Source organism: Microbacterium sp. P5_E9, from assembly GCF_054049175.1.
In genome coordinates this window covers 57,498-113,693 of the sequence record NZ_JBFUMV010000002.1, presented here as the reverse complement: position 1 = coordinate 113,693, position 56,196 = coordinate 57,498, and the positions used below count along the sequence as shown (strand labels likewise).

The 56,196-nt window shown below is 69.4% G+C and carries 53 protein-coding genes (1 of these 53 cut by a window edge); 17 read left to right on the top strand and 36 right to left on the bottom strand.

Going from position 1 to position 56,196, the window contains the following annotated elements; genetic code table 11:
* A protein-coding gene (yicI, locus tag ACXJ3V_RS03920; RefSeq protein ID WP_457098955.1) for an alpha-xylosidase crosses the window boundary here: on the bottom strand, positions 1–2,098 show its 5' portion. It extends 194 nt beyond the left edge of the window; only the first 2,098 of its 2,292 coding nucleotides appear in the window; its start codon is at positions 2,096–2,098; its stop codon lies beyond the left edge, outside the window.
* 120 nt (positions 2,099–2,218) lie between these two features.
* Positions 2,219–3,244: a LacI family DNA-binding transcriptional regulator gene (locus tag ACXJ3V_RS03915; RefSeq protein WP_457098954.1), complete on the bottom strand. Its 1,026-nt coding sequence runs from the start codon at positions 3,242–3,244 to the stop codon at positions 2,219–2,221.
* 253 nt (positions 3,245–3,497) lie between these two features.
* Between ACXJ3V_RS03915 and ACXJ3V_RS03910 the strand changes: the two genes are divergently transcribed.
* The gene (locus ACXJ3V_RS03910) at positions 3,498–3,770 is read left to right on the top strand and encodes a hypothetical protein (protein ID WP_457098953.1); all 273 of its coding nucleotides are present in this window, start codon (positions 3,498–3,500) and stop codon (positions 3,768–3,770) included.
* Positions 3,771–3,859: 89 nt separating this feature from the next.
* On the opposite strand, the gene ACXJ3V_RS03905 is transcribed toward ACXJ3V_RS03910, so the two are convergent.
* Positions 3,860–4,351, bottom strand: coding sequence for a hypothetical protein (locus tag ACXJ3V_RS03905; protein ID WP_457098952.1), 492 nt, complete (start codon positions 4,349–4,351; stop codon positions 3,860–3,862).
* Between the two features lie 97 nt (positions 4,352–4,448).
* Positions 4,449–4,748, bottom strand: coding sequence for a GNAT family N-acetyltransferase (locus tag ACXJ3V_RS03900; RefSeq protein WP_457098951.1), 300 nt, complete (start codon positions 4,746–4,748; stop codon positions 4,449–4,451).
* 484 nt (positions 4,749–5,232) lie between these two features.
* Here ACXJ3V_RS03900 and ACXJ3V_RS03895 point away from each other — a divergent pair, with 484 nt between their 5' ends.
* The 7 genes from ACXJ3V_RS03895 to ACXJ3V_RS03865 all read left to right on the top strand — a co-directional run bounded on the left by ACXJ3V_RS03895 (position 5,233) and on the right by ACXJ3V_RS03865 (position 10,278).
* Positions 5,233–5,979 (top strand): winged helix-turn-helix domain-containing protein, encoded by a 747-nt coding sequence (locus ACXJ3V_RS03895; protein ID WP_457098950.1) that lies wholly within the window; start codon positions 5,233–5,235, stop codon positions 5,977–5,979.
* 162 nt (positions 5,980–6,141) lie between these two features.
* Entirely contained in the window at positions 6,142–7,113 is a 972-nt protein-coding gene (locus tag ACXJ3V_RS03890) for a DNA-3-methyladenine glycosylase family protein (RefSeq protein WP_457099415.1), read from the top strand.
* Between the two features lie 105 nt (positions 7,114–7,218).
* Positions 7,219–7,635, top strand: a complete 417-nt coding sequence (locus ACXJ3V_RS03885) for a VOC family protein (RefSeq protein ID WP_457098949.1) — start codon at positions 7,219–7,221, stop codon at positions 7,633–7,635.
* Positions 7,636–7,664: 29 nt separating this feature from the next.
* Entirely contained in the window at positions 7,665–7,940 is a 276-nt protein-coding gene (locus ACXJ3V_RS03880) for a hypothetical protein (RefSeq protein ID WP_457098948.1), read from the top strand.
* 67 nt (positions 7,941–8,007) lie between these two features.
* A complete protein-coding gene (locus ACXJ3V_RS03875; RefSeq protein WP_457098947.1) occupies positions 8,008–8,193 on the top strand; it encodes a DUF1918 domain-containing protein in 186 nt (61 codons plus the stop codon).
* A 329-nt stretch (positions 8,194–8,522) separates the two neighbouring features.
* Positions 8,523–9,491: a DMT family transporter gene (locus ACXJ3V_RS03870; protein WP_457098946.1), complete on the top strand. Its 969-nt coding sequence runs from the start codon at positions 8,523–8,525 to the stop codon at positions 9,489–9,491.
* 37 nt (positions 9,492–9,528) lie between these two features.
* The gene (locus ACXJ3V_RS03865) at positions 9,529–10,278 is read left to right on the top strand and encodes an SDR family oxidoreductase (protein WP_457098945.1); all 750 of its coding nucleotides are present in this window, start codon (positions 9,529–9,531) and stop codon (positions 10,276–10,278) included.
* Positions 10,279–10,312: 34 nt separating this feature from the next.
* On the opposite strand, the gene ACXJ3V_RS03860 is transcribed toward ACXJ3V_RS03865, so the two are convergent.
* Positions 10,313–11,158 (bottom strand): aldo/keto reductase, encoded by an 846-nt coding sequence (locus ACXJ3V_RS03860; protein ID WP_457098944.1) that lies wholly within the window; start codon positions 11,156–11,158, stop codon positions 10,313–10,315.
* Between the two features lie 9 nt (positions 11,159–11,167).
* Entirely contained in the window at positions 11,168–11,989 is an 822-nt protein-coding gene (locus tag ACXJ3V_RS03855; protein WP_457098943.1) for a Cof-type HAD-IIB family hydrolase, read from the bottom strand.
* An 82-nt stretch (positions 11,990–12,071) separates the two neighbouring features.
* On the opposite strand from ACXJ3V_RS03855, the gene ACXJ3V_RS03850 reads away from it, so the two are divergent.
* Together ACXJ3V_RS03850 and cls are read left to right on the top strand one after the other, a co-directional pair.
* Positions 12,072–12,563, top strand: a complete 492-nt coding sequence (locus tag ACXJ3V_RS03850) for a PaaI family thioesterase (RefSeq protein WP_457098942.1) — start codon at positions 12,072–12,074, stop codon at positions 12,561–12,563.
* 78 nt (positions 12,564–12,641) lie between these two features.
* Positions 12,642–14,111, top strand: coding sequence for a cardiolipin synthase (gene cls, locus ACXJ3V_RS03845; RefSeq protein ID WP_457098941.1), 1,470 nt, complete (start codon positions 12,642–12,644; stop codon positions 14,109–14,111).
* Positions 14,112–14,134: 23 nt separating this feature from the next.
* On the opposite strand, the gene ACXJ3V_RS03840 is transcribed toward cls, so the two are convergent.
* The 3 genes from ACXJ3V_RS03840 to ACXJ3V_RS03830 all read right to left on the bottom strand — a co-directional run bounded on the left by ACXJ3V_RS03840 (position 14,135) and on the right by ACXJ3V_RS03830 (position 18,649).
* Positions 14,135–14,881: a patatin-like phospholipase family protein gene (locus ACXJ3V_RS03840; protein ID WP_457098940.1), complete on the bottom strand. Its 747-nt coding sequence runs from the start codon at positions 14,879–14,881 to the stop codon at positions 14,135–14,137.
* Between the two features lie 153 nt (positions 14,882–15,034).
* Complete coding sequence (locus ACXJ3V_RS03835; RefSeq protein WP_457098939.1) at positions 15,035–17,074, bottom strand: hypothetical protein; 2,040 nt, start codon at positions 17,072–17,074, stop codon at positions 15,035–15,037.
* A gap of 102 nt (positions 17,075–17,176) precedes the next feature.
* Complete coding sequence (locus ACXJ3V_RS03830) at positions 17,177–18,649, bottom strand: MFS transporter (protein ID WP_457098938.1); 1,473 nt, start codon at positions 18,647–18,649, stop codon at positions 17,177–17,179.
* A 127-nt stretch (positions 18,650–18,776) separates the two neighbouring features.
* On the opposite strand from ACXJ3V_RS03830, the gene ACXJ3V_RS03825 reads away from it, so the two are divergent.
* Entirely contained in the window at positions 18,777–19,370 is a 594-nt protein-coding gene (locus ACXJ3V_RS03825; RefSeq protein ID WP_457098937.1) for a TetR/AcrR family transcriptional regulator, read from the top strand.
* Here ACXJ3V_RS03825 and ACXJ3V_RS03820 read toward each other — a convergent pair whose 3' ends face one another.
* Entirely contained in the window at positions 19,371–20,042 is a 672-nt protein-coding gene (locus ACXJ3V_RS03820) for a nuclear transport factor 2 family protein (RefSeq protein WP_457098936.1), read from the bottom strand.
* Positions 20,043–20,196: 154 nt separating this feature from the next.
* Here ACXJ3V_RS03820 and ACXJ3V_RS03815 point away from each other — a divergent pair, with 154 nt between their 5' ends.
* From ACXJ3V_RS03815 to pgi, 3 genes are all read left to right on the top strand, one after another.
* Complete coding sequence (locus tag ACXJ3V_RS03815) at positions 20,197–20,505, top strand: hypothetical protein (protein WP_457098935.1); 309 nt, start codon at positions 20,197–20,199, stop codon at positions 20,503–20,505.
* Positions 20,506–20,906: 401 nt separating this feature from the next.
* Positions 20,907–21,812, top strand: coding sequence for an aggregation-promoting factor C-terminal-like domain-containing protein (locus ACXJ3V_RS03810; RefSeq protein ID WP_457098934.1), 906 nt, complete (start codon positions 20,907–20,909; stop codon positions 21,810–21,812).
* A gap of 57 nt (positions 21,813–21,869) precedes the next feature.
* Complete coding sequence (gene pgi / locus ACXJ3V_RS03805; protein WP_457098933.1) at positions 21,870–23,552, top strand: glucose-6-phosphate isomerase; 1,683 nt, start codon at positions 21,870–21,872, stop codon at positions 23,550–23,552.
* A gap of 289 nt (positions 23,553–23,841) precedes the next feature.
* On the opposite strand, the gene cofC is transcribed toward pgi, so the two are convergent.
* From cofC to ACXJ3V_RS03780, 5 genes are all read right to left on the bottom strand, one after another.
* Positions 23,842–24,486: a 2-phospho-L-lactate guanylyltransferase gene (gene cofC, locus ACXJ3V_RS03800; RefSeq protein ID WP_457098932.1), complete on the bottom strand. Its 645-nt coding sequence runs from the start codon at positions 24,484–24,486 to the stop codon at positions 23,842–23,844.
* Complete coding sequence (locus ACXJ3V_RS03795; RefSeq protein WP_457098931.1) at positions 24,483–25,985, bottom strand: flavin-containing monooxygenase; 1,503 nt, start codon at positions 25,983–25,985, stop codon at positions 24,483–24,485. Before ACXJ3V_RS03795 ends, cofC begins: the two co-directional genes overlap by 4 nt.
* Positions 25,982–28,276 (bottom strand): 7,8-didemethyl-8-hydroxy-5-deazariboflavin synthase CofG, encoded by a 2,295-nt coding sequence (gene cofG, locus ACXJ3V_RS03790; protein ID WP_457098930.1) that lies wholly within the window; start codon positions 28,274–28,276, stop codon positions 25,982–25,984. The genes ACXJ3V_RS03795 and cofG overlap by 4 nt, the downstream gene beginning before the upstream one ends.
* A complete protein-coding gene (gene cofD / locus ACXJ3V_RS03785) occupies positions 28,273–29,316 on the bottom strand; it encodes a 2-phospho-L-lactate transferase (RefSeq protein WP_457098929.1) in 1,044 nt (347 codons plus the stop codon). Before cofD ends, cofG begins: the two co-directional genes overlap by 4 nt.
* A gap of 65 nt (positions 29,317–29,381) precedes the next feature.
* Positions 29,382–31,208 (bottom strand): DUF2207 domain-containing protein, encoded by a 1,827-nt coding sequence (locus ACXJ3V_RS03780; protein ID WP_457098928.1) that lies wholly within the window; start codon positions 31,206–31,208, stop codon positions 29,382–29,384.
* Between the two features lie 43 nt (positions 31,209–31,251).
* Between ACXJ3V_RS03780 and ACXJ3V_RS03775 the strand changes: the two genes are divergently transcribed.
* On the top strand, positions 31,252–31,692 hold the full coding sequence (locus ACXJ3V_RS03775) for a MarR family winged helix-turn-helix transcriptional regulator (RefSeq protein ID WP_457098927.1): 441 nt from the start codon (positions 31,252–31,254) through the stop codon (positions 31,690–31,692).
* 270 nt (positions 31,693–31,962) lie between these two features.
* On the opposite strand, the gene ACXJ3V_RS03770 is transcribed toward ACXJ3V_RS03775, so the two are convergent.
* The 13 genes from ACXJ3V_RS03770 to ACXJ3V_RS03710 all read right to left on the bottom strand — a co-directional run bounded on the left by ACXJ3V_RS03770 (position 31,963) and on the right by ACXJ3V_RS03710 (position 43,347).
* Positions 31,963–32,697 carry an ABC transporter permease gene (locus ACXJ3V_RS03770; RefSeq protein WP_457098926.1) on the bottom strand — a complete coding sequence of 245 codons (735 nt, stop codon included), beginning with the start codon at positions 32,695–32,697 and terminating at the stop codon, positions 31,963–31,965.
* On the bottom strand, positions 32,694–33,491 hold the full coding sequence (locus ACXJ3V_RS03765) for an ABC transporter ATP-binding protein (RefSeq protein WP_457098925.1): 798 nt from the start codon (positions 33,489–33,491) through the stop codon (positions 32,694–32,696). Before ACXJ3V_RS03765 ends, ACXJ3V_RS03770 begins: the two co-directional genes overlap by 4 nt.
* Before the next feature lie 89 nt (positions 33,492–33,580).
* The gene (locus ACXJ3V_RS03760; RefSeq protein WP_457098924.1) at positions 33,581–33,871 is read right to left on the bottom strand and encodes a DUF4287 domain-containing protein; all 291 of its coding nucleotides are present in this window, start codon (positions 33,869–33,871) and stop codon (positions 33,581–33,583) included.
* 11 nt (positions 33,872–33,882) lie between these two features.
* Positions 33,883–34,509 carry a TetR/AcrR family transcriptional regulator gene (locus ACXJ3V_RS03755; RefSeq protein ID WP_457098923.1) on the bottom strand — a complete coding sequence of 209 codons (627 nt, stop codon included), beginning with the start codon at positions 34,507–34,509 and terminating at the stop codon, positions 33,883–33,885.
* A gap of 108 nt (positions 34,510–34,617) precedes the next feature.
* Complete coding sequence (locus ACXJ3V_RS03750) at positions 34,618–35,085, bottom strand: Hsp20/alpha crystallin family protein (protein WP_457098922.1); 468 nt, start codon at positions 35,083–35,085, stop codon at positions 34,618–34,620.
* Positions 35,086–35,346: 261 nt separating this feature from the next.
* Positions 35,347–36,849: an L-serine ammonia-lyase, iron-sulfur-dependent, subunit alpha gene (locus tag ACXJ3V_RS03745; RefSeq protein ID WP_457098921.1), complete on the bottom strand. Its 1,503-nt coding sequence runs from the start codon at positions 36,847–36,849 to the stop codon at positions 35,347–35,349.
* 59 nt (positions 36,850–36,908) lie between these two features.
* Positions 36,909–37,274: a VOC family protein gene (locus ACXJ3V_RS03740; protein WP_457098920.1), complete on the bottom strand. Its 366-nt coding sequence runs from the start codon at positions 37,272–37,274 to the stop codon at positions 36,909–36,911.
* 108 nt (positions 37,275–37,382) lie between these two features.
* On the bottom strand, positions 37,383–38,333 hold the full coding sequence (locus ACXJ3V_RS03735; RefSeq protein ID WP_457098919.1) for a formate/nitrite transporter family protein: 951 nt from the start codon (positions 38,331–38,333) through the stop codon (positions 37,383–37,385).
* 84 nt (positions 38,334–38,417) lie between these two features.
* Entirely contained in the window at positions 38,418–38,882 is a 465-nt protein-coding gene (locus ACXJ3V_RS03730; protein WP_457098918.1) for a DUF3237 domain-containing protein, read from the bottom strand.
* Entirely contained in the window at positions 38,879–40,558 is a 1,680-nt protein-coding gene (locus tag ACXJ3V_RS03725) for a CocE/NonD family hydrolase (RefSeq protein WP_457098917.1), read from the bottom strand. Before ACXJ3V_RS03725 ends, ACXJ3V_RS03730 begins: the two co-directional genes overlap by 4 nt.
* Positions 40,555–41,067 (bottom strand): MarR family winged helix-turn-helix transcriptional regulator, encoded by a 513-nt coding sequence (locus ACXJ3V_RS03720; RefSeq protein ID WP_457098916.1) that lies wholly within the window; start codon positions 41,065–41,067, stop codon positions 40,555–40,557. Before ACXJ3V_RS03720 ends, ACXJ3V_RS03725 begins: the two co-directional genes overlap by 4 nt.
* Positions 41,064–42,308 carry a flavin-dependent oxidoreductase gene (locus tag ACXJ3V_RS03715; protein WP_457098915.1) on the bottom strand — a complete coding sequence of 415 codons (1,245 nt, stop codon included), beginning with the start codon at positions 42,306–42,308 and terminating at the stop codon, positions 41,064–41,066. The genes ACXJ3V_RS03720 and ACXJ3V_RS03715 overlap by 4 nt, the downstream gene beginning before the upstream one ends.
* 133 nt (positions 42,309–42,441) lie before the next feature.
* The gene (locus tag ACXJ3V_RS03710; protein ID WP_457098914.1) at positions 42,442–43,347 is read right to left on the bottom strand and encodes a dihydrodipicolinate synthase family protein; all 906 of its coding nucleotides are present in this window, start codon (positions 43,345–43,347) and stop codon (positions 42,442–42,444) included.
* A 44-nt stretch (positions 43,348–43,391) separates the two neighbouring features.
* On the opposite strand from ACXJ3V_RS03710, the gene ACXJ3V_RS03705 reads away from it, so the two are divergent.
* Positions 43,392–44,267 carry an LLM class flavin-dependent oxidoreductase gene (locus ACXJ3V_RS03705; RefSeq protein WP_457098913.1) on the top strand — a complete coding sequence of 292 codons (876 nt, stop codon included), beginning with the start codon at positions 43,392–43,394 and terminating at the stop codon, positions 44,265–44,267.
* A gap of 45 nt (positions 44,268–44,312) precedes the next feature.
* On the opposite strand, the gene ACXJ3V_RS03700 is transcribed toward ACXJ3V_RS03705, so the two are convergent.
* From ACXJ3V_RS03700 to ACXJ3V_RS03675, 6 genes are all read right to left on the bottom strand, one after another.
* Entirely contained in the window at positions 44,313–45,338 is a 1,026-nt protein-coding gene (locus ACXJ3V_RS03700; protein ID WP_457098912.1) for a lactonase family protein, read from the bottom strand.
* Complete coding sequence (locus ACXJ3V_RS03695; RefSeq protein WP_457098911.1) at positions 45,335–46,348, bottom strand: Gfo/Idh/MocA family protein; 1,014 nt, start codon at positions 46,346–46,348, stop codon at positions 45,335–45,337. Before ACXJ3V_RS03695 ends, ACXJ3V_RS03700 begins: the two co-directional genes overlap by 4 nt.
* A 387-nt stretch (positions 46,349–46,735) precedes the next feature.
* A complete protein-coding gene (locus ACXJ3V_RS03690) occupies positions 46,736–48,094 on the bottom strand; it encodes an ABC transporter substrate-binding protein (RefSeq protein ID WP_457098910.1) in 1,359 nt (452 codons plus the stop codon).
* A gap of 32 nt (positions 48,095–48,126) precedes the next feature.
* On the bottom strand, positions 48,127–49,095 hold the full coding sequence (locus ACXJ3V_RS03685) for a carbohydrate ABC transporter permease (RefSeq protein WP_457098909.1): 969 nt from the start codon (positions 49,093–49,095) through the stop codon (positions 48,127–48,129).
* A 6-nt stretch (positions 49,096–49,101) separates the two neighbouring features.
* Positions 49,102–49,980, bottom strand: a complete 879-nt coding sequence (locus tag ACXJ3V_RS03680; protein WP_457099414.1) for a carbohydrate ABC transporter permease — start codon at positions 49,978–49,980, stop codon at positions 49,102–49,104.
* 76 nt (positions 49,981–50,056) lie between these two features.
* Positions 50,057–52,306, bottom strand: a complete 2,250-nt coding sequence (locus ACXJ3V_RS03675; protein WP_457098908.1) for an alpha-galactosidase — start codon at positions 52,304–52,306, stop codon at positions 50,057–50,059.
* Between the two features lie 190 nt (positions 52,307–52,496).
* On the opposite strand from ACXJ3V_RS03675, the gene ACXJ3V_RS03670 reads away from it, so the two are divergent.
* Positions 52,497–53,678, top strand: coding sequence for an ROK family protein (locus ACXJ3V_RS03670; protein WP_457098907.1), 1,182 nt, complete (start codon positions 52,497–52,499; stop codon positions 53,676–53,678).
* Here the strand turns inward: ACXJ3V_RS03670 and ACXJ3V_RS03665 are convergent.
* Positions 53,633–55,093, bottom strand: coding sequence for a four-carbon acid sugar kinase family protein (locus ACXJ3V_RS03665; RefSeq protein WP_457098906.1), 1,461 nt, complete (start codon positions 55,091–55,093; stop codon positions 53,633–53,635). The two genes, ACXJ3V_RS03670 and ACXJ3V_RS03665, sit on opposite strands and share 46 nt — an antisense overlap.
* Complete coding sequence (locus tag ACXJ3V_RS03660; RefSeq protein ID WP_457098905.1) at positions 55,090–56,139, bottom strand: 4-hydroxythreonine-4-phosphate dehydrogenase PdxA; 1,050 nt, start codon at positions 56,137–56,139, stop codon at positions 55,090–55,092. Before ACXJ3V_RS03660 ends, ACXJ3V_RS03665 begins: the two co-directional genes overlap by 4 nt.
* Positions 56,140–56,196 lie beyond the last annotated feature (57 nt).

Genomic DNA, 56,196 nt, shown 5'->3' with positions numbered 1-56,196 from the left:
ACGTGAAGCCGTGCCGCTCGCGACGCCACGAACCGCCCTGCACCTCTTCCCCGGTGAGCAGATTCGTCCACGTGCCCGCGGGCAGATAGAAGTCGACATCACCGGAGACGGTGAAGACCGGGGCGACCAAGATGTCGCGACCGAGCATGTACTGCCGGTCGAGGTAGCCGACGCCCGGGTCGTCCGGGAACTCCAGCTGCATCGGCCGCAGCACCGGTGCGCCCGTCGCCGCAGCCTCAACTCCCGCCTGGAACAGGTACGGCATGAGCCGCATCTTCAGGTGGGTGAAGATGCGCGTGACCTCGACAGCCTCTTCGTCGAACGCCCACGGCACCCGGTAGGAGCCGGAGCCGTGGAAGCGGCTGTGGCTGCCGAGCAGGCCGAACGCGGTCCAGCGCTTGAAGACCGCGGCATCCGGAGTCCCCTCGAAGCCGCCGATGTCGTGGCTCCAGTGCGCGAACCCGCTCAGGGCGAGCGAGAGCCCGCCGCGCAGCGTCTCGGCCATCGACTGGAACGTCGACGTGGAGTCGCCGCCCCAGTGCACCGGCATCGACTGACCGCCGGTCGTCGCCGACCGGGCGAACAGCACGGCATCGCCGGCGCCGCGGGCATCGACCAGGACATCGTGCACGGCCTTGTTGTACAGCTGTGTGTAGAGGTTGTGCGTACGAGCCGGGTCGGAGCCGTCGAACCACTCCACCTCGAGCGGGATCCGCTCGCCGAAGTCGGTCTTGAAGCAGTCCACGCCCTGGTCGACGAGCGCCCGCAGCTTGGACTGGAACCACGCCGTCGCATCGGGGTTGGTGAAGTCGACGAGCCCCATGCCGGCCTGCCAGAGATCCCACTGCCACACCGAGCCGTCGGGGCGCTTCACGAGGTAGCCCGCGGCCGCACCTTCGGCGAACAGCGGCGAGCGCTGTGCGATGTACGGGTTGATCCACACGCAGACGCGCAGATCCTTCTCGTGCAGGCGCGAGAGCATGCCGTCCGGGTCGGGGAAGACCCGCGGATCCCACTCGAAGTCGCACCAGTTGAACTCGCGCATCCAGAAGCAGTCGAAATGGAACACCGAGACCGGCAGCTCGCGCGCGGCCATCTCGTCGATGAACGACGTGACCGTCGCCTCGTCGTAGTCGGTCGTGAACGAGGTGGAAAGCCACAGGCCGTACGACCAGGCCGGCACGATCGGCGGACGCCCGGTCAGCGCGGTGTAGCGCTCGAGCACGTCCTTCGGGGTGGGGCCGGCGATCACGAAGTACTCGAGCTCTTCACCGGCCACCGAGAACTGCACCCGCTCGACCGACTCGGAGCCGATCTCGAACGAGACGTGACCCGGGTCGTTGACGAGCACGCCGTACCCGCGGTTGGAGAGGTAGAACGGGACGTTCTTGTACGCCTGCTCGCTCGAAGTGCCGCCGTCGGCGTTCCAGATGTCGACCGACTGCCCGTTCTTCACTAGCGGGCCGAAGCGCTCCCCCAGACCGTAGATGAGCTCCCCGACGCCGAGGTCGAGCTGCTCGTGCACGAACTTCGCCGCCTTGGGTGCCGCGCTGCCGCTGCGCCCGTTGCCCACGACCCCGCCGTCGACCTGGGCGTCGGCGGAGAGCCCGATGTACCCCTGCGACTTGTGGCCGCTGCCGGTCACGCGTGTGCCGTCGACCTCGAAGTCGAGCGACCATGGTGCGCCGTTCGCGATGCGGGCGGTCATTCGGCCCGTCGTCAGCGTGCCGCCTTCGGCAGTGACGGATGCCGCGCCCGCGGGAGCGGCGCCCGGCAGGTCGAACCCGCCGTGCCACTTCGACCCCTGGTGGTGCGAGATCCGCACCCGGACAACGCCTTCGAGCGGCGAGGACAGGGTCACTGTGAGCGCTGCGCGGTTGAGCACGTCGCCGCGCTTGCTGATCACCGCGGTCGGGGCCGTGATGACCAGCCCGGCGCCGTCGGCCGTGGCTGGGCCCACGCGCCCCGAGGCTCCGCGCGGCGCGTCAGCGCCGTGTGGAGAGGGCGTGGGGACCGTCTCCCAGACGTCGTACGCCTCTTGCGCGTAGAGGGCGGTGACCCCCGGGCGAAGCTGCCAGAATCCGTCGGTGAACTTCATTAGTTCGGCAAGCCTTTCTTGCTGTCGCCCCAGTGCGGGAGCGGAGGGGCGGATCTGGGCATCTAAGCGCTTCGACGCCGGCGGACTAGGTTAAGACTTCCGTGATCAGCGAACACCGGATCAAGCTCCCTGGACCGCGCCGGGCGGGGCGATCGAACGCCGGTCAAGGTAGGTCGGGGCGATGAGGTAGAGGCCAGGCGCTGGGCGGTGGTCGGTCAGGCTGCGCATCGCGAGCTCGACCGCCAGGTCGCATGACGACGCCGGGATCAGCGGTATCACGTCGAGCGCGACGGCCAGGTCGCGTGTGTCGAAGGACGCGGCCACCGATACGACCGACACGTCCCCTGGCACCGAGAGTCCGCGCTCAGCGAGTTCTGACAGCACGACGTCGTGGACATCTGCGTCCGCCTGCAGCACCAGCGCCGTGATGCCGCCGTCCAGCAGTTCGGCCACCGCACGGCGCGTGACGCTCCGGCTCGTGCCGTGGTGACCGGAGACGCGGAAGTCGTAACGGATGCCGCGCTCGGCGGCCCGCGCCTCGAATGCGCGGCGCACCCGCGGGGGGAAGTTCGACTTCTCGTATGCGACCTGCGGCTGACCGATCAGTGCGATCGAGCCGTGGCCGGCATCGGCGAGGCGATCGACCGCGAGGACCGCCGCAGCATCGAAATCGAGGTCGACGCAGATCAGCCCTTCCTGGTCGTCCGGCACGCCGATGAAGATCGTCGGGGTGTCGATCGCGCGCGCGAGCGCGACGCGCTCATCGTCGGGCGCGACGTCGAGCACGAGGATCGCGTCCACGAGGCCGCTGGATGCGACCCGGCCCATCCCCGCCGACGCCTCCTCGTCGGTCAGCAGGAGGATGTCATAGTCGTTGCGGCGCGCCGCGACCGCCGTGGCGAGAACGAACGCCATGTGGGTCGGCGCGTGGGTGTCCTTCCGCAGCGGCTCGGTGACGGCGAAGATGTGCGTGCGGCTGCCGGCCAGCATGCGGGCGCCCGCGTTCGGGCTGTAGCCGAGTTCGAGCACCGCGGCTTGGATGCGTCGACGTGTGTCAGGAGCGACCGGACGCTTGCCGCTCAGGGCATAGGACACCGTGCTGATCGAGACGCCGGCGGCAGTGGCCACCTCGTTGATCTTGACCATGCGGACTCCATTGTGCGGTGCGGTCGATCGCCGCTTTCGTCGACGATGAGCTTCGATGGTATCGAAGCGCTTCGATCGACAGAGTATCCACACCATCGGGGAGAGCGCAACAAAACTTCTTGCGAAGCTGCCTCAGATCAGATCGCCATGGGCGAGTTCCGGTCGCGCGGGCGCGGAATCCTGCCATCTCCGACGCCGTCGCAATGTCGGAGCCCCGGCCTACGTTGGCTTCATCGGAACCTTTGGAGGAGTCATGCTGTCGATCGTCCACACCGCAGAAGCGCTGTTCCGTCACGAAACCGCTCAGCGCGATCGCGACCTGATGCTGCGCGCACGCATCCGGGAACGCCAGGCCGCCCTGCAGGAGCTGAAGTCAATCCAGCCTCACGTGCTGCGGCCCGCGGCTGCCGCCGTGCCGCGCATCGTCGGCGTCCCCCGCCCCATCACGCTGCCTTCGAGCAGGCGGCACGCCGCCACGTGGGCGCGGCCGATCGGTGCGGCAGCGCAACATCGGGCGGCCGCCTGACCGCGTCTTCGATCAGGTCGGTCAACGTGCCGACGCGCGACCTCGCCTTCGCGCGCCGGCACGGCCTATTCGGGTGGGTGACGACGACGTCAGTCGTCACCGCCCGAGATCTGTCGGGCGAGTTCGGCGATCTCGGCATCAGGGAGATCGATGCCGGATTGCTCCAACCGCTGGCGCAGCACGTCCTGGATCCGCTCCTGGGGCTGATCGCCGACGTCGGACCGGGTCTGCACGACGATGCCTGACACCTTCTCGACCTGGGACGCATTGTTCTGCGACATCGCCGGCAGGCGCTGCTCCTGCTCCGTGCCGAGGGCGCCCTCCCGCTGTGCCTCCCCCGCCGTCATCGTGTCGCGACCGCCGTCCTGACCGTGGTGGTCGGAGCCCGCGATAGGGGCGCCGTCGATCACACCTACCCCGACGGCCACGTGACTCGGTTCACCCTCGTCGCTCGGCACGGGGGCTTCCGCGCTCGCGGGCACAGCCGTGCCCTGAGGCTGGTCGGGAGCCTGCTCCGCCCGTGCCGCCTGTTCCTCTGGCTTCGTGCTCTGGTTCTCGGGCGTGCCCGGCATCTCGTCCATGGCTCGCTCCTCTCGTCTCCTCCAGCCTGACTCGATCACACCCGTCGAGGGATGGGGTTGACGATCTCCGCCGACCGGGGTAGGCCGTCCGGGCGGGTCAGGCCGAGCGACGCTTTGCGACGATCCCGGCGCGCTCCGGATGCGCGGCGAACCAATCGGCGACGTACCAGCAGACCGGAACCACCACCCGGTCCCCCGAACGCTCGAGCACAGCGACCGCGTGATCCACCAGCTGTGCGGCGTAGCCGTGTCCGCGGAAGGCCGGCACCGTATAGGCCCGCGTCATCGCCACACTGCGTCCGTCGTCGCGGTAGTCCAGCACACTGAGCAGATCCGAGCCGCGGTGCAGCGTGTAGCGCGAGGCGTCGGGCTCGTGGGCGTAGGTCAGCGGAGTCACCACGACAGGGTACGCCCGCAGCGAGGGGGCTGGGCGGGCCTGGAACCCCGTATCGCCGTTGCCGGCATCCGGTATCACAGTCGCGGATTGAGCAACTTGTCACATTCCATGGTCGAAAGGCGGCGGCATCCGAGCGATTTGACGCATGGGGACCAACTCCGTCATAATCGGCTTCATGACTGACACCGCACGTTCATTGTCCGCCCGGGAGGCGAACAGGACTGCCGGCCGCATGATGGCCGGGCGCGTTGTCATGTGTTGTCGAATGTGCCGCTAGCACGGTGACCACCGCCGGACTCTTGCGCCGCTTCGGTTCCTGAGGTTCTCACAGGAACGCCGCGACGAGTCCCCGAGCAAGGTCTCTGCGTCGAACACGCAGAACACGATGCTCGCACCCTGGCCCACACCCTCGGGCCGTGAATCGCAACACAACTGAATCCGGTATCTGAACGCCGGATTCGCCCCTCCCCAAGGACTCACTCCAATGTCGACCACCGCCCTCCTCGACCGCCCGTCCGCCAGCACGTCGGTCCGCCACCTCCACGCCGTCACAGAGCCCGTGCAGACCGTTCCCGCGGCTCCCGCGTCCGAACAGCCTGCTCCGGCCCAGCGCCACCTTCCTCCTGGTACCGCACCGCGCGGGTTCGCCCTCTACGTCGGCATCGACGAGGCCAAGGCCGCCGCCTCCGGTGTCAGCCTCGGCGTGCTCGTCGAGGCGCTGCGGCGCACCCTCGGCGAACTCGCCCCTGGCGCCGAGACCTACGCGACCGTGGCTCTCGCCCCGGTCGGCGCCGGTGGACGCGACGTCGACGTCGTGCGCCTCGCCCTGCACGAGCCGTCCGCGGTGGCCCGCACCAAGCAGGAAGAGCCCGAAGACGAGGACCGCGCGCCCGGCGGGGTCGTCGTCGACATCTCGCGCAAGCGCGTGCTCATCGACGGCGAGTCGGCTGCCTTCACGTTCAAGGAGTTCGAACTCCTGCAGTACCTCGTGCTTCGCGAGGGCCGCACGATCGAGCGCACCGAGCTCGTCTCGTCCCTCTGGCAGGGTGTCACCGACGACGAGTCGCCCGGCGAGCGCACCATCGACGTCCACGTGCGTCGCCTGCGCGCCAAGCTCGGCCGCTACGAGGACATCGTCCGCACCGTCCGCGGTGTCGGCTACCGGTTCGACCGGCACGCCGACGTCGTCATCCGGTACGGCCACGGCACTCCTTCGCCCGACCGCTTCTAGGTCATCCGCTTTTCACTCGGCCAGCTGAGGACTTTCCGCCAGCCCGACATCGGACATTCCGGCCGATGTCAGCCGGCGGCGTAGGGTGAGCGCATGACCACCTCGCTCACCCGGATTCCGGCCGCGCCGGCCGGGATCGACGAGGAGATCGAGTCGGTACGGATGCCGCGGCTCGGCGCCGTGGGCGACCCCGTCGCACACCCGCTCGGCGTTGATGGCCGGCCTCTCGAGACCGAGTACCGGCCGGCGCACCCGCTCGACCTGCGTCGCACCGTGCTGTTCCAGCGTCGCGGAGCGGGCGACCCCACCATGACCGTCGACGGCGCCGTGATCTGGCGCGCCAGTCGCACTCCGGACGGCATCGCGACCTTGGCGCTGCGCGAGACGAGCGCCGGTGTGGTGCGAGGCGCTGCCTGGGGACCCGGCGCAGCCTGGGCGCTCACGCAGCTGCCCGCCCTGTGTGGCGACGGCGATGACCTTTCGGGTTTCGACGCGACGCGGCATCCGCTCATCGCCGACGCCCACCGCCGAACTGCCGGCCTGCGGCTCGGTCGCACCGACCTCGTCTTCGATGCGCTCGCGAGCGCGATCTTCGAGCAGAAGGTGACCGGGATGCAGGCGTTCGGAGCCTGGCGTCGGATCATCGCCTGGCACGGCGAGCGCGCCCCAGGTCCGACTCCGCGGCCGATGTTCGCGCCACCGTCGATCGACGGCTGGCGTGCGATTCCGTCCTGGGCGTGGCATCGGGCAGGCCTCGAACCGCCGCAGGCGCGCACCGTCGTCGAGGCCGCCCGACGCGGCGAATCCATCGTGCGTGCGGTCACCGCCGCCGCGAACGGCGATCGGCGCGAGCGCATCCTGACGAGCCTGCGCGGGGTGGGGCCGTGGACGAGCGCCGAGGCGAGGATCCGCGCGTTCGGCGATCCTGACGCAGTGAGCGTCGGCGACTTCCACCTCGCCCATGAGGTGGGTTTCGCGCTGACGGGGCGACGCGTCGACGACGACGGGATGCTGGAGCTCCTGGCGCCGTGGACGGGCCACCGTCAGCGGGTCATTCGCCTGATCGGCACGAGCGGCGCGCGGGAGCCCCGGCGCGGACCCCGGCTGCATCCTGAGGATCACCGCGCCCGCTGACATCTCTCCTCCAGGTGCCTGCTTGTGAATGTCGGAGGCCCGGACGACACTGGGACGCGCCACGGGCCCGGACGCGGCATCCATCCACCCATGCAGGAGACGACAATGCCCAGCCTCAACCCGTACCTCTCGTTCAAGAACCAGACGCGCAGCGCGATGGAGTTCTATCAGGGTGTGTTCGGCGGCGATCTGACGGTCTCGACGTTCGGCGACTTCCCTGGGATGACCCAGGATCCGGCCGAGAACGACCTGGTGATGCACTCGCAGCTGACCACGCCCGACGGCTTCGTGCTGATGGCCTCTGATACCCCCACGGGCATGACCTACTCCACCCCGGCGGGCATCTCGGTGTCGGTGAGCGGCGATGACGAAGCGCAGCTCCAGAAGTACTGGGACGCACTGGCCGCCGCAGGCTCCGTCGCGATGCCGTTCGAGACTCCGCCCTGGGGTGGCAAGTTCGGAATGGTCACCGACCAGTTCGGCATCGACTGGATGATCGCCTACAGTCCCGCGCAGGAGTAGCGCGACGGCGGACGGCCTAGGCTGGCGCCATGAGCGACTCGCGGTATGACGGGGCACCTTCCGGACCGACCGACGACGGTTCCGGTCGGCCGAGCACGGGGTGGCCGAAGGGCCGCGTGCAATGGCTGATCGGCACGATCGTCCTGTTCGGCGGCGGCGCACTGCTCGGCCACCTGCTCGGGAGCATCCTGCTGGGCCTGATCATCGCGTTCATCGTGTCGATCGGGTGGCTGATGGCGTACGAATCCTGGCGGGGCAAGACGCCCGACCTCTACGACAAGGACGACGACGGCGCTCGCCTCTGACCGCCGACACCGAGGCCGTTCCGCCGGGCCCCCGGTCGTCGTATCGTGGCGCCTGGAGGTGAGCGGCATGCACGCAATCGTGGGCGATCGCGTCGTGATCCATGGACACGCGGTCGGAGTGCCGGAGCGAGCCGGCGAGGTCATCGAAGTACGGGGCGAGGGGGATCACGCCCTGCTCGTCGTCCGCTACGACGACGGGCACCAGGCGATCCTGTCGCCCGGATCGGACTGCGAGATCCGGCACGCGTCCTGAGCCGGGGCGGGGCCGAGGTAAGCGACCCGGGCCCGTAGGGCGGGGCACCCGCCCGAGAAACCACATTCCGGCCGAGACTCGCCGCCAGGCATGACTTCTCGACGGCCATCTGGTTTCTCGACGGCCATGTGGTTCTCGACGTGTCCCCTCTGGATCCGGCGCGCAGACGTTCTGCCAGGGCCATTGAACTTCGTGTTCACATGAGCGGTTCACCCACGCGAAGGGCTCATGTGAACCCGAAGTTCAACGAGCGTGACAGAAGGCGCCCACGAACCCATGACCCGCGGACGCCGACGGCCACGCCCGGCGCGCGCCTAGACTGATCGCTCGTGTCCCACCGCGCTCTGCCGCTCTCGGCGATCGGTCTGTCCGTCGTCCTGTGGTCGTTCGCCTACGTGCTGTCCGGCTGGGCGCTTCAGACCGGCTCCCCCGCTGTGCTCTCGGTCGCGCGCTTCGCGATCGCGCTCCTCGTGCTCGTCCCGCTCGCCGTGCGTCGCCCGGCCTTCGCGCGCACCCTCCGCGAGCCCCGGACGATCCTCCTCGGCCTCACCGGCGTCACGCTCTACTACTCGTTCGCGAACCTCGGGCTGCTCTTCACCTCCCCCGGCACCGCGGCGCTCATCGTCTCATTCCTGCCCGTGCTCACCGCCATCGCCGCGGTGGTGATGATCCGCGAGCGGCTGACCGGACGCACCATCCTGGGGCTCGTCCTCGCGACGCTCGGAGTGGCGCTGGTCGCGGCATCCGGATTCCGGCTCGATTTCGGGGTGCTGCTGAACGTCGTCGCGCTCGCGTCCTACGCGATCTACACGGTGCTGCTGCGCCGCGACGCGGGACGAGCGGATGCCCCGGACGCCCTGGTGCTGGCGACGGCGACGGGGGTGTGGGGCACGGTGCTGATGCTCCCCTGGCTCGGCTGGGAGCTCGTCACCGGGACCGCCGCGATCCCGACCGATGCGCGCGGGCTGCTGAGCATCCTCGCGCTCGCGCTCCTCGTCACAGCGCCGACGCTGGTGCTCTTCAACTACGGCGCCGAGCGCGTGCCCGCGGCGATCTCGGGCGTGGCGACGGCCGCGATCCCGGCGCTCGGCTACGGGTTCGCGCTGCTGCTCGGCGAGCCCCTCGACCCGGTCAAGGCGATCGGCGGCGGCATCGCGCTGGTCGGGGTGCTGATCGCGACGCTGAGCCAGCCCGATGTCGAGCCGAGTCCGCCAGGGTCGGCGCTGCGTGAACCGTCCGACCTCGCGGAGGCGGGCGAGCGCCAGAGGGTCGCGCCCCGGGACGAAGCGGACGCGTGATCGGGCGCCGTCATCTGAGAACGAAGGAGGCCGAAGCATGAAGATCGCCGTCGCCGGAGGAACCGGCCAAGCCGGCAGCCAGGCAGTGATCGCCGCCCGGGAGAGCGGCCACGAAGTCGTCGTGCTGGCCCGATCGAACGGCGTCGACCTGGTCACCGGGAAGGGCGCTGCGGCGGCGCTGGAAGGCGTCGACGCGGTGATCGACGCTTCGGGTGTGAGCGACGACGCCGACCCCATCGGATTCCACGCCGACGTCGCCCGGACACTTCACGCTGCAGAGAAGAGCGCAGGAGTGCGCCACCACGTCGTCCTCTCGATCGTGGGCGCCGCCCGCGCCGCGGAGTACCCGCTTTACGCCGCGAAAGTCGCGCAGGAGCGCGCGGCCGAGGCCAGCGGCATCCCGTTCACGATCGTGCGATCGACGCAGTTCCATGAGTTCGCCGGCCAAGTGTGGCGGTTCGGCAAGCGCGGTCCGGCGCACTTCGCGCCGCGCGGACGCACGCAGCCCGTCGCGGCGCGCGAGGTGGGTGCGCGGCTTGCCGCGGCGGCCATCGCGATGCCGGCCGGCCGGACTATCGAGTTCGCCGGGCCTCGCGAAGAGTCGCTGGCCGGCATGGTGAAGGCCTGGGCGAGCGCGAGCGGCGCCGGCGGGTGGGTCATTCCCCTGAATCTTCCCGGTGCGATCGGGCACGCGATGCGCGACGGCTCACTTCTGCCTGGAACGGATGCCGAGCTCGGCGCACAGACCTTCGCGGAGTGGATCGCGGCCCTGGCCAAAGCCCGCTGAGCTCGCCGCCGCGCGGGCCGCGGCATCCTGTCAGCTACATCTCCTCGTGGGTGTTCGGGTCGCCGTCCCAGAGACGCCCGTGCTCGAGGCCGGAGATCGACGCCACCTCGGCGTCTGACAGCTCGAAGCCGAAGACGTCGGCGTTTTCGACCTGACGCTCCGGCGTCGCCGACTTGGGGATGGGCGTCGACCCCAGCTGCACGTGCCAGCGCAGCACCGCCTGGGTCGCGCTGACCCCGTGGGCGGCGGCGACGTCGTTCACCGCCTGCTCGGTGAACAGCTCGCTGCGGCGCGCGAGCGGGCTCCAGCTCTCGGTGCGGATGCCATGCGCGCGGTGGAATTCGCGCAGCGCGCCCTGCGGGAAGTACGGGTGCAGCTCGACCTGGTTGACGGCGGGCGTGACTCCGGTCTCGCCGATCAGCCTGGTGAGCATCGCCTCGGTGAAGTTCGAGACGCCGATCGAGCCGACCAGCCCAGCCTCGCGCAGGGCGATCATCGCCTGCCAGGTCTCGACGTACTTGTCGACACTCGGGTTCGGCCAGTGGATGAGGTGCAGGTCGATGCGCGCGAGCCCCAGAGCGGCGAGGGATGCCTCAGCACTGGCGAACGCCGCGTCGTAGCCGTGGTGGCGGCCCGGGATCTTCGTGGTGACCAGCAGCTCGTCGCGGGTCACGCCGAGCTCGTCGCCGGCACGACGTACGGCCTCGCCGACCTCGCGCTCGTTCTCGTAGTTCACCGCGCTGTCGAGCAGTCGGTAGCCGGACGAGATCGCGGCGACGATCGCGGAGACCCCGTCGTCGCCGCGCAGGTTGTAGGTGCCGAGACCGAGTTCGGGGAAGTCGGTGCCGTCGTTCAGTGCGATGGTGGGGATCGTGGGCATGAATTCAATCTAGCCAGCGAGCCTGCCCTCCAGCAGTGCCCGAATGGTCGTGATCACGCCTTCGTCGACATTCGACGGGGCACGGAAACGTGCACGGGCGAGCACATCGGGGTGCGCGTTCGCCATCGCGAACGAGTAGTGGGCGGCGTCGAGCAGTTCGAGGTCGTTGAGGTAGTCGCCGAAGGCCATCGTCTGCGCGGCGGTGATCCCGAGCGCGGCCTGCACCTGCGCCAGGGCGATGCCCTTGTTGACGCCCTGATTCATCACATCGATCCAATGGTGCCCCGACACGACGACCTGGTGGGTCGCCGTCAGATCGGCGAGGTGTGGAGCTGTCGCCTCCGCCGGGCCGAAGTCGTACACGGCCAGCTTGAGCACCTGATCGTCCACGGCGAGCAGATCGTCCACCACCTCGAGCCGCGCGTAGTAGCGCTGGGCCTCGGTGTGGAACGCGGCATCCGTCCGCTCGATGTAGGCGGAGCGCTTTCCGCAGACGACGACACCCAGGTCGCTCCCGTCCGCACCGAGTGACCTCAGGCGACGGATGACGGATGCCGTGAACCCGGCGTCCATCGCGTCGGAGCTGATCTCGTCTTCGCCGCGAACCACGAAGCCGCCGTTCTCGGCGATGAAGACCATGTCGTCGTTGTCCGGGAACGAGTGCTGGAGGGTCGCGAGCTGCCGTCCGCTAGAGGGCACGAAGCGGATCCCGCGTGTGCGGAGCTGGTCGAGCAGCGGCCAGAGGGCACCCGGGATGCGGCCGTTGCCGTCCAAGAGGGTGCCGTCCATGTCGACGGCGATGAGTCTGATGTCCGGAGCGGCAAGCGGCATAGGTGTGGAACCCCCTCCCCTCCAGCCTAGGGAGCCGCGCGCGGCGGGCCGATACCGTTGTGCGCGAGACGAGGAGACTGCCGTGACCGAACGCGAGCGCACTGTCCAGTGGGACGACGTGGCGCCGGGACTTGCCGTGCTGCCGACGCTGAGCGGGATCGACTTCCTGCGGGAGATGATCGAGGGACGCCTGCCGCCGCCGCCGATCGCGAAGCTGATGGGGTTCACCCTCACCGAGGTCGGACCAGGCACGGCGACCTTCGTGTGCGACACCGACGAGTCGCAGTACAACCCCATCGGCACCGTCCACGGTGGGCTGGTGTGCACGCTGCTCGATTCGGCGATCGGGTGCGCCGCGCAGACGACCCTGCCTCCCGGACAGGGGTACACGTCGATCGAGATCAAGATCAACTACCTGCGCCCGGTGCTGCACAGCAGCGGTCCGCTCACCGCCGTCGGCACGGTCTCCAAGCCCGGCAGCCGGGTCGCCTTCGCCGAGGGCGTCGTGACGGATGCCGCGGGCAAGGTCGTCGCGACGGCCTCGAGTTCGGTGCTGATCTTCCCGATCGGCTGACGCGAAGTCCGCTAGCCTGGGGCCGTTCGCGCCATCGTCTCTGGGGATCGTGGCGCCCGCCCCGACGATCGGATCTTCGTGAACGGTGTACTCGGCTCCAACCTTGCCTGGCTGCTGGGCCTCCTGATCCAAGTGGTGATCGTCATCGCGGCGCTGATCTACGTGCCGCGCCGGCGCAAGCCGACCGCGGCGATGGCGTGGCTGCTGCTGATCGTGCTGTTCCCACTCTTCGGCATCCTGTTCTACCTGCTCATCGGCAACTTCCGGCTGCCGAAGAAGCGACGCGACGAACAGGCTCGCATCGACGGGATCATCCGCGAGACCGTGCGCGAGTCGGACCTCGAGATCATGGACGCCTCCTGGCCACGCTGGTTCCAGCGGGTCGTGCAGCAGAACGAGGACCTCACCGGCCTGCCGGCGAGCCGCGGCAACGAGGCGACCCTCCTCGGCGACTACCAGGGTTCGATCGACGCGATGGCCGCCGAAATCGACACGGCGACCAGCTTCGTGCACGTGGAGTTCTTCATCGTGGGGTGGGACGACACCACCAGAGGATTCTTCTCCGCGATGGAGCGTGCGGTCGCGCGCGGCGTGAGCGTGCGTCTGCTCGCCGATCACATCTCGTCGGCGAAGGTCGCAAAGAGCAAGGAGACCTTCGCCGAACTCGACCGCATCGGCGTGAAGTGGGCCTGGATGCTGCCGGTCATGCCGTTCAAGGGCAAGTACCAGCGGCCCGACCTGCGCAACCACCGCAAGCTCGTCGTCGTCGACGGCCGCGTCGCGTTCATGGGATCGCAGAACCTCATCGCCCGGCACTACGACTCCGAGAAGAACATCAAGCGCGGCCTCATGTGGCAGGAGCTCATGACCCGCCTGACCGGCCCCGTCGTCGCCGGGGTGAACACGGTCTTCCTGTCGGATTGGCTCATCGAGACGGGCGAGCGCCTCACCGAGCACGTGCCCGCCCCGCAGGTCGCCCACTCCTCCTCGCCCGACGCGCTGCTGTGCCAGGTGGTGCCGAGCGGTCCCGGCTACCCCACCGAGAACAACCTCCGCCTGTTCCTGTCGCTCATCTACGGCGCCACCGAGAAGGTCATCCTGACGAGTCCCTACTTCGTGCCGGATGAGGCGATGGTCTACGCGATCACGACCGCGTGCCAGCGCGGTCTCGAAGTGCAGCTGTTCGTCTCCGAGATCGGCGACCAGGGGCTCGTGTACCACGCCCAGCGGTCGTACTACAGCGCCCTGCTCGAGGCCGGAGTGCGGATCTTCCTCTACCCGGCGCCGTACATCCTGCACGCGAAGCACTTCTCGATCGACGACGACATCGCCGTGATCGGGTCGAGCAACATGGACATCCGCTCGTTCAGCCTCAACATGGAGTCGTCGCTGCTCGTGCGTGGGTCCTCGTTCGTGCAGGGCATGCGCGAGGTCGAGCAGCACTACCGGGATGTGGGGCGCGAGCTCACGCTCGAGGAGTGGAACCGCGAACCCGCCAAGGCGACGTTCCTCGACGGGGTCGCCCGGCTCACCTCAGCGGTGAACTGAGGCCACCACACCGGACGTTCGGGTCACATCCTCGGCATCCGCCCCACGGCATCGAGCGCAACCCGGGCCGCGCGCCTGCCCTCCTCGATGAGGTGCGGCACGTCGCCCATCGACCACTGCGCCAGGCCCTCCATCTCGGGCTGGATGAGGATGACGGACGGGTCCTCGTCGAGCTCGGCGGTGCTGGACACCACGCGCATCATGCGCACGTTCTCCCACTTGGCGTGCAGCCGCACCACGATGATCGTCGAGGCGCCAAGCTGACGCGTCGCGGCGACCGGCACGTTGTCGACCATCCCGCCGTCCATCAGCACCCGTCCGTCACGACGGACCGGCGGCAGCAGGCCGGGTACGGCGATCGTCGCCCGCAGCGCGACATTGAGGGGACCCTCGTCGATCACGACGGCCTCGCGGGTGCGAAGGTCGGTCGCGACGGCCGCGAAGCGTCGAGGCAGCTCCTCGATGAGCGGATCTTCGCCCAGCACCCGGTGGATGGCATCGGTCAGCGCGCCGGAGTCCAGCAGCCCCAGCCTCGGGGTGAGCGACATCCGCGCGATCGAACTCCAGCGGAACGCGAGCGCGGCCCGCGCGATCGCTTCCAGCGGCACACCGGCCGCGTAGGCGGCGGCCACGAGCGCGCCGGAGCTCGTGCCCGTGGCGATACCGGGACGGATGCCCCGTTCCGCGAGCTCCTGCAGCACCCCCACGTGCGCGGCCCCGTAGGCCCCGCCGCCGCTGAGTGTCAGCCCCAGCGTGACGTCATCACTCACGGTCGGCCTCCCACCCGATCACCCTAGCCACCGGGCCGCTCATTCGGGTGTGAGCCCTGCGCCCCGGCGGCCCCGGTCAGGCGGCCGGGATGACGAACGTGCTGAACGAGGGGCAGCGCGAGCCCTGCGTCGTGACGATCGAGCGCGCGTCGGTCATGCTTCGACGGTAATCCTTGCGCGAACGATGTTCCTGACTCGAGCATGCGGATCGGCCGGGTCGCCGCCGGCCTGCGCGGCGACCCGCACGGCGAGGAAGTGCGTGCCGGGAGCGGTGAACACCCGCTGTTCTTCGACGACCACGCGACCGGCCGGGGCGAGGTCGAACCTGCTGCCGAGTCCCTCGGTGCCGTCGGCATCCGTCTCCACCTCGAGGAGCTCGACAATCACTCCGTCGCCTGGGGCCTCGGCCTCGATGCGCAGCGCCACAGGCTCGCCCGCACGCACCGTCGCGCTGGGCACGCCGTTCGCGGTGAGCGTGGCGACGGGCTGCACACCGCGCCGCGCAGCGGCGGTGGTCGGCACGACCACCTGTCCGTCGACGACCTCGTAGGCCGTGGTCGGCGAGGGCTCGATGCCGTCCTCGACCCAGGCCGCGAGCTGACGCAGAGCAACCTCGAGCGCGCCGACGTAGGCGACGCTGCGAGCTGGGAACTCCTGCGGGTCGTCGTCGCCGTGCAGGGCGTTGTCGATGTACCAGAGCCGGAAGCGGTCGCCGGATGCCTCGCCCAGGTGCTCCTCGACACGCGAGCGGTACCAGTCGGCCTGCCACGGGAACGCCTCACGGTCCAGAAGGCAGGCGACGACGATCATCTTGCCGGTGATCCGGCCGGACGGCACCGTTCCGGAAGCGCCCTGAGTCATCAGCGGCCCGAGCAGCATCGGGCGCTGCGGCAGCGCGGGCGCGCGATCGGCATCGCGGAACTGGTCCCAGACCGCGTACTCGGGGCCAGGCACCTGGTGGCGGTGGTAAGTCTGCGCGGCGAGGAAGCTCGAGTTGTCGAGCGCGACCTCATCGCCGACGGCGAGCGCGACGAGGATTTCGTCCTGGCCCGGCTCGACGATCGCGAGGTCGCCCTCGACGCCGGAGAGGCGGATGACGCCTCCCGCCGCGACACCGGAGAGCACCGCGAGCTGGGCGCCCAGGATCCACCCTTCGGGCGCGGCGGCGAGCCGCAGCCCCGACACCACCTGCGATGCCGAGGCCGTGTGCAGGAACGACTCGTCGACGCCACCGGCGACGAGGTCCTCGCCGCGGGTCGCCGTCTCGGCGATCAGTTCGGCGACCGTCGTGCTGAGCTGGATGCGGTCGCGGTGCACCGATGCCGTCGGGTCGGCGCCCAGGTAGCCGTCGACGGTCCAGAAGTCGTCGGCGTAGGTCGGATCCATGAACATCACGCCCGGGTAGAGCACGCTGAACGCGTGCATGCCCATGGTGCGCCACCCGAACCACGATCGCGGCGGGAAGCCCATGCGCGTGACCTCGTCGAGAGCATCGCGCTCCTCGGCGGTCAGCTCGAGCGCCGCATGGTCTCCCCCGACGTCATAGGCCTCGACGATCGCCGGGAACTTGTCGCGGAGGATGCGCTGGGCATGCATGCGCACGCTGAAGACGTTCGGCATCGCCATCGGGCTGCCGGGGACGTAAGGCACGAAGCCGTCCCAGACGCCGTCGGTGTTCTCGGACGAACCGATCGTGCGGTACGCCCCGCCGCTGCCGCCGTAGAGGTAGCCGTAGGGGCGGTGCTCGTCGAAGAGCTCCTGCGCAATCACCCGGGAGAACTGCGCGGCCGCGGCGCTGGCACGGTAGGCGCCGATCGTCGGGTCGACGCCGGACATCGGGTTCGCGACATCCGGACCGCCGCCGTTGGTCTCGACGAAGTACGCGCCACTGTCGACGGAGAAGGCGATCGGGTTAAACTCCCCGTGGTTCTCCTGCGCGATGTTCTCGCTCTGCGGAACCGGGGTCACGTGCTGGAAGAAGCGACCCTGGTACGCCTCGGCCGCGGGGAAGTAGAACGAGAACCGGGTGTCGGTGCCGCGGAATCCGCCGTGGACGTAGCGGTGCACGGCGGGCGCTGCGCGCCACTCGTCGATGTCGACGTACGGCTCTCGGAACAGCTCGTCGTCGGAGTCGAGGCTCCAGGTCTCGTCCACGAGGGAGGTCTCTTGGGTGGCGGTCGGCTGCGCGTTCATGACGGCTCGCTCTCTGCAGGGATCGGGGTATGGGAGTGACGCTGGCACGCCGGGGAGATGCCGGGGCCGGTCGCGTACGGACGCACGATCGGCCCCGGGCCGCTACTTGACGCCCTTGAGGGGGATGATCGCGACGGCGCCGAGCAGCACGAGGACGCCGGCGGCGACCCAGATGCCGATGTACCCCCCGGTGATGGCGACGACCGTGCCGGCGAGGATCGGGCCGAGCGCCTGACCGAGGTTCGAGCCGAGGCCGGCGACACCGAGGTCGCGGCCCGCGGCGCGCTGGTCGGGCAGGACGTCGATGAACAGGGCCTGGTCGACCGGGAGGTAGATGCCGAACGCGATACCGCCGACGATCGCCTGGATGAACAGGCCCGCGAGGGTGGGCATGAGGATCGGGATGAGCATCGAGACCGCCATGAGGACGGATGCCACGATCACGAACATGCGGCGCTTGCCGAGCTTGTCCGACAGCTTGCCGGCGACGAGGACGGCGAGGATCGTGACGGGGACGCCCGCGAGCATGAGGAGCGGCGCCATCGCGGTGGCCTCGGCCTGACTGAGGGCGGGGTGCACGTAGCTCTGCAGCATGTAGAGGCTGAGGGCGGTCGAGACCGTGTACCCGAAGGTCAGCAGGATGCGGGCGACCCACACCCAACGGAAGTTGCGCGACCGCAGCGCGATCGTGAATCCGACGAAGAACTGCTTCCAGTTGAAGGGGGCGACGTCGAGGTCCTTCGACGAGCGGTCACGGGCGAAGATCACGAACATGACGCCCGAGAACGCCACGAAGGCGGCGATGATGAAGTAGAAGTCCAGGCCGATCACGGCGAATAGCGCGCCGGCCAGCAGCCCGCCGAGGAGGCCGCCGAAGAAGTTGCCGAACCCGCCGAGCGCGGATGCGACGCCACGCCGGTTCTCCGGCATCCGGTCGGCAACGGTCGTCGCCAGGGGGCCTGATGCCGTGTTGAGGATGGCCTGGGCGAGCATGAACACGATCGCGAGGACGGCGATCGACGGGGCGAAGCGCATCGCCACCAGCAGCACAGATCCGACGACGGTGCCGAAGAGGATCCACGGCGCGCGGCGGCCCCACTTCGTACGGGTCCGGTCGGCGAAGACGCCGACGATCGGCTGGATGAGCATCGTCAGGATCACGCCGATCGTGCTGATCATCGCGAGCGACTGGGCGCGGGCCGCGTTGAACCCGCTGAGCAGCTCGAGCTGCTGCGCCTGCTCGGCCGTCGCCGTGGCCGTGCCCGCGTCGATGGACTGCTGCAGCAGCGCGAGCTGCTGCAGGTCGACCCCGGCGTTCGCTCCGGTGAACCAGTTGCCCACCTCGAGCAGCTGCACGTGATTCGGGAGGAGGATGCCCGCCACCGCGCCCCAGACCGCGGTGATCGCGATCGTCAGGATCGTGTACCAGGTCAGGTAGGTCCGCGACGAGCGGCCCTTGATGTAGATCGAGGACGTCCCCGGCTCGCTCGGCTCGAGGACGACGTTGCGGCTCGCCTTGTCGCCCTTCGGGTTCGGCCCTGCCGGGTTCGGCTCGGTGACCGTGGTGCTGCTCATGTGATTCCCATCGTCTGTGATGTCCGGCATCCGAACGGCCAGCAGTGGCGTTCTCTCGTGTCGATGAAAACAGCATGTCATGCGGGATTGGGTGCGCGCAAGCCCAAAACCGCATATCATGCGATTTATGGGAACCCGGGGTCCGTACGCGAAAGGCAAGGCGAAGCGCGCCGAGATCCTCGACGTCGCGCTCGAGGTCATCGCCCGCGACGGCTACACCAGTGCGACGGTGAAGCATCTGGCGGATGCCGTGGGCCTCAGCCAGAACGGACTGCTGCATTACTTCGGCTCGAAGGACGCGCTGTTCCTCGAGATCCTGAGGCACCGCGATGAGGTCGTCGCCGTGCAGGTGAACCCCGAGGCGCAGAACTTCGCCGACGATCTCGTCGAGCGGATCCTCCTCGCCGTCGACGAGGAAGTGTCCTCCCCCGGCATGGTGCAGCTCGCGCTGCGGGTTACCGGCGAGGCCACCGAACCCGACCATGTCGCGCACGAGTTCCTGCGGACGCGATACGAGGCGATCCGGTTGGTGATGAGCGACGCGCTCGTTCGCATGCAGGCTGACGGCCGAGTCGCTGCCGACGTCGACCCGGTCGCCGTCTCGGCATTGCTCTTCGCGGGCTGGGACGGCCTGCAGATCCAACGGGGCTACGACCCGTCGATCGACATCCGCTCGCACATGATCTATCTCGTGCGGGCGCTCGGCATCGCGCCGCAATGATTAGGCGCTGCGCAGGATCTGCGTCTTCGCGAGGGCGGCATCCCGGGCATCATGCAGCGCCGACCGCCTCGGATCGCCCAGGTATGCATCCATCGCATCCTGATCGCGGAACTCGATGATCTGCACTTCCGTCGGATCGTCCGTACCCTGCGCAAGAATGCGATCGCGGGCGACCACCCGTCCGGCGTGGTCGCTCAGAAGGGCGAGGACCGAATCCTCGTAGTGATGGAGGTCCTGCTCGCGCCCTTGGCGGGCCCACAGCAGGACGCACAATCGAAGAGCCCGACTTCTCGCCTCCCGGTCCTCGAACTGGTCAGGGAGCGCGGTTCCCTGGTGGAACCGGATCTCCGGAGCGCCGGAGGTCGTGTCCCAGATCGAGGAGTGCCGGCTGTCGCCCGCGGACGTGCGGATGCGATAGGTGACCAGCACCACGCCGGGCGCGACCTCTAGGTACTGCCAGTCGTCCGTCGCGGGAAGCGGGTGATCCTCCTCGGTGCGCAGAGCTTCGAGTATCGCCTCTCGGGTCCAGCGACGTCCCGATCGTCCGATCTCGACGAAGTCGGCGTGCAGCAGCTCATCTAGCCGCGCGCCTTCTCGCCGCACCTCGGGGCTCAGAAGGGCGATCTCTGCGGCCTCGATTGCGGCGTATCGGTTGCCATCGGTTCGCCACATGTCTCGACGATAGGGGATCGGCGTACCGCGGGATCAGACACCCGAACCTGGGTGAATCCGATGAATCTGTCCGATCACACGCGACCTGTTCCTACCGGGGTCAGCGGCCGAGGACGAAGAGCGAGCCCGCACGGCCTGACCTACACTCGTCCAGATGAGTCCGTTCCTCCCCGGCGCCCGCGGCACGCAGCCCTGCCCCAACTGCGGCGCCCAGGTCGTGCAATCCGACCGGTACCCCGAATACCTGTGCGGCGAATGCGAGGCTCGCGCAGTAGATGCGGACGGCGCACGCGTGACCGGATCGAACGCGTCGTTCAGCGGCGGGTTCGTGTTGCACTGGCCGGACGGCGAGCACGAACCGCTGCCCTGCATCTCGGCGCGGGTGTGGGTCGATGGACGCGAGTGGGACTATTCCGAGGCGCATTTCGGCGGGGTGCTGATCACGCCTGCGCGGGAGCGCTGACCCGGCCCGAACCTGGGTGAACCCGATGAACCGGCAAAGAATCACGAAAAGATAACGCCAAGGTCTTCCCTTCCGTTACCTGGTCGTTATAGAGTTCAAGCACGGTAGTTGTTTTGCTGTGGCAGCTATCGCATGTGATTGCAGGACACTCTTGGTGCAAGGGACAAGGGCCGGTCGGGAGCCTCTCCGACCGGCCCTTACTCTTGCCCGCCCACCTGCTCCAATGCAAAATCCGAGCCTCTGATCAGCCATTTTCGCAAAGGCCCTTCCCACGGACCTTCCAGGTAACGCCTGGGACTTGTCCAGATTGGCCTTGCAGACTCGGGACTTCGTGCCCGACCCGAAGGGCGCACGCCAGCGCACGTCGCCGGTGCCGCAGACCACGAAGGCTATTCCTCCGCATGCGCTCCACCCGTCCGTTCCGCTCTGCCCGCAGCACTCTCCACCGTCGCACGATCGCAACATCTGCCGTCGCCGTCGGCGCCGTCATCGGAATGGCCGCGCTGACCGGCCTGACGAGCGCCGCTGCCTCTGCGAACGTCCGGTCCCCCGAGACCGGTGCCGTCGCCTCCACCGCCCTGGCGTCGCGACTGGCAGCTTCGACCGCCGAACCCGCAACCCTGCGCACCATCGAGGCCGACGCGCAGTCGGCCCTGGACGCCGCGGAGGTCGCGGTCGCGGCAGCGAGCACCGTCACCGCTGACATCGCGGCATCCGGACTCGACGTCGGCGTCGTGACCACGACGGTGGACACCGCGGCGCTCCGGGAGCAGATGGACCGCCTGGCCGGCATGGACACGCTGCCGGTCCTGTTCCTGCCTGCCGTGACGGACCAGGCCACCGAAGAGACGCTGCGCGTGACGGCGAAGACCTCGAGTCTGCGTGAGCTGCTCGATGCCGCTCAGGCGAAGAAGGCCGCCGAAGAGGCTGCCGCCCAGGCCCAGCGCGACGCCGAGGCGGCTGCCGCAGCTGCTGCCGCTGCCGCAGCAGCCGCGAACACCCCGGAGGGCGCCAAGGCTGTCGCGCAGCAGATCGCCGCAGCCGAGTACGGCTGGGGCTCCGACCAGTTCTCCTGCCTCGTGTCGCTCTGGAACCGCGAGTCCGGCTGGAACTACCAGGCTTACAACTCCGGCAGCGGTGCCACCGGCATCCCGCAGTCGCTGCCCGGCAGCAAGATGGCAAGCGCCGGCGCCGACTGGCAGACCAATGCGGCGACCCAGATCCGCTGGGGCCTGGGGTACATCCGCGGATCCTACGGAACCCCCTGCGCCGCCTGGGGCCACTCGAACGCCACCGGCTGGTACTGATCCCGGCCGGGTGACATCGAAGGGACACCCCGGGTCCGGCGCGCTAGCGTGGAACCCGTGAGTGCACCCATCGATGCCGCCGCCACTTCCGCCTGGGCCGAGCTCGACGCCCACCGATCCGCCTTCGCCCCCGACCTGCGGGCGTGGTTCGCGCAGGACCCCGACCGGGCGAGGCGACTGACTCTCACGGTCGGCGACCTGCACGTCGACCTGTCGAAGAACCTCGTCACCGACGAGATCCTCGGCTCCCTCGTGCGGCTCGCGGAGCAGACCGGCGTCGCCGACCGCTACGCGGCGATGCTCGCCGGCGAGCACATCAACACCACCGAGGACCGCGCCGTGCTGCACACCGCGCTGCGCCGGCCGCCGGGAGCCACTCCAGCGCTCGTCGTCGACGGGCAGCAGATCGACGATGACGTGCAGGCGGTGCTCGCGGCGGCGGACGCCTTCGCCGAGCGCGTCCGCTCCGGCGACTGGCGGGGGATCACCGGCAAGAAGGTCACCCACGTGGTCAACATCGGCATCGGGGGCTCCGACCTCGGCCCGGCGATGATCTTCGAAGCCCTGAAGCCCTACGCGGATGCCGGGATCCAGGCCCGCTTCGTCTCCAACATCGACCCCGCCGACATCGCCCTGAAGACCGCGGATCTCGACCCGGAGACGACCCTCTTCATCGTCGCGTCCAAGACCTTCACCACGCTCGAGACGCTCACCAACGCCCGCCTCGCTCGTGACTGGCTCTGGGCTGGGCTCGAAGGCGTCGGTGCGATCGCGGCGGACGAGTCAGCACGGACGGATGCCGTGGCCCACCACTTCGTCGCGGTCTCGACCGCCCTCGACAAGGTCGCCGCCTTCGGCATCGATCCGGCGAACGCGTTCGGGTTCTGGGACTGGGTCGGCGGACGCTACTCCGTCGACTCGGCGATCGGGCTGTCGCTGGTGATCGCGCTCGGTCCCGACGCGTTCCGCGAGCTGCTGGCCGGCTTCCACGCCGTCGACGAGCACGTGCGCACCACCCCGCTGGCAGAGAACGTGCCAGTCGTCATGGGTCTGCTCAACGTCTGGTACACGAACTTCCTCGGCGCGCAGACCCACGCCGTGCTCCCCTACGCCCAGCAGCTGCACCGCTTCGCCGCGTACCTGCAGCAGCTCACGATGGAGTCCAACGGCAAGTCGGTGCGCTGGGACGGCACGCCGGTCACCACCGGCACCGGCGAGATCTTCTGGGGCGAGCCCGGCACGAACGGCCAGCACGCGTTCTACCAGCTCATCCACCAGGGCACCCAGCTGATCCCGGCCGACTTCATCGCCTTCGCGAACCCGGCCTTCCCCCTGGCTGCCGAAGGCCGCGACGTGCATGGCCTGTTCCTGGCGAACTTCCTTGCGCAGACCAAGGCCCTCGCGTTCGGCAAGACCGCTGCCGAGGTGGAGGCCGAGGGCACGACCGGCCCCCTCGTCGCCGCCCGCACGTTCGCCGGCAACCGCCCGACCACCTCGATCTTCGCCCCCGCGCTCACTCCGCGGGTGCTCGGCGAGCTCATCGCCCTCTACGAGCACATCACCTTCACGCAGGGCGTGATCTGGGGCATCAACTCGTTCGACCAGTGGGGTGTCGAGCTCGGCAAACAGCTCGCCCTGCAGATCGCGCCGGCGCTCGAAGGCGACACCGCGGCTTTCGACGCGCAGGATGCCTCGACCCAGGCTCTGCTGGAGTACTACGCGGCGCACCGCACGCACTGATCGCTCCCGGCGGCCAGGGCACCGTGCCGAACTGCGGGGATCATCTACGACACGCCGGTGACGGATGACGCGACCCGGCGTGTCGCCGAAATCGCCCGCACTTACGGTACGGGCCGTGACGACGCTAGGCGTTGGCGGTCTTGCACGCCGGCGCCGGTCCCCCCAAAAGGCGCCGCACGCGGTCGCTGTACCCAACTGCGGGGATCATCCGCGACACGCCGATGACGGATGCCGCGACCCGGCGTGTCGCCGAAATCGCCCGCACTACGGTACGGGCCGTGATCAGACGCTAGGCGTTGGCGGTCTGGCGCAGGCTGCGCGTCCACTCCCCCAGCCCGAGGCGGTCGGCCTCGGCCAGATCGTCCGGGGTGTCGACATCGCGGCGCAGGGTCGAGCGCGCATCGATCGGGAGCGGCACGCACCCCAGGGACACATGGCGCGCGAATGAGCCCTCCCCGAACGCCGACTGCCACGCCACACCGGCACGCGCCGTGACCAGCGTCGAACCGGTGCCCGCGGCATCCGGGGTCACTGTCCGGTCGATGCCCTCGGCGAGGGCGAGCGCCTCGTCGAGGTCGGCGGGGCGCAGGGCGGGCAGATCCCCGACTAAGGCGGCCCGCGCGGACGCGGCGCCGAGCCGGGTGACTCCCTCGAGCACGGCGGGGTTCGGTCCGGCTGTCGCACCCTCGGGCACGATGACCGCACCGACGGGCAGATGGTCGGTGAGGTCCTCGTCGGTGACCACGATGATGTGCTCGACCCGGGAGCTCGCGGCAGCGGCCGCGATGGTATCCAGGGCGATCGCGCGCGCCAGCGCTGCGTGCCGGTCGGACTGGCTGTCGGTGTGGGCGCGCAGGCGCGACTTGCCGACGGTGAATCGCTTGACCGGGATGATCAGGGTCCAGGCGACGGGAACGAAACCGGAGACGGTCACGAGGTGTGCCCCGCGTGCGGGCTCACCAATGGGACGGCCTCCGCGAACTCGGAGCCGTCGGCCGCGGCGAGGAACTCGCCGTACTCCGCGGCGGTGCCCGGCCACATCAGGGTGAGGCGCCCGGAACGGTCGTCGACGTACCAGTTGTGGCATCCGCCGGTGAGCCAGGGGGTCGCGGCCGCCTTCTCGTCGATGAGGCGCGTGTAGTCGCGCTCCGCCTCGGGCCGCGTCCGCAGCACGCCGCCTTGGCCGGGCCGGCGCGCAAGGGCCCGGACGACGTAGGCCGCCTGGTGCTCGAGCATCAGCACCGATGAGGTGTGCCCGAGCGACGCGTTGGGCCCGTTGAGCACGAACAGGTTCGGGAACCCCGGCACGACGACCGAGCCGAACGACGTCATACCCTCTCCCCAGTGCCGCTCGAGCAGCACGCCCTCTTCGCCAAGGATGAGCCCCGCGTAGGGCTGGCGCGCCGTCTCGAACCCCGTCGCGAAGACGATCGCGTCGAAGTCGCCGTGGCTCATCCCGCGCTCGGAGACGAGCTCGCGCCCGTGAACGGTCGCGAGGGCGGAGGGCTCGAGTTGCGCCGCACCGCTCGCGAACGCCGGGTAGAAGTCGTCCGACAGCAGCACCCGCTTGCACCCGAACGCGTAGTGCGGGGTCAGCTGCGCCCGCAGAGTCGGGTCGGCGACCTGCGCCGCGAGATGCGCGAGGGCGATTCCGGATGCCTCGGCCGCGGCATCCGTCGATCCCGAGCGGGAGGCGTACCGAGCCTCGCCTTCGCGATGCAGGCGTTCGCGCAGCGCCGCCAGTTCTTCGGGGTGGGCCGCAAGTCGCGCCTGCTCTTCGGCGGTGTAGGCGCGGCCGCCGCGCGGCACGATCCACGCGGGGGTGCGCTGGAAAACGACCACCTGTGAGCCGGCCGCGACAAGCGCAGGCACGATCTGCACGGCACTCGCGCCCGAGCCGACAACGGCGATCTTCGCGCCGTCGAGCGGCACGGAGTGGTCCCAGCGGGCGGAGTGGAACATCGCCCCGGGAAAGCTGTCCAGGCCAGAGAGCAGCGGGACGGCGGGTTCGGTGAGGCGCCCGCAGGCGAGCACGAGCACCTCGGCGAGGAGCTGCACCGGGCGGTCGCCGCCGACGTCGATGCGCCAGGCCTGCTCGTCGTCATCCCACCCGGCGGCCAGCAGCGGGCTGTCGAGCCGGAGGATGCCGCTCAAGCCCGAGCGCTGCACGATGCCCTCGAGATAAGCCTGGATCTCAGAGCCGGGCGCGAACTCCGCCGACCAGGCCGGATCGAGGTGATCGGCCAGGCCGTAGAGGTGCGCGGGCACATCGCACGCCACGCCGGGATACGTGTTCTCGCGCCAGGTGCCGCCGGGGCGGTCGGCGCGTTCGAGTACGACGACCTCGTGGCCGGCCGAACGTGCCGCGAGCGCCGCCGCAATGCCGGCGAACCCGGCGCCGACGACGACGACCTCGATCCGTTCGCCGTTCACGCGCGCACCTCGAGGGCAACCGGCTCGCGGTAGTCGGTCGTGCGTCGGCGCAGCGAGCGGAAGATGCGGCCGACGGCGCGCTCCGCCTCGGCGAACGGGAACTCGAGCCCGAACTCCGCGCCCGCCTCGGGCAGCACCCGCCCGTCCAGGAGGGTGCCGCCGAGGTCGTCGCCCCCGGCGCGCAGCAGAATGATGGCGAGGTCTCGGCCATGCCGGGTCCACGGGATCTGAATGTGCCGGATGCTGCCGGCGAGCAGCAGCCGGGAGACGGCCACCATCGCCCGGTGCTCATCGACCGGAGCACGCTCCGACACGAGCGGTACGCCGAAGCCGGGCAGCGGGATCGGGACGAACTCGGTGAAGCCCTGGCGCCGATCCTGCAGGACACGCAGCATCCGCAGGTGCGCGATGCGCTCCGCGGCCGTTTCGACGTGGCCGTAGAAGAGCACGGAGGTGGAGCGGAAGCCGGCATCGTGGGCGGCCTCGATCGTGTCGACCCAGCGGTCGATCTCGAGGTCGCCGGGCGCGACGAGCTGCCGGACCCGCTCGCTCAGCACCTTGACCCCGGTGCCGGGCACCGTGTCGACGCCGGCCTCGCGCAGCGACTGGAACGCCGCGGGGACCGAGATCCCGGAGCGATCCGCGAAGTCGACGACATCCTGCGGGCGATACGCGTGCAGGTGCAGGCCCGGCGCGGCATCCTTCACGGCGCGGACGAGGTCGAGGTAGTTCGCCGGGTCGAGGTGGGCGGGAATCATCCCCTGGATGCACAGCTCGGTCGCGCCGAGCTCCCACGCGTCGCGGGCGACCGCAGCCGCGTCCGCGAGATCGAAGGTGCCGGGCTCGCCGGTGGGCTCGTCGCGCAGACCGGTCGACGCCAGGTTGCGGTTCACGACCATGCTGACGGTCTCGCCGACCGTGAAGCGCCGCAGATCATCGGCGGCGGCGACGACGGCTTCGAGGTCGGCCCCGCTCGCGGTGAGCAACGTGACCCACTCGGCGTCGTCGAGCGCCGTCGGATCCTCGAGCGCGCGGCCGACCAGCCCTGTAAGGCCCCTGTTCGTGCGGTGGCCCTGCGCGGGATCGAGGGGCGTTGTGGCCCCGGCATCCGCGCGGGCCAGTCCCGTGGCGGGGTCGGCGAGCGCGGCGACACTCGCCCGGATCGCCGGGTCGAACCAGCGTTGCGGGTCCTGGACGTACTCGGAGTGCGCCGTCAGACGCTCACGCAGGGTGAAGCCGGATGCCGCGGTCAGCGCCGCGAGATCGTCGAGGTCGGGCCACGGCCGCTCGGGGTTCACGTGGTCGGCCGTGACAGGCGATACCCCGCCCCAGTCGTCGATGCCGGCGCGCACGAGCAGATCGAAGGCTTCGGAATCGGCGAGGTTCGGCGGCGCCTGAATCCGCATCTGCGGACCCATGATGAGCCGGGCCACCGCGACCGCCGCGATGTGCTCGCGGAGCGAGGCATCCGCCGCTCCCCGCATGGCGGTGGCGTGCTTCGCCCGGAAGTTCTGGACGATGACCTCTTGGATCTGGCCGTGCTGGGCGTGCAGGTCGCGCAGTGCGAACAGCGACTCAGCCCGGTCGCGGAGCGTCTCGCCGATGCCCACCAGGATGCCGGTGGTGAACGGGATGTCGGCGACCCCGGCATCGGCGATGACCTGCAGCCGCACCGCCGGATCCTTGTCGGGCGAGCCGTAGTGCACGCTGCCGGGTGTCTCGTACAGTTCCCGCGAGGTGGTCTCGAGCATCATGCCCATCGACGGAGCGGTCGGGCGCAGCGCACGCAGCTCGTCGGCGCTCATCACGCCCGGGTTGAGGTGGGCGAGCAGCCCGGTCTCGCGCGTGATCAGCCGTGCGACATGACCCACGTACTCGAGGGTCGAGGCGAAACCGTGGTCGTCGAGCCACGCGCGGGCCTGCGGCCAGCGGTCCTCGGGCCGGTCGCCGAGGGTGAGCAGCGCCTCCTTGCAGCCGTGCGCCGCACCCGCGCGGACGACCTGAAGCACCTGCTCGTCCGACATGTACATCGGCGCGCGCTTGGTCAGCAGCTGCCCCGGTGTGTCGACGAAGATGCAGTAGTGGCAACGGTCCCGGCACAACGTCGTCAGCGGGACGAACACCTTGCGGGAGTACGTGATGACACCGGGCCGGCCGGCGTCCTGCAGGCCCACATCACGCATGCGCGTGGCCCGCTCGAGCAGCCGCTCGAGCTCCTCGCCGTCCGCCCCGAGCAGGCGCACGGCCTCTTCGATCGTGTCGATCGTCGTCATCACGCGCTCGGCGGTCATCGCTGCACCGAGCTCTGTCGCCGGGGGTTCACCGACGCGGCGACGGCGAGCACGTCCTCGCCGAGGGCACGGCTGTGCGCGGCATCCGTCATCCACAGCGGGCGGACCGCGGAACGGATGCCGAGACCGTCGACCGCGGCGGCTTCCGCGTGATCCTCCTCCGCGATGAGCCAGGCATCGAGCACCCCGCCGTCCCGGCGCGCGCCGTAGTGCGCGGCCACACCCGAGGCCGTGCACTCGACACCGGCGACCCGCAGGCAGACATCGGCCATCCCGCGCACGGGCCTGCCGCCGATGATCGGCGAGACGCCGACGACCGGCGCAGCCGTCTGCCGGAGTGCGTCGGCGATGCCCGGGACCGCGAGGATCGGGCCGATCGAGACGATCGGGTTGGACGGGGCGATCACGACGGCGTCGGCGGCGGCGATCGCCTCGAGCACCCCGGGAGCGGGCCGTGCCGCGGCGATGCCCGGGTTCTCGAACGCCAGCGGCTCCCGGCGCGCGCGGTAGCGGGTCCACCACTCCTGGAAGTGGATCGTCTCGTCGGGCAGCACGACCTGGGTGTCGACCTCGGCGTCCGTCATCGGAAGCATTACGGCGCCGAGCGGCCAGCGCGCGGTCAGCCGGGCGACGGCCTCGCTGACGGTCGCGCCCGCGCGCAGCCAGGAGGTCCGGGCGATGTGCGCGCCGAGGTCGAGGTCGCCGAGCTCGAACCACTCCCGCCCGACGCCCCACGCCGCGAGCTCACCCGAGACGCGGAGCGAGTCATCCGCTCGTCCCCAGCCCTTGGTGAGGTCCTTGACGCCCGCCAGGGCGTAGAGCATGGAGTCGATGTCGGGCTGCACGCGCAGGCCTGCGATCCACCAGTCGTCGCCGGTGTTGCAGATCACGGTGAGCTCATCGTCCGGCGCGAGCGCGGCCCGCAGCCCGAGGGCGAAGTTGGACCCGCCGACCCCTCCGGCGAGTAGCACGATGCGACGCCCCGTGCCGGGCGTGCCGCCGGGGCGGGCTGGTTCGATCCGGTTCAGCTCGGGGGTCATCCCGGCCAAGCCTACCCACGGCGAACGGGTCTGGCCGCGCAGGGAGTCGCCGGACGGCTGGGCCGCTAAACGCCTCCGCCGCCGCCCCCGCCGCCACCGCCGCCGGCGCTCCCGCCGCCACCCGAGCCGCCCGACGACGAGGCGGATGACGACGCGGTGCTCGCCGACAGGGTCGAGATGCCCGAGGAGAACGCCGAGACGCTGAAGCCGCTCGAGCCGGAGTACCAGCCGGGAGAGCCGTGCTCGCCGTACAGCACGGCGAGTTCCTGCGCCCACCGCTTCTCCTGACCGAAGACGACCGCGTACGGCAGCAGCACCTCGTACAGCTTCAGCATGACTCCGGAATCGGTCGTGTCGATGGGGATCCGCTCGGCTCCCTGCGGGGACTGCAACATCCGGATCCGGTCGGCCTCGGCCCACTCGATGAACACCCGGAGGCCGGCGAGGTGGTCGCGCACCTCCGCGCCGAGGACAGTGAGCGGCTTGCGCGACATCATCCCGATGACGGCGAGTTCGGCCAGGATCGCCCCGACGATCAGTGCGAGCGGGATCCACGCCGAGACCGCGGCATCCATCGCGGCAATCCCGGCGAGAAAGACGCCGACGGCGCCGAGACCGGTGACGATGACGGGCAGGGCGCGGGTCCCGAGCCCTACGCGCCTGCGCAGGCCGCGCTGCTCGAGTTCGGAGCGGGCCGCCGTGAGGATGGACTGCGCGGTCGTGGAGAGCCTCCGGTCGCTGCGGCCGAACTCGAACTCGTCGCCCGGCGTCATTGCCGGGAACAGGCCGCCCAGCAGCATCACCCCGTCGCCGTCCGCGAGGGACGGGTCGATGAGCTGAGCTCGCAGCTTGACGCCCCCGAACCAGTGCCGCTCCCCCTCGACGATCCGGATGCTGCCGACGACCGCCTGCTCGAGCACCTCGGCGGGGATCGCCTTGGAAGGCAGGCCGAGCAGCACCGCGCTCTCCAGCGCGTCGATCTGGGCGGGCGGGGTGTACTCGGCGATGATCGTGGGCCGGCCGGGCTCATCGCGCAGGTGCCGGGCCCGGGTGGCGAAGCCCCACCCGAGACCACCGAGCACGACAAGCGCGGCGAGGCTCTGCAGCCATCCCCACGGCGAGGCCAGGAAGGAGTTGTCGAACGCGGCGAACGTGCCCTTCTCGAAGGCCACCGCGATCGTCATGGTCTGGTACGGCTGGACCGCGTCGGCAGCCGCGAAGACATCCGTTCCGCCCTGCGCGGCATCGGTCGCTTCGATCGTGCACAGGTTGTCGTCGCCCTCGAACCCGCGGTAGCAGGCGCTCGCCCCGGTCAAGCTGGGCGCGAGGTCCTGATCGACGTGCAGAGTCGCGGTGACGCGGCTGAACGGCTGCGGCCACTGCGTCCCGTTGACGTCCCATTGGAACTCGTCGGCGCCGGTGTTGTCGAAGAACCGGGTGACATTCTCCAGTGTGTAGGTGAAGACGTAGATCTGCTCGCCGTGCACGAACTCGTCGGCGCGGGACGTCATCGTGAACGTGCCGTCTTCGCGGTCGACCTCCGCGGCGCGCGCGTTGCCGTCGCCGTCGGTGATCGAGACGAATCGGGGGTTCAGCGGCACCCCGAGATAGGAGTCCGGGATGATGCGCCGCATGCCGTGGTTCTGGTTGTACTCCGGGAACACGGCGACGAACCGCTCGACCACATCGAGCGTGCTCTTGCCATCGTCGGTGCGTCCGAGCGTGTAGTTGACGTCCATCCTCGCGAAGGTGAAGTCGTCGAGGCTGGCCGATGCCACGTCCGCCGCGCCGTCATCGGAGGTGACCGACAGATCGGCGCAGGCCGTGAGAATCAGCGCGCAGGCCGCGATCGCCGCGCAGACGGCGCCCAGTCGCCTCAGCACCTTCCCCACGAGCACAGCCTAGGACCCCGCTGGTGCCTTTAGTCTGGTGCACATGACCGATCGTCGCCTCGCCATCGAAGCCTGGGAAGCGCTCTTCCGCGCCCAGCACGAGGTGTTCGGCGAGATCAGCGGCGACTTCGAGCGCGCGGCACTTAGCCAGGCGGAATACGACGTGCTGCTCACCGTGACCCGCGGCCCGGAGATGACCGCGCGGCTGCGCGATGTCACCGCGAACATGCTGATCAGCCAGCCCAGCGTCTCACGCCTCGTCGACCGGATGGTCGCCCGCGGGCTGCTCGCCAAGTGCGCCGACCCGGACGACGGTCGCGGGGCCCTGGTGCACGCCACCGACGAGGGCGCGGCGGCGTTCCGCGTGCTCGCACTGAAGCACGGCAGTGCGATCGCGGACCGGATGTCGGTGCTCACCGACTCCGAGCTCTCCGCGCTGCGCGAGCTCACGGCGAAGCTGCGCACCCCGAAGCCGGACTGCTGAGCGGACCCGATCCGGTCGCCGAGCCCGGCGGTCTCACAAATGCCACGACACAGGCCTGTGCTTCCGCATCTTTGAGACCGCAGCATCCGTCCGAGGATCCCGGCGCACGCCGCTGAGCGCTCCGGTCTCAGAAATGCGACGACACGGACCCGCGCTTCCGCATCTTTGAGACCGCAGCATCCGTCCCGTCCCACGCCGGTCGTTGAGCGCCCTTCGATACGGCGCTAGCGGGCCTACTCAGGAACCGCGAAGCGAGACGAAACGCCCTGACTACGGCGTGCGGCGGCGGAGGGTGAGCGAGGCGAGCACGAGGGCCCCGACGAGGAATCCGAGGATGACGAGCAGCGGGCCGTAGACGTCCCAGCCCTCGTCCCCGGCCGTCACAGCGTTGATCGCGTCGATCGCGTAGCTGAGCGGGAGCACCTTCGAGATCGCGTAGAGCGCGTCGGGCATGTCCTCGCGGGGCATGAACAGTCCGCCGAGCAGGATCTGCGGGAAAACGATCAGCGGCATGAACTGCACCGCCTGGAACTCCGTGCGCGCGAACGCGCTCGCCAGGAGTCCGAGAGCCATGCCGAGCACGGCATCCGTCACTGCGACGAGCCCCAGCTGCCAGACCGGACCGTCGGTCTCGAGCCCGCAGACCCAGACCGCGAACGACACCGTGACGATCGCCTGCAGCATCGCCATGAGACCGAACGCCAAGCCGTAGCCGAGGATGAAGTCGCCCTTGCCGAGCGGCGTCGTCATCAGCCGCTCGAGCGTGCCCGAGCGGCGCTCGCGCAACGTGGTGATCGAGGTGATCAGGAACATGATGATGAACGGGAACAGCGCCAGGATCGGCGGGCCGTAGGTGTCGAACACTCCCTCCTGGTCGCTGAACAGCCAGGCGAACAGGCCGACCAGCAGGCTCGGGGCGACGAGCATGAGGGCGATCGACCGGGGGTCGTGGCTCAGCTGGCGCAGCACGCGACCGGCGGTGGCGACGGTGCGGACCCCGTTCACTTCTCCGCCTCCCCACGCGCCTCGCGGCGCGTGAGTGGATGGTCGGGCGCCGGCCCCACCGCCGAGCCGGATGTCACGTCCCGTTCGATGAGCGTGAGGAACGCCGCATCCGGATCCTTCTGACCCGTGTCGGCGAGCAGCCCATCGGGAGTCGTGTCGGCGATGATGCGGCCGGCCCGCATGAGGATGAGTCGGTCGCAGCGGAGCGCCTCATCCATGACGTGGCTGCTGACGATGAGGGTCGCGCCCTGGTCTGCGAGCCCCCGGAACAGCCCCCACAGCTCGTTGCGCAGCACCGGGTCGAGGCCCACGGTCGGCTCGTCGAGCACGAGGAGTTCGGGCTCGCCGAGCATCGCGACCGCGAGCGAGACGCGGCTCTCCTGCCCGCCGCTCAGGGAGTCGATGGTCTGCCGCGCCTGATCGGCGAGACCGACCTGCTCGATGACCCGGTCGACATCGGACCGCGGCGCGCCGATCAGCCGGGCGAAGTACGCGAGGTTCTGCTGGATCGTGAGGTCGCCGTAGACCGACGCCGCCTGCGTGTCGTAGGCGACCCTCCGGCGCTGGGATTGGGTGCCGGCGGGATCGCCGAGCACCGTGACCGTGCCGCCCGCCACCACCTGCACACCGACGATGGAGCGCATGAGCGTGGTCTTGCCGCAGCCGGACGGTCCCATCAGCCCGGTGATTTGACCGCGCGGGATGTCGAGATCGATGCCGTCGAACACATCGGTTTTTCCTCGGCGCACGCGGAGTCCGCGGATCTCGACCGCGTTGCGGACGTCGACGCTCATGATCCGGCGGCGAGGCGGGATCGCGATTTATTCATCACGCGGTGAATTATGCTCTTCGCGCTGAGCGCGGTCAAGAGCCGCCCGCGCGCCTAGGGTGCAGGGTTCGTGGCCTTGCCGTCGAGCCAGAGCGTGTCGGACGGATCGCTGTGGGTTCCTCCCGAATCGACGTGCTTGACGTTGATCTTGGGGCCCTTCGTGATCACGTGCACCAGTGCCATGGCGTGGCCCCGGCCGAGCCCGTAGTCCTCGGCGAGCCAGGTGACGATCTCGCCGGCCTTCGTGCCGGGGCCGAAGCCCTTCGCGGTGGCGAGGTCGATGAACTGGCGGGGGGTGAGCCCGGTCTTGTCCTCGATGTTGTCGAGATATGCCTGGAACGTCATAGGTTCTCCTCTCACCCGGCGGGGGGCCGGTCTCCGGTCAGATAGTGCTGCAGGTTCGGGCCGACCCACGCGACGAGATCGTCGACGGATGCCGCGGCCGCGGCGGGAAGCTTCAGCACATGCCGGGCGAGCAGCATGCCGGCGATCTGCGAGGCGACCAGGCTCGCCCGCAGCTCGGCATCCGGGTGGTCGAGGTCGGCGGCGATGCGGCCGAGGAGCTCGCGGGAGAGGAACGCTGCAAGCAGCGGCGTCGCGAGCCGGTTGCCGATCCCGGCGCGGAGCAGCACCACCCCGCGCTTGCGCACGTCGGGCTTCTCCCAGGCCTCGAACACGTAGCGCGCGATGCGGGCGCCGAGCTCGTCGCGCGGGCCGGCGAGCAGAGCCGGGATGTCGACATCCGGCCGCATCGGAGCATCGACCGCCTCGGCGAAGAGATCCGCCTTCGTGCCGAAGTAGTGGTGCACGAGCGCCGGGTCGACCCCGGCCCGGGTGGCGATGCCGCGGATCGTGGTGGCGTCGTATCCGCGCTCGCCGAACTCCTCGACGGCCACCGTGAGGATGCGCTCGCGCGAGCCCGACTCGCCGCCGCGCGGCCGTCCGCGCCGGCGCTGCGGCGTGGGGACGGCGTACTCAGGCACGGGCTCAGCCTAGAGCCGAGGCATCCCGCGGCGCTCGGGAGGATCCGGAGACGCGGAACCGCCCCGGTCCTTGGAGGACGCGGGGCGGTTCCGTGCGTGTGCCGCGGATTACTGCTCGACGGGCTGCGGCGCGTCGGCGGTGTCGTGCGTGCTCTCGTGGGCCGTGATGGTCGGGGAGCTCACGTCGGACGCCACCGAGATCTTGCGCGGCTTCGCCTTCTCGCTCACCGGGATCGCGACGCTGAGCACGCCGTTGGCGTAGTTCGCCGTGATGCGATCTGAGTCCACGCCCTGGCCGAGGCTGAGCTGACGCAGGAAGCTCGCGCCCTCGCGCTCGCGCGTGATCCACTTCACCCCGTCACCGGAGGTGAGCGTGCGCTCGGCCCGGATCGTGAGCAGCTGGCCGTCCACGTCGATGTCGACCGAGCCCGGGTCGACACCAGGCAGGTCGGCGGTCAGCACGTAGTGGTCGCCGTCACGGTAGAGGTCCATCGGCATCCGGCGCGGACCGCGGCGGGTGTCGAAGAGGCTCGACGCGAGGCGGTCGAGGTCGCGGAACGGGTCATTCGTGGCCATGGAAATCGCACTCCTTCTGATCGTTCTGAAACTTGAGCCTTATCGACTCAAGTACGTTCAGATTAGCACTCTGGCATGCCGAGTGCCAGAGATTCGCGCACGGCGAACACCGGGCTCCGGGCTATCTGCTCGCGCTGTCCAAACCGCCGTTCGCGGCCGTTCTCTTCGGGCGCGTGGGGCGGTTTCGACCGCGCGAGGGTCAGTCGGCGCGGGCCCAGCGGACGGAGCAGACGGATGCCGCGGCATCCGTCGTCGCAATCCTCAGCACTCGATGACGTTGACCGCGAGGCCGCCTTCGCTGGTCTCCTTGTACTTCGTCGACATGTCGATGCCGGTCTGCCGCATGGTCTCGACGACCGCGTCGAGCGACACGTAGTGGCTGCCGTCGCCGCGCAGGGCGAGGCGAGCCGCCGTGACGGCGGTCGACGCGGCGATCGCGTTGCGCTCGATGCACGGGATCTGCACCAGCCCGCCGACCGGGTCGCACGTCAGGCCGAGGTGGTGCTCCATCGCGATCTCGGCCGCGTTCTCGATCTGGCGGTTCGTCCCGCCCATCACGGCCGTGAGCCCCGCCGCCGCCATCGCGCACGCGCTGCCGACCTCGGCCTGACACCCGCCCTCGGCACCGGAGATCGACGCGTTCGCCTTGAACAGCGAGCCGAAGGCGGTGGCGGTGAGCAGGAAGCGACGGATGCCGCGGCGGCGGTTCGCCTCGGCGATGCGCTCCTCGTCCAGGGCGATCGTCGAACCCGCCAGCGCGTCGACCGGCGCCTGGCCGAATCCCAGCAGCGCGCTGCCGACCAGTTCGCCGTAGGGGGTGACGGCGTTCCCCGCACCGAGCCCGGAGTCGGCGAGGTACCGCCACCAGTACATCGCCACGGCCGGCACGATCCCCGCCGCGCCATTGGTGGGGGCGGTCACGACCCGACCGCCCGACGCGTTCTCCTCGTTGACGGCGAGCGCGAACGCGCCGAGCCACTCCCCCGGGAGTTCGCGGTGACCGGTGGCCTCGGCATCCTCCAGCTGCGCCCGGATCGCGCCCGCGCGACGCTTGACCCGCATCATTCCGGGCAGCACTCCGTCCGCGCGCAGGCCGGCCTCGATGCAGCTCGTCATGGCGTCCCAGATCGCATCGAGGCCCGCCGCGATCTGCTCGTCGGAGCGCAACGCCTGCTCGTTGATCCGGGCGGCCTCGGCGATCGTCAGACCGCGCTCGTCGCACGCGGCAAGAAGTTCCGCGGCATTGTCGTAGTCGAGCGGGAAGGGGCGCGCCGCGACCCGCTGGGGCTCGCCGTCGCGCCGGATGAATCCCCCGCCGACGGAGTAGTAGGTCTCCTCGGCGAGCACGGCATCGGCCTCGTCGAGCGCACTGAGCGTCATCGCATTCGGGTGCCCCGGCAGCCGGGTGCGCGGTAGAAAGGTGACGCCCTCCTTCGAGAAGGGGACGGGGTGCGTGCCGTCCAGCAGCAGCGCGCGGCCCTCGGGCCAGTCGGTCCATGCCCGGCGCACGGCATCCGGATCCACCGTGCGGGGATCCAGGCCCTGCAGCCCCGCGACGACGGCGTCGGGGGTGCCGTGCCCGATGCCGGTCGCGCCGAGCGAGCCATAGAGGATGCAGCTAACGCGCGCCACGCGGTCGAGCAGACGGTCCGAGCGCAGGCGGTCGGCGAAGTCGCGGCCGGCCCGCATGGGTCCGACCGTGTGGGAGCTCGAGGGTCCTACTCCGATGGAGAACAGCTCGAACGCCGAGACGTAGGCGCTCATCGCCCCAGGCTACGCCCCGCCGCGCGGCGGGGGTCGGAACGGCCGGCACCCGGCAAGGCTCAGGCCCGCTGGAAGGCCACGAGCCCGACGGTGTTGCCCTCGGAGTCCCGGATGAACGCCTGCCACTCCTCGTGTCCGGCCGGTCCGAGGCGGTCGTCCTCGTGGGTGAAGATCACGTGCGGGTGCGAGATGATCTCGGCGAGCCTATCGAGGCGCTCGATCGCCTCATGCACGTTGTCGACGTGCAGATAGATGAGCGCCGTGGGGGCATTGCGATCGAGCAGCAGCCGCACCCCCTCGAGATCGAAGAAGAGCAGTCCGGGCGGATCGAAGAGTCCGGTGGGCTTGGCGTGCAGCAGCCTCGAATAGAACGCGGCCGCGCGCTCGAGATCATCGGCGTGCTGGGCGATCTGGACGAGTCTCATGACCGACCTCCGGGGGGCGAGGTGACGGATGCCGCACCCGCAGGAGGACGGATGCCGCCGCTCAACGCTACTCCCCGAGCACTCTGCGCGGGCCGCCGCCAATGCGCCTCAGCGCTGGTTGCGCGCTGGGGCGACCCGTCGTCCGCTCGGACCGCGGGTGGCGGTGCGCACCCGGATGGTTCCCGTCGCGACGCGGTCGGACGGCACGACCACCGTGAGCTGCTCAGGCGCGGGCGAGCCCACGACGCCGACCGCGGCATCCGTCTGCTCCGTCTGCGCGATCGCGCGCGGCGAGCCGCCGATGATCCAGTAGCCGACGCCGACGATGATCGCTCCACCGACGAGATTGCCGAGACCCACCCAGAGGATGTTGCTGCCGAAGAGCGCCCAGGTCGCGTTCGGATCGCCCATCATGAGGCCCAGGGTGTAGGTCGTCATGTTCGCGACGACGTGCTCGAACCCGGAGGCGATGAACGCGAGCAGCGCCCAGAAGATCACGACGAGCTTGGCCACATCGCTCTTCAGCCGCGCGCACATCCAGATGGCGAGGCAGACGAGCATGTTGCACAGGATGCCGCGGACGAAGAGCTGGAGTGGTTCTTCGGACGCCTTCCCGGCGAGCATGTCCGAGAGCATCTCGCCGGCGGCGGGGTTGGAGTGCAGGACGCCCGACACCGCGACGAGGGTGCCGAAGACGGCTGCGCCGAGGAGATTGGCCAGGAACGTGAACGACAGCGCGCCTGCGGCCGGCCCTGGCCTGACCACCCGCATGAGCACGCCCTGCGTGAGAGTCATCATCGACGAGGTGACGAGCTCTGCCCCGGCGAACACGACGAGCGTCAGCGCGACGCCGAAGACGAGTCCGCTCACGAGCTTGCCCATGCCGGTCCCGGCGGCGATGAGCGGGCCGGCGACGTTGAGCATCAGGACGACGGCGACACCGATGTACGCTCCGCCGAGCATGCCCGAGATGGTGAACCGCAAGGGTTCGCGCACACCGTGCGCCTTGTGGACGGCCGCATCGGCCTGAACCTGCAGTGTCTCCTCGATCGTGCGCATGCTCGACCTCCTCAGCTCCATTGTCGCATGTGGTCAGACCACAAACAAATGGAGCTGAGAGCTTGCCGCGCCTCGCCCGCGCGACTACGTGACGCGGTACGCCGAGTACGTGACCCGGTCGGCCGCGCGAACCGCCGACGCGACGAAGATCGCGCGCTGCAGGTCGGCGTGCTCCGAGGCCCCTGCCTCGAGCGTCACCACCGTGCGGAAGTAGTAGGCCGAGGGATCGACCGGCTCGCCGCGCAGCAGCGCCTCCAGCACCGCGGGCGGACCGCTGCGGACGCCCGTCGCGTGGATCAGGATGTGCGCACCATCCGCCGTCTTCGCGGTGTACCGCGCGTCGACCTCGATCGTCCCGTCGGGGCGCACGATCTGCCAATCGGCTCCCCCGGCCAGGATCTCGGCGTCGAACAGCCCGCTGACCGACCCGCCCACGATCGGCACGACGCGTCGGTGTCCCCGACGGGTCTCGCCGTGATCCTCCAGCGCAGCGAGCACGACCTCCACATCGAAGGCGTGCTCGAGGCCCGGAACCGGTGCGCCGTTCATCGGACCCACACCGGCAGCTCGATTCGCGAGGCGTCGGGCCCCTCGTGCGAGATCTCCTGCACCGCGACCTGCGTCGCGGCAGCATCGAACGCGGCCTCGGCGGAGCCGGGGTTGCGCGCATAGCGCGGGTGGGCGCCGGAGGAGACCTGGATGCCGACCGAATGCCCGGCGGCGAAGCGATGGAAGGCAGGCCACAGCCCCACCTCGACCTCGCGGAAGCCCTCGGCGTCCGGCAGTGGATCGCTGTCGACCGTGCCGATCGCCCCGATGCGACGGATGCCGTCGCACACGGTCATCGACGTGCCGTCCGGGTGGACATCGGTGATCCGGACGAAGACGTCGTAGCTCGGCGCCGAGGAGCGGAACCGGATGCGGGCGATCGGCTGTCCGGCGATCTCGAGCGGAGCTGTGAGCGTCGCACTGCGGAAGACGGCGAGATCGGTCCGCGCCTCATGCGCGCGGTTGTCGACCGGCTCGGTCTTCGGCAGCAGGCTGGGTCCGCCGACGGCAGGCGTCGCGTCATCGGGGTCGTAGGTGTAGGTGGTCACACCGCCGGTCGTGGCCTCGGTCGACATTGTGCCGCCTGACCCGAGATGCCACTCTTGAGCGGCTGACCCCGCCGGCGGCCAGGACTCGAGGTCGTGCCACTCGCACACACCGGTCTCGAACGCGCGCACTGGCGTCGGCCTCGACGCGGGGGCGCCGCTGAAGGTCTCCTTGAGGAACGCGATCGTCTCGGTGTGCGTCGGCGCCGCCATGCCCGGTGACGTGTGTCCCCATGGTCCGAGGATGAGTCGGGGCGCGCGTCCGGCCTCGACGAGGTGCGCGTAGTCGGCGAGCTGCCACGGCAGGAAGATGTCGTACCAGCCGGTGATCATCGAGACGGGGGCCGCGACATCCGCCACCGACGCGGCGTGGGACTGCTGCGCCCAGTACTCATGGGTGAGGTCCTCGCGACGCACCCAGTCCTGGTACCAGTGGATCTCCTCCCCCGTCGCCGCGGAGTCGCCGGCGCTCAGCGGCAGGACGGCGAACGCCTTTTCGAGCTTCGGGTCGGGCAGCGCCATGCCGATCATGGCGAAGCCGCCACGACGCATCCGGTGCATCATGCGAGTCCAGCCGAGGGCATTGCGCAGCGCGAACGCACCGTTGTCCCACGTGATGGCGCCGAAGTCGGGCATCGTGGTGATGAGCACGAGCGCCTCGGAGGCGTTTTCAGGGTCTTCGAGGGCCATGCGACCGGCGACGGCCCACTGGGTGTAGCCCATGTAGCTCTGCCCGTAGGTGGCGAGGTGCCCCGTGAACCACGACTGCTTCCGCACCCAGCGCAGGGTCGCGATGCCGTCGCGCTGCTCATCGATCTGCGGTGTGAACAGGCCCTGCGATCCCCACGTGCCGCGGCAGCTCTCGAAGAGCACCGTGAACCCCTCGTACGCCAAGGCACGAGCGGACCCCGCGAGTGGGCCGCTGCGCCCGTACGGCCCGCGGATGACGATGGTGGGAAGTGAGGGGATGTCGTCGCCGACGGGTCGGATGAGATCGGCGAGCAGCTGGATCCCGTCATCCATCGGCACGCGCAGATCGCGCTCGATCGTGATCTCGTAGGGACCGAGCTCGACGCCCTTCCGGGATCTTGCGTCGAGCGCGCGCGTGAGACGCTGGCGCAGAGTTGTCATTCCGCCTCCTTGCGGTTGTGGGGGGACTTCGTGGGCTTGTCGGCCGGGGTCGCGGCGAGCGCCTCGAGGAGGTGCTCGAGGGCCGGGATCGCGGCGGCGAGCGCGTCGCGGTCAGCGATGGGGAGGGATGCCGTCGCCGCCGCTACGAGGGCGGCGCTGGCTCGGTCGAACCGCTCGAAGAGCGTCAGCGCCTGCGCCGAAGCGAGCACTTCGACTCGGCGACCGTCCTCCGCCGAGGGGCGCCGCGCGATGAGGCCGCGGTCCTCCATGACGGTGAGCAGGTTGCTCACGGTGGAGCGGCTCAAGCGGAGTCGGTCGGCGAGCTCCCCCGGCGACGAGACGGTCCCCCTCGGAAGGGCACGGATCACCTCGATCTGGGCGTCCGGAATCTCGGGGAGCTGCTCAGCCGTACGGGCCGAGGCGAGGAGCAGCCGCCGCAGCGGCGAGATGACGGCGGCGAGACGGGCGTTGTCGAGGGCCATCGCGGCGACGGGCGGGTCTTCGATCATCGGTGCGGGGTGAGCGAGGGCCGCGCGTCGAGCACGTCCGGATGGAAGCCGGCTGCGCGTTTGTAGCCGGCGGCGATCTCGGTGAGCTCCTCGGCCGGAATGACGTCGTGGATGTCGGCGAACCCCTCGGGCGCGCGCTCGGCGGCGAGCAGCATGACCCGCTCCGGACCCTGGGCACGGTTGCTGAGCACGAGCGCGGACGTCGCGGGCCGGCGGTCCCCCTCGTACGCGGCGAGCGCCGTCTCCACCGATGGCGCAGTCGCGACGTGGAACGCGAGCGTGCGGGCATCGATGATCGCCTGGGACGCGCCGTTCGAGCCGTTCGGATACATCGCGTGCGCGGCATCGCCCAGCAGGGTCATGCGCCCGAACGTCCACCGAGGAATCGGATCGCGGTCCACCATCGGGTACTCGAGGAGCTCGTCGGCGGCCGCGATGACGGCCGGCACGTCGAGCCAGTCGAACGACCAGTCCCGGAACTGCTCGACGATCGGAGCGGCGTCGACGGAGAGATTCCAGTCCACAGTTTCGGAACCGACGCCTCGCCGCTCGGCGATGAAATTGACGCGGGCGAAGCCATCGGCATCCGGCGCACCCAACGGGTAGGCGACGAACTTCTGCTCGCCGTCGCCCGCCATGATCATGGTGCGGCCGTCGAGATACGCCGGCACGCGAGCGGTGCCGCGCCACAGTGTGAGGCCATTCCAGATCGGCGCGCCCTCGTCGCGGTAGTGCGCCCGCCGCACTGCGGAGTGGATGCCGTCCGCCGCGACCACGAGGTCTGCAGCGACGGATGCCTCGCCCTCAGGCGTCTCGAACACCGCGGTCGCGGCATCCGCTGCATCGTCGACGCGGATCAGGCGATGGCCGAGGCGCAGTGCGTCGTCGCCGAGCCGCGCGCGGACGGCGTCAGCGAGTGCGAGCTGCAGCTCGCCGCGATGGACCGAGATCTGCGGCCATGCGTACCCGGCCTCGCGGCCGCGCGGCTCGCTCCAGATCGGCTGGCCGAAGCGGTTGTAATACGCGAGCGTCGACGGTGCGATGCCCTGGTTCTCGACCCGGTCCGCGAGCCCGAGCTCGGTGAGCTCCCGCATCGCGTGCGGCAGCAGGTTGATGCCGACGCCGAGGGCGCGCAGTTCGCTCGCGCGCTCGTAGATCCGGATGTCGCGCTCGCCGACCGCGTGGAGACTGAGGGCGGCTGCGAGACCGCCGATGCCGGCGCCGATGATGACGATTCGCAAGGCTGACTCCAGTGTCGACGCGGAACGTTGTCCACATAGTTTTGTCTGCGAACATACTTCTGTCAACGGGCGCGCCGATAGCGCAAAGGCGAATCAGCCGGCTATCGCGAGCTCGTCGGTGGATCGAGGCTCGTCATCGGCGGAGGCCGGCCGCGTCGAGTGCGGCAGCGACCTGCGCACGCGCGGCGAGGTCGAGGCTCCGCACCGGACGCGGCAGGACACCGGGAGCCACCACGCCGAGGTCTTCGGCCACGGCGGCAGTCACCCGGTAGCTGCCGTGGCGGGCGAACAGCGCCCAGATCGCAGCGAACCGGTCGGACAGGGCACGCGCCCGCTCGCCGTCGCCCTGCTGCGCGGCCCGGGCGATCTCGAGCAGATCACGCGGCAGCACTCCGGCCAGGACGCTGTACCAGACCTCGCATCCCGCCAGAAGCCCCGTCACCCCCGACCCGTCGCCGCTGATGCCGATGGTGACCCGTTCGGGGATGAGCGCGCGCAGCCGGTTCACACGGGCCGTCGCTTCGCCGAGGTCAGCGGGGGCACCGGGGATCTTGATGGACGCGACGGCGCCCAGCTCGGCGATCCGGCCGTGCAGTTCGTCGGAGAACACGAAGTGCGTGGTGTCGGGGTTGTCGTAGACCACGAGGGGGACGGACAGCTCCGCGGCGACGTCCTCATAGAGGCCGAACACCTCGTGCTCGGTGAGCGGCTGATAGCTCATCGGCGCGAGGAGCACCCCGGACGCACCGGCGCGTTGCGCGTCCGCCACGTTCGCGAGCACCTCCCGGGTGCTGAGCGCGCCCACGCCGACGACGACGGGGGTGCCCTTCGCGTTCTGCACAGCCAGCGCCGCAGCGCGCGCTCGCTCGGCGGGGGTCAGGTACGCGTAGCTGCCGGTGGAACCCAGCGCACCGATCGAGTCGACCCCGGCCGACGCGATCGACGAGACCAGCGCCGCGTACCCCGCTTCGTCGAGCCGTCCATCGATGAGCGGGGTCAGCGGGAAGGCACTCAAGCCGGTGAAGACGTTCGTGGGCATAGGGAGTCCTTTCGTCGGTGCGAAGTTCAGGCCAGTCTTCACTCATGACACTCTCGCGGATCAGCGTCGTCATCCCGCCGATGGGACCCTGGCATGCCGAGTCCGAGTGGTACCGGTGGGCGGAGGCGGTCGGCTACGACGTCGCCTACACCTACGATCACCTCACCCACCGGACCGCAGAGGACATGTGGCTGGGCGAGGCGTTCACAACGTTGACGGCGGCCGCAGCGTGCACGGAGCGGATCCGGCTGGGCACGCTGGTCGCGTCCGCGGTGTTCCGTCGCCCGGTCGCACTCGCCCGCATCGCCATGACCGTGCAGGACATCTCCGGCGGCCGCCTCGTGCTCGGAATCGGCCTCGGCGCTCCGGACTGCGAGCGCGCGGACCGCGGCGCACCGAGCGCGCTGGGGACGATGGCGGAACGGTTCGCCGATGTCGTGCACGGCTACATCGCGGCGGCAGGTGGTGCGACCGAGTGGCAGGGCACGACGATGTCGTTCTCCGGACTGCAGTCCGCGCCCGCGCCGGAAGGTGCCGAACCGCCCGAACTGCTCATCGCCGCGCATGGGCCGCGCGCGCTCGCGCTGGCTGTGGCAGTGGCCGACACGTGGAACACGTACGGCGGGCCTGGCTCTACGCAACTCGACGATGACGCTTACTGGGACCTGCTCGCCGCGCAGGCAGCCGGATTCAGCGCGCAGTGCGCGAAGGCTGATCGGGACCCGGCGGCCGTGCGCCGCTCTGTGCTGCTCGGCTTCGGACGAGTCCGCCCCACAAGCAGCGTCAGCGCCTTCTTGGATGCCGCGGCGCGCGCGGAAGCCCTCGGCTTCGACGAGATGGTCGTCTATGCGCCGCCCTCCTCTGCAGGATTGGGCTCCGACCCCGCCATCCACGAACAAGCACTCGCACGCCTGCGCTGACCGCTGCCCAGGAATATGGCGGCGGGCCGTGCCCGCCGAGGGGATTCACGCGAAGCGCACCCAATTCGCTCCGGATCCCGTCTCGACGCGCTGCAGCAGGTGCAGGTCGTCCCCGTCGACGGAGTACAGCGAGATCGAGGTGGACCGTTCTCCCGCCGAGACGAGGTATCGACCATCGACGCTGAGCGCGAATCCGCGTGGCTGCGGCTCGGTCACCGTGAAGCGCCGAGGCGGCGTGAGCGTGCCGTCGGGCGCGACGGAGACGGCCGCGAGGGTGCTCGCAGTTCGCTCCGACGCCCACACCGCACGTCCGCCTGCGCCGAGATGCACGTCAGCACCCCAGATCAGATGGCCCGCACGAGGGTCCGCGCCGAAAGTGCTGTGGCGGAGACCAGCTGACGGGTCGAAGGCTGCGGCTGAGCCGCGCAGCGTGAGAAGTCCCGTCTCGAGGTCGCGGGCGTAGTGCAGCACCTCGCCGGAGAACTCGGTGAGCACGTAGACAGCATCGTGGGCATCGTTGAAGACGAGGTGGCGCGGGCCGCTGCCAGTCGGCGCCGCGGCCGTTGCAGGCTCGAGCGGCACAAGTGTCAGGTCGGATTCGAGGGCGAACTGCGCGATGAGATCGGCGCCGAGTGAGACGAAGTAGGCGAACCTGCCGTCGCCGCTCGCGAGGACGGAGTGGAGATTGGGGTAAGTGATCCGCGACACCGGTTCGCCGACGCCTTCGGGCCCGGCGGGAGCGGTGATGCCGTAGCCACCACCGTAGGAGGCGCCCAGAAGAACCGACCCGTCGCGCGTCAGGGCCAGGTAGTTGAGCCCGCCGTCGGGCAGGTCGCGACGCGCGAGCGGCGCCAGGACGCCGGTGTCGCGGTCGAGGGAGAGGGTGACGATGCCTGCCGGGTCGCCCTTGACGGCCGCGTGAACGATTCCTCGAGCGGAGTCGACGACGAAGGTCGAGCATCCTGTCAGTCCATCGGCTGTCGCGAGCAGTTCCAGCGAGCCATCCGAGAAGCGGAAGGAGGCGATCGTGCCGTCGCCGGCGTTCGCGACGAGGACGAGAGAGGAAGTCATTGCCGGACTGCCTCTTCGATCAGGCGCAGCACGCGGACGCTGTCCGCGGGGTCCACGGGAGCTGGGCCGGTTCCTTGGATCGCGTCGCCAAGACCGCGGTAGAAGTCGATGTAGCGCCCAGGAAGGAGCGAGATCTCTCGCGAAGAGTCGGGCCCGGCGATCGCCGCGGTGCGGGCTTCGTCGATGCCGAATCCGTGGTCGCCGGGTGTGAGGCCGGCGGCCAGCTGGGCCTCTTGGGGGTCCAGGCCCGCGGTGCTGAAGACCGCGCGCGCACCGGCAACGCGGAATCGTGGCCGTGAGACCGGAGCGACGGCGCTCATCCACAGTCGGGTGCGTACGCCGTTCGCATGCCGGAGTGTCACGAAGGAGTCGTCATCGCTGATCGCCCCGGGGCGGCGGCGATCGAGTTCCGCGTGGACTTCGACCACGTCACCGAACAGCTGTGTCGCCTGATCGATGAGGTGGGGGCCAAGGTCGTAAAGGATCCCTCCTCCAGCCTCGGATGTGGTCGAGTCCTTCCATTTCGGGCCCACCGCCGGCTTGAAGCCTTCGAAGGCGGAATCGAATTGGTGGATCGTGCCGAGCTCACCGCTGCCCACGACATCACGGAGCGTGAGGAAGTCGCCATCCCAGCGTCGATTCTGGAAGACAGTGAGCACGACACCCCGGGCAGCAGACGCCGCGACGACGGATTCCGCCTCGCTGGCGGTGACCGCGACGGGCTTGTCGATCACGACGTGCAGTCCGGCTTCGATGGCCCGGTGCGCGAGGGGCGCGTGGGTGTGGTTCGGACTCCCGATCACGACGAGATCGAACTCATCGGCACGGGCGAACAGGTCATCCGCACTCGCCACGACCGACACATCGGGGTACTTCGCGCGGACGTCGCCGGCACGATCGGGGGATGCCGTGACGACCGCGTCGAGGCGGAATCCAGGCTCCGCACTGACAAGCGGGGCGTGGAAGACCCGGCCGGAGAGGCCGAATCCGATGATGGCGGTACGAATCATGCTCTGTCAGCCTCTCAGGGCGGCCCGCAAGTCTACGACGAAGCAGTGCGGGATCTGGTGGTCGAACTCTCCACCGTAACGTCACGTGTGCGGCGCCGCCTCAGCCGTTCGTTAGCGAAAAAAAGTGCCGATATCGGCACTCTCTTCCGTTACTGTCTCAACACAGTGTGCGCCCGAAGGGACTCGAACCCCCAACCTTCTGATCCGCAGTCAAAGTAGATGGGCTGCGAAACGCCTGGAACACGCGAATCGGCGCCCCAGATGCACACATCTGTGCACACCTCGTGAACCTGTGCCGAGCGGCGAAGTGTCGGGCCAACGAGCCCAGCACGGACGCAGCCGCCCCCGACACGCACGATGGCGTGCCGGGGGCGGCGGGAGCAATACCTAGTCGTTCGCGAAGAGCGCCTCGACCTCTGCTGCTGCGTCCTTCAGCGACTCCGGCTCGGACTCGAAGATCAGGACGGACTCGACGGCCGGCTCCATGATCGCGAGGATGTCAGGCCAGTGGTTGGCGATCGGCGCGAGTGCCGTCTCCCCTGCCGCTGCGGCTTCGTAGTACACGGAGGGGTCGATGCCGGCCGCCTCGAACGCCGCGCGGGCCTTCTCACTCGAGGTGATGAGCGCGGGGAAGACGACGGCGGCTTCGGCCACGACATCCTGGCAGTCAGCGGACGCGAGGTACGCGACCCACTTCTTCGACAGCTCCGGCTCGTCGGTCGTCGCGATGACCGAGTCGGCCAGGCCGTTCAGGACACCGACGCGCTCGCCGCTGGGGCCCTTGGGCAGCGGGGCGATGCCGCTCTCGACGCCTTCGTAGCCGAAGTAGGTCTTGGCGTTCCAGCTTCCGTCGGTGACGAGTGCGTACGCGCCGGCCCCGTAGGCGTCCTTGATGCTGACACCCGAGGAGGCGGCCTCGTAGCTGGGCATGTATCCCTTGGTGATGAGCGAGCGCCACCAGGCGATGGTCTCGATGTACTCGTCGTCGGCGTAGTTGAACGACTTACCGAACGGGTTCTCGTCGGCGTACGTCCAGTTGTTGCTGAGGGCGTAAGGGCTCCACTGCGTCTGGCCGAATGCGCCGATACCCGACTTCGCCTTCAGACCCAGGCCGTAGACGGCCACGTTGGCGGGGTCGTAGCCTGCCTCGTCGCCGCGGACGCCGTTCTTGTCGACCGACAGGTGGGCGATGGTCGCCTCCCAGCTGCCGCCATCCTCCGGGTTCCAGCTGAGGTCCTGCAGGTCCTCGGGGGTCAGGCCGGCGTCGGCGAGGTAGCCGGCGTTGTAGATCGTGGCGACGGTGTCCCAGTCCTTCGGGAGCCCGTAGCGGTTGCCGTCCTCGCCCACCCAGAGCTCGGGAAGGCCCGCCTGGTACGCGTCAAGGTCGATGCCCTCATCCTTGACGACGTCATCGAGCGGGAGCAGCTGGCCGGTGCTGGCGAGTTGCGGGAAGAAGGACGCGTGGTTCGTGATCACGTCGGGCGCGTCGCCGCCGACGAGGCTGGTCGTCAGCGTCTGGAAGTAGTCATCCCAGCCGTAGGCCTCGATCTTCACCGATGCGCCGGGGTTGGCGTCGGCGAAGTCCGCGGCGCACTGCTCGTAGGCCGGCTGCTGGTTGGAGTCCCAGAGCCAGTAGGTGATCTCGGCGGGAGCAGCTTCGCTTCCGGCAGATGCGCCGGTGGCGCACCCTGTGAGCAATACCAGCGGCAGTGCTGCAAGAGCCACCAGGGGGGACAGCTTTTTCATTGCTTTCCTTTCGTTGTGCTTCTGAACGGACGTCACTTGACGCCCGAGTAACCGATCGAGTTGATGACCCGTTTCCCCAGGAAGAGGAACAGGATGAGGATCGGAAGTGCTGCGATGAGCGTCGCCGCCATCAGACCGGCCCAGTCGGGACCGCCCTGCGGAGTCTGGGAACGGAAGATGCCGAGCGCCACCGTGAGAACGCGGACTTCTTCGGCGCGGCCAACCAGCTGCGGCCAGAAGTACTCGTTCCACGAGGAGATGTAGGTCAGGATCGCCAGCGTGGCGATCGGCGACCCGCTGAGCGGGAGGATGACTCCGAAGAACCGTCGCACCGGACCCGCGCCGTCGATGATCGCCGCTTCCTCGATCTCGCGCGGGATGCCGAGGAAGAACTGCCGGAGGAAGAACACGGCGAACGGCGTCATGAGGAGCGAGGGCAGAACGATGCCTGCATAGGTGTTCAGCAGTCCGAGCTCGCGGATGGTGACGAAGTTGGGAATCGTCGTGAAGATCGGCGGCACCATCAGCGCGGTGAGGAACATCGCGAAGACGAAGTCGCGTCCGCGCCACGTCAGTCGGGCGAAGGCGTACGCGGCCATCGAGCAGAACAGCAGCTGACCGACAGTCGTGACCGTGGCGACGATGAGCGAATTGCGCAGGTACGCCCAGAAGTCGATCGATGCAGCGGCACCGCCCTCGGCCATCGCCTCAGCCGGCGTCGCGAGCCCCAGGACTCGCTCGAAGGCGCCGAGCGTGAAGTCGACCGGCAGCAGCGATCCAGGGTCGCTGCCGAGGGAGGTGTTCGTCGACAGCGCGGTGCGCAGCATCCAGTAGAAGGGGAAAAGGGTGATGAGCATCACGGCGCCCAGGGCGATCCAGCCGAAGAAGCGGCCCCAGTGGATACGACGGACGGGACGCTTCGCGGCCTGCTGCGGTGGAGTGATGGGAGCAGCCGGGGTCTGCTCGACGGCGGGCGCGGGGGAAGTCGCTGTGATCGTCATTTCGGGTCATCCCAGGTCGGATTGGTTGGCGCGCGTCAGGCGCAGCTGAATGAAGGTGAAGACGGCGAGCAGGACGAACAGCGCCAGCGCCATCGCCGAGCCGTAGCCGAAGTCGAATCGGTTGAACGCCACGTCGTAGATGTAGTAGTTGATGACTCGCGTGGAGTTCACGGGGCCGCCCTGCGTCGTCACGGCAATCGTGTCGAAGAGCTGGAAGGAGCCGGTCACGGTGATGACGAGGACCATTGCGAGCACCGGGCGAAGCAGGGGAAGCGTGATGCTGCGGAACATCCGCCATTCCGAGCCGCCATCGATGGCGCCGGCCTCGTAGACCTCTTTCGGGATCGTCTGCAGTCCCGCGAAGATCAGCAGCGCGGTGTAGCCCATGTGACGCCACACGTTGATCAGCGCAACGGTGGGGATGGCCCATTCGCTCTGACCGAAGAAGGCGATCTTGTCGAGCCCGATGGCGTCGATGACCTCGTTGACGATGCCGAACTGGAAGTCGAACATGTAGAACCACACGAGCGCCGCGATGACGTTGGCGATCAGGTACGGGAAGATGATGATTCCCCGGATGACCAGCGACTGGGTGAGCCGGTGCATGAGCACGGCGATTCCGAGCGCCACGACGGTCTGCAGACCGATGTTGATGGCGACGTAATAGACCGTGGTTCCGAGTGCGTTCCAGAACAGCGGGTCCTGCGCGAGGCGGATGTAGTTGTCGAATCCGATGAACTCGGGCGCCGTCAGCAGGTCGAAGTCCGTGAAGCTGTAGAAGAAGCCCCTGATCGCGGGCCAGACGAAAAATGCCAGGAAGCCGATCAGTGCGGGCGCGACGAAGATCCATGCGGCGATCGCCTCGCGGCGCTTCATTCCGAGCATGAACCTCGTGCGAGGCTTCACGACCGAGCGCTGCCGGGTCGACACGGGCCGTTCCAGGGTCTGGGTGGCCATGCTGTCACCGTCCTTCCGTGGGAATGGCCGTGACGTGGATCACAGCGAGGTGCTCGGGGGCGAGCGCAGGGGCCTGGATGCCGGCGGTCGCGAGCACCTGGCCGGTCAGTTCGATGCCCGTCGTCCACCACGCAGGACCTGCGTGGTGGTTGAAGGTCAGGATGGCGTCGCCCGGAGCGATGGGTTCGACGCGGTAGTGGCGATCGGGGTCGAGGCCCGGCAGGCGAACGACGCCGGGCGGATTCTGCACTCCCGTCGCCATCGCCACGAGCGAGTAGAGCGCCTCGTCGCGATCACGCGAGACGATGCCGCGGATCCAATAGGCGGGGTCGGGGTGGTCGCCTCGGACGACGGTTCCCCGGTGCATCCAGCCCCGTGCACCCTTGTAGAGCGTGATCCACTGGGCGAGCTCCTCGAGGTCCTCGGCGGGCGCGGCAGTGAGGTCCTGCTCGATCCCGAAACTGCCGAAGAGGGCGGTTCCGGCGCGGAACGACATGTCGTGGGTGCGCCGCGTGGAGTGCGCCCTCGCGGAGCCGACGTGCGAGCCGATGAGCTCGGGAGGAACCGTGATGCCCGTCCACCGCTCGATGCGCTGGCGTTCGAGCGCGTCGATGCAGTCACTCGCCCAGATGCGGTCGCTGCGTTCGAGCACTTCCAGGTCGGCGCGGGCGCCACCTGACGAACATGCCTCGATCTCCAGGCGGGGGAAACGCGCACGGAGCTCGTCGACGAGGCGGTAGAACGCGAGGGTCTGGTTGTGGACACCGGCGACCCCGGAGGCCGGGTGCCCCGCGTCGACGAGATCGCGGTTGTGGTCCCACTTGATGAAGTCGATGTCGTAGCGTGCGACGAGGCCGCTCATGCTCTCGAGCACGTGCGCGAACGCAGCAGGGTTGGACAGGTCGAGCACCTGCTGGTACCGGGCGGTGGGCGGCTGGCGATGGCCCGGGCCCATGATCCAGTCGGGGTTCTCGCGGGCGGCGTCCGAGTCGGGGTTGATCATCTCGGGCTCGAACCAGAGGCCGAACTGCATCCCCAGGGCGCGGACGCGCTCGACGAGCGGCTCGAGACCGTCCGGCCAGACGTCGGCATCGATGCGCCAGTCCCCCAGCCCCGCCGACTTGTCGCGGCGCCCGTGGAACCAACCGTCGTCGAGCACGAATCGCTCGACGCCGACGCCGGCCGCGCGATCCGCGAGTGCGAGGAGCGTGTCGAGGTCCTGATCGAAGTACACCGCCTCCCACGTGTTGAGCACGACGGGGCGAGGGGTCGAGGGATACCCGGGGCGGGCACGGAGAAACTCGTGGAAGCGCGCGCTCAGCGCGTCGAGACCGTCGCCGTAGGAGGCGTACAGCCAGGGGCTCCGGTAGGCCTCGCCCGCATGAAGTCGTACCTCGCCGGGCAGGAGCAGCTCGCCGCCGCCAATCACGCTCCGCCCAGAGGGAAGCCGCTCGGCATAGGTGCGGTGGTTGCCGCTCCAGGCGACCTGGACCCCCCACACCTCTCCGCTGCGGAATCCGAATCCTTCTGCGCCGACGGCGTAGAGGAGCGAGGCATCATGGCCGGTCCGTCCGTGGCGTCCGTCGTTCGTGTGCGTCCCCATCGTGAAGGCATGGCGCTGGGCGCTGCTCTCGCGCACGTGGCGGCCGGTGAAGTCGAGGATCTCCTGGGCGTGGAGCGGAACCGGCAGCGCCAGCACCAATCCGTCGAGGGTGTAGGCGCCGTCCTTCGTGCTCGTGACGCGTGCTCGGGTGCGCAGCACGCCCGAGTCCGCCAGTTCCAGTTCGAGCTCGACCTGAAGTCCTGTGTCGCCGTCTTCGAGCTCGAAGCGAAGGTTGCGGTCGCGGAAGCGCTTGTCGGCGGATCGGCCCGAGTGCACAGCAACGAGGGCGAGATCGACGGTGAAGGCCGCCCCATCGCGATGGCCGCTGATCCCCGGCGTGCCGGTCCACCCCTTCGCCTGCTCGGGAAGGATCGCCAACGGCACGGGCGTGTCGATGCTGTTCGAGACGATCTGCGGGATGGAGGCCGAGGCCAGCTGCTCGAGGTCGCGCTGATCGCGCACGTCGAGCGCCGCGCCCCAGTGGACGATGCGCGGCACGCCGGCGCCTCGAGCGTCGATGAGTACGCTGACGCCGCCCGAGGTGAGGTGGAACAGCCGGGTGGTGTCGGTCACCTCGCCGGCCCCCCGAGCGTCGATGAGAACGCTGACACCGCCCGAGGTGACGTCGAGCAGGCGGGTGGTGTCGGTCATCATTGGCTCCTTTGCCGGAAACCTGACTGGTCTCTGGGTGCCTAATGATTATTGCGACGGAAAGCATTCACGTCAAATCGAGGCGTGTTTCCGGTCTCATTGCGGCTGATTGCGGGCTATTCTTACTGTTACTGAAAGCCTAGTTCGAGCAAGGTGTGCGATTCCTGTGCGCCAGTAGAGGGTGAATGACGTGAGCCTGCGAGAGATGACACCCAGCCACCTGGCGACCGAATCCGCGCGATCTGTGGCGCGCGAGATCGTGATGAGCGGACCGCTCTCACGGAGCGAGATCGCGCGGCGCCTCAACCTCTCCCCCGCCAGCCTGACCCGACTGGCGAAGCCGCTCGTCGACTCCGGCCTGCTCCGCGAGGGTGACCCTCAGGCGGATGCGGTGCACGGACGAATCGCCCGTCCCCTCGATGTCGCGGACGACCTTCGCTTCATCGGAATCAAGGTCACCCTCGAAGCCCTCTACGGCGTCGTCACCAACGCGCGCGCCGAGATCCTTGCCGAAGTCACCGCGCCAATCGTCGCGACCGACCCGACGACGGTCACCGCGGCCATCGCCGCCACCGTCTCCGGCCTGGCCCGCGACTGGTCCGACGTGTGCGGAGTGGGCATCGCCCTCGGCGGCCACTCGGCCGACGGTCAGAAGGTCGATGTCTCCCGCTCCCTCGGATGGAACGATGTGCCCCTGGCCGAGAGCATCTCGGCCGCGACGGGCCTGCGGGTGGACGTGGAGAACGACGTTCTCGCGCTGACCCAGGTGCAGCACTGGTTCGGTATGGGCCGCGGTACGACGGACTTCGCCTTGATCACCGTCGGAGTCGGCGTCGGATGCTCGCTCGTCATCCACGATCGCGTGGTGCGCCGTGAGGATCCCCACGCACCGACCGCGGGTCATTTCGTCATCGATCCGACAGGGCCGATGTGCGCCGAGGGACACCGGGGTTGCGCCATCGCCTACCTGTCATCCGGAAGTATCTGCCAGTCCGTTTCCATGGGGCTCGGCCGCACGGTCGGCTACGACGAGGTCCTCAGCCTTGCCACTTCCGGCAACCCCGTCGCTGGACGTGTCGTCGACGAATCCGCGCGCGCTCTCGGTCGCCTCATCTCCGCGGTCTCCATGCTCACCGGCATCCAGGAGGTTCTTCTCTCGGGTGAAGGCATCGGTCTGGCCACGACCGCGCCTGACGCGGTGCAGCGCGGCATCGCCGTGGACCGCCCGACCTGGGCTCGCCCGATCTCGACGCTCGTCGAGCCGATGGCCTTCTCCGAGTGGGCGCGCGGAGGCGCCGTGGTCGCGATCCAGTCCTATCTGAACAGCTACCCGGTCTCGTTCGAGGCCCTCCGGAAGGCTGCGATCGCCTGAGCGAGGGATCCGTCCGACCCGACGTTGCCGGGGAAGACGGCATAGGGCGTCTCGAAGACGTCGACTGCCGCCGAATCGGCCGACTGCCAGACGGACACGGAGCCGGCCAGCAGCGAGCCGACGATCCGAGCTCGTCGCAGCCCCACTGCTCCGGTGGCGAGATCGCTGGAGGTGATCCCACCCTTGCCGATGAGGAAGCTCGGTCGACACCGCTCCAGCAGCCGCCTCGTGAGCAGCACGATTCCCGCCGAAACTGTGCGGGCGATGTCGAGGCTCGCGGCACCGTTCGAGCCGTCGATGCGCACACGGGACGTCGAGATGACCACATCGCAGTGCCCGAGCGCCGAGGACGCCTGCTCGACGATGCGCTCGAGTTCGTTCTCCGCCGCTCCCGGGTCGAGGAGCGCGGGAACGTCGACGATGAGATGGACGATGTCCTGGTCGTTCGCGAGCACATGGTCGAGCTGCCGGCTGCTGAGCGGCACGTGCGAGCCGACCACGACGAGTCCGTGCGGAGTCTGCGGCTCGGCCGCTCGCACGACGTCGGCGAGCTCCTGTCGCACAACCGCCCCCTCCTGCCGCTGACCTAGTCGGGACAGCAGAAGGCCGGGGCTCGTCCGGTAGAGCAGCTTGCGCCCGAGGCGTTCCGCTTCGAGCGCGGCCATCGAGATGCAGCGGAGGTCGTTGTCGTCCACGGCGTCGACGACGACGTGACGACCATCAGCCGCGCGCATGATGGCCTCGACCAGGCCCTCGTGAGCGCCTCGAACGACCTCGAGTCCGATCGAGCCCACGTCGCGGGCGCGCACCGCGCCGTTCGACCGCTCCTCGGTCCACTTCCGGATGTCGGAGGCACGGTAGCCGAATGTCGGGTCGAGGGCGAAGCTCGAGGCTCCGGCCGGTACGAACTCGCCGCCCTCCTCGATCCAGTGCACCGCGTCGACCGTGATGCGGCCGGCCGCAGGAAACGCCGGAACAACGAGCACGGCGTCCACGTCACCCCACCCGACTGCGGACAGCTCCCGCGAAACCGAGTCGATCTCGGCGACGTGGTGCCCTCGCAGTGTTGAATCCCCCCGGCTGATCACGCTGTAGCGCTCGCCCACGGCGGCGGCGTGAACCGCGCGGATCGCCTCGGCGTTCCGCAGACGAGCGTGCTCCTCATCGAGGCTGCGGGTGTTCGTCAGAACGCAGAAGCCTGCGTCTTGACAGCCGAACGCCCAGGCCGCGTCCGCCGGTTCCCACTGCGTGATGATCGGCAGCCGCCGCACGCTCTGCGTTCCCGTCGGGTCATCGTCGAGGATGACCACCCGTGGACCGCGTGCGACAGCCGTCTCGAGGTCCGCCTGGTCGACCGGACGGGAAGGCTGTGCGTGCGACAGCCGCGCAGCGAGGGTCCGAGCCTCGGCGGTCACACGCCGAGCTTGATCGTGGTCGATGCGAGCGCCCGCGCGAGCTGGTACGCGTTGCGCGTCGAGGTGGGCGATGCGGTGCCGGCACCGACCCGGTCGAAGGCCGTACCGTGGGCGGGCGTGCAGGTGGCGATGCCGATCCCGCCCTCAATCGTCACGCCGCCATCGAATCCGATCATCTTCATAGCGATCTGGCCCTGGTCGTGGTACATCGTCACGACGCCGTCGAACTCCCCGTCACGAGCACGCAGGAAGAGCGTGTCGGCCGGGAACGGCCCGACTGCGTCGATTCCCTCGGCGACGGCCCGCGCCACGCCGGGTGCGATCTCGTCGATCTCCTCGCGGCCGAATGTGCCGTTCTCGCCGGCATGCGGGTTCAGCGCGCACACGGCCAGGCGCGGCGCGGCGATTCCCGAGGCGACGAGATACGAATTCAGGAGGGCGGCTGCGTCCTTGACCTTTTCCGCCGTGATAAGCATCGGGGCGTCACGATGAGCCACGTGGGAGGTCACGCGCGAGGTCCAGATGCCGGTGATGGCATTCAACTCGGAGACCGGACCGGTGACGCCCAGGCGCTTCTCGAACCAGCGCAGCTCGTCCAGCTCGTGCATACCCGCAAGGTGCAGTGACGACTTGTTGAGCGGCGCGAACACGAGCGCGTCGACCTCGCCCCTGCCGTGCGCCTTCAGCGCGAGCTCCAAGTGCGCGAGGGCCCATTCGCCACCCTCCCGCGAGGCGCGTGCGACCGGCATTCCCTCGAAATCCATGCCGCTGTCGACGATCTTGATGTTCTCCGCCGATTCGACGACACCGCGCGCGTGGCCCAGGCCGGCCTGCTCGAAACCGCGATCCAGCTCGGCGGAAGTGGTGAAGACGGCAACGGGTTGTCCGGCGTCTCCGGCGATCTCAACGAGGAGGCGCGCAACCAGTTCCGGGCCGATTCCCGCGGGATCGCCCGTCGTCATGGCAACGCGGGGCGGTGAATCGAGCAGGGTCGAAGAAGTCATCAGCGGGTCTTCCAGGTGGACACGATAGCGGTGCGGGTGCAACCTCCGAAACCGTATCATTTCCGTCGCGGAAAGTATAAGTGCAGGCTGGCCAGCACG

Bases quoted from the DNA above. Each gene is read 5' to 3' on its own strand.
- ACXJ3V_RS03885 (WP_457098949.1), top strand. From the start codon at position 7,219: ATGCCCAGCCTCAACCCGTACCTCTCGTTCAAGAACCAGACGCGCAGC.
- ACXJ3V_RS03830 (WP_457098938.1), bottom strand. From the start codon at position 18,649: ATGAGCAGCACCACGGTCACCGAGCCGAACCCGGCAGGGCCGAACCCG.
- ACXJ3V_RS03765 (WP_457098925.1), bottom strand. From the start codon at position 33,491: ATGAGCGTCGACGTCCGCAACGCGGTCGAGATCCGCGGACTCCGCGTG.
- ACXJ3V_RS03825 (WP_457098937.1), top strand. From the start codon at position 18,777: ATGGGAACCCGGGGTCCGTACGCGAAAGGCAAGGCGAAGCGCGCCGAG.
- ACXJ3V_RS03855 (WP_457098943.1), bottom strand. From the start codon at position 11,989: ATGCCGCTTGCCGCTCCGGACATCAGACTCATCGCCGTCGACATGGAC.
- ACXJ3V_RS03675 (WP_457098908.1), bottom strand. From the start codon at position 52,306: ATGACCGACACCACCCGCCTGCTCGACGTCACCTCGGGCGGTGTCAGC.
- ACXJ3V_RS03875 (WP_457098947.1), top strand. From the start codon at position 8,008: ATGCACGCAATCGTGGGCGATCGCGTCGTGATCCATGGACACGCGGTC.
- ACXJ3V_RS03915 (WP_457098954.1), bottom strand. From the start codon at position 3,244: ATGGTCAAGATCAACGAGGTGGCCACTGCCGCCGGCGTCTCGATCAGC.
- ACXJ3V_RS03695 (WP_457098911.1), bottom strand. From the start codon at position 46,348: ATGATTCGTACCGCCATCATCGGATTCGGCCTCTCCGGCCGGGTCTTC.
- ACXJ3V_RS03835 (WP_457098939.1), bottom strand. From the start codon at position 17,074: ATGAACGCGCAGCCGACCGCCACCCAAGAGACCTCCCTCGTGGACGAG.
- ACXJ3V_RS03820 (WP_457098936.1), bottom strand. From the start codon at position 20,042: ATGTGGCGAACCGATGGCAACCGATACGCCGCAATCGAGGCCGCAGAG.
- ACXJ3V_RS03710 (WP_457098914.1), bottom strand. From the start codon at position 43,347: ATGCCCACGAACGTCTTCACCGGCTTGAGTGCCTTCCCGCTGACCCCG.
- ACXJ3V_RS03750 (WP_457098922.1), bottom strand. From the start codon at position 35,085: ATGGCCACGAATGACCCGTTCCGCGACCTCGACCGCCTCGCGTCGAGC.
- ACXJ3V_RS03775 (WP_457098927.1), top strand. From the start codon at position 31,252: ATGACCGATCGTCGCCTCGCCATCGAAGCCTGGGAAGCGCTCTTCCGC.
- ACXJ3V_RS03725 (WP_457098917.1), bottom strand. From the start codon at position 40,558: ATGACAACTCTGCGCCAGCGTCTCACGCGCGCGCTCGACGCAAGATCC.
- ACXJ3V_RS03740 (WP_457098920.1), bottom strand. From the start codon at position 37,274: ATGAGACTCGTCCAGATCGCCCAGCACGCCGATGATCTCGAGCGCGCG.
- ACXJ3V_RS03810 (WP_457098934.1), top strand. From the start codon at position 20,907: ATGCGCTCCACCCGTCCGTTCCGCTCTGCCCGCAGCACTCTCCACCGT.
- ACXJ3V_RS03690 (WP_457098910.1), bottom strand. From the start codon at position 48,094: ATGAAAAAGCTGTCCCCCCTGGTGGCTCTTGCAGCACTGCCGCTGGTA.
- ACXJ3V_RS03700 (WP_457098912.1), bottom strand. From the start codon at position 45,338: ATGACTTCCTCTCTCGTCCTCGTCGCGAACGCCGGCGACGGCACGATC.
- ACXJ3V_RS03730 (WP_457098918.1), bottom strand. From the start codon at position 38,882: ATGAACGGCGCACCGGTTCCGGGCCTCGAGCACGCCTTCGATGTGGAG.
- ACXJ3V_RS03910 (WP_457098953.1), top strand. From the start codon at position 3,498: ATGCTGTCGATCGTCCACACCGCAGAAGCGCTGTTCCGTCACGAAACC.
- ACXJ3V_RS03895 (WP_457098950.1), top strand. From the start codon at position 5,233: ATGTCGACCACCGCCCTCCTCGACCGCCCGTCCGCCAGCACGTCGGTC.
- ACXJ3V_RS03720 (WP_457098916.1), bottom strand. From the start codon at position 41,067: ATGATCGAAGACCCGCCCGTCGCCGCGATGGCCCTCGACAACGCCCGT.
- ACXJ3V_RS03860 (WP_457098944.1), bottom strand. From the start codon at position 11,158: ATGCCCACGATCCCCACCATCGCACTGAACGACGGCACCGACTTCCCC.
- ACXJ3V_RS03705 (WP_457098913.1), top strand. From the start codon at position 43,392: ATGACACTCTCGCGGATCAGCGTCGTCATCCCGCCGATGGGACCCTGG.
- ACXJ3V_RS03760 (WP_457098924.1), bottom strand. From the start codon at position 33,871: ATGACGTTCCAGGCATATCTCGACAACATCGAGGACAAGACCGGGCTC.
- ACXJ3V_RS03815 (WP_457098935.1), top strand. From the start codon at position 20,197: ATGAGTCCGTTCCTCCCCGGCGCCCGCGGCACGCAGCCCTGCCCCAAC.
- ACXJ3V_RS03880 (WP_457098948.1), top strand. From the start codon at position 7,665: ATGAGCGACTCGCGGTATGACGGGGCACCTTCCGGACCGACCGACGAC.
- ACXJ3V_RS03905 (WP_457098952.1), bottom strand. From the start codon at position 4,351: ATGGACGAGATGCCGGGCACGCCCGAGAACCAGAGCACGAAGCCAGAG.
- ACXJ3V_RS03745 (WP_457098921.1), bottom strand. From the start codon at position 36,849: ATGAGCGCCTACGTCTCGGCGTTCGAGCTGTTCTCCATCGGAGTAGGA.
- ACXJ3V_RS03890 (WP_457099415.1), top strand. From the start codon at position 6,142: ATGCCGCGGCTCGGCGCCGTGGGCGACCCCGTCGCACACCCGCTCGGC.
- cofG (WP_457098930.1), bottom strand. From the start codon at position 28,276: ATGACCGCCGAGCGCGTGATGACGACGATCGACACGATCGAAGAGGCC.
- ACXJ3V_RS03865 (WP_457098945.1), top strand. From the start codon at position 9,529: ATGAAGATCGCCGTCGCCGGAGGAACCGGCCAAGCCGGCAGCCAGGCA.
- ACXJ3V_RS03735 (WP_457098919.1), bottom strand. From the start codon at position 38,333: ATGCGCACGATCGAGGAGACACTGCAGGTTCAGGCCGATGCGGCCGTC.
- ACXJ3V_RS03685 (WP_457098909.1), bottom strand. From the start codon at position 49,095: ATGACGATCACAGCGACTTCCCCCGCGCCCGCCGTCGAGCAGACCCCG.
- cofD (WP_457098929.1), bottom strand. From the start codon at position 29,316: ATGACCCCCGAGCTGAACCGGATCGAACCAGCCCGCCCCGGCGGCACG.
- ACXJ3V_RS03680 (WP_457099414.1), bottom strand. From the start codon at position 49,980: ATGCTCGGAATGAAGCGCCGCGAGGCGATCGCCGCATGGATCTTCGTC.